The organism is Balneolaceae bacterium, from assembly GCA_034521495.1.
GTDB lineage: Bacteria > Bacteroidota > Rhodothermia > Balneolales > Balneolaceae > Rhodohalobacter.
In genome coordinates, this window is sequence record JAXHMK010000009.1 from 173015 (window position 1) to 230685 (window position 57671).

48 protein-coding genes (2 of these 48 running past the window's edge) are annotated in these 57671 nt (G+C 40.7%); 37 read left to right on the forward strand and 11 right to left on the reverse strand.

Annotation, left to right across the window (positions count from 1 at the left end):
- Positions 1-408: the start of an SIS domain-containing protein gene (locus U5K72_05710; GenBank protein ID MDZ7718300.1), read on the reverse strand. The gene continues 732 nt to the left of window position 1, outside the view; the window shows 408 of its 1140 coding nt (coding positions 1-408); its start codon is at positions 406-408; the stop codon falls past the left edge of the window.
- A 412-nt stretch (positions 409-820) separates the two neighbouring features.
- On the opposite strand from U5K72_05710, the gene U5K72_05715 reads away from it, so the two are divergent.
- From U5K72_05715 to U5K72_05750, 8 genes are all read left to right on the forward strand, one after another.
- A complete protein-coding gene (locus U5K72_05715; GenBank protein MDZ7718301.1) occupies positions 821-2215 on the forward strand; it encodes a Gfo/Idh/MocA family oxidoreductase in 1395 nt (464 codons plus the stop codon).
- A 114-nt stretch (positions 2216-2329) separates the two neighbouring features.
- Positions 2330-2710, forward strand: a complete 381-nt coding sequence (locus U5K72_05720; protein MDZ7718302.1) for a hypothetical protein — start codon at positions 2330-2332, stop codon at positions 2708-2710.
- A gap of 271 nt (positions 2711-2981) precedes the next feature.
- Positions 2982-3203: a hypothetical protein gene (locus tag U5K72_05725; GenBank protein ID MDZ7718303.1), complete on the forward strand. Its 222-nt coding sequence runs from the start codon at positions 2982-2984 to the stop codon at positions 3201-3203.
- Positions 3204-3804: 601 nt separating this feature from the next.
- A complete protein-coding gene (locus U5K72_05730; protein ID MDZ7718304.1) occupies positions 3805-5154 on the forward strand; it encodes a Gfo/Idh/MocA family oxidoreductase in 1350 nt (449 codons plus the stop codon).
- A 30-nt stretch (positions 5155-5184) separates the two neighbouring features.
- Positions 5185-6192, forward strand: a complete 1008-nt coding sequence (locus U5K72_05735) for an amidohydrolase family protein (protein MDZ7718305.1) — start codon at positions 5185-5187, stop codon at positions 6190-6192.
- 175 nt (positions 6193-6367) lie between these two features.
- Positions 6368-7717, forward strand: a complete 1350-nt coding sequence (locus tag U5K72_05740; GenBank protein MDZ7718306.1) for a Gfo/Idh/MocA family oxidoreductase — start codon at positions 6368-6370, stop codon at positions 7715-7717.
- 117 nt (positions 7718-7834) lie between these two features.
- Positions 7835-9001, forward strand: a complete 1167-nt coding sequence (locus U5K72_05745) for an amidohydrolase family protein (protein ID MDZ7718307.1) — start codon at positions 7835-7837, stop codon at positions 8999-9001.
- A gap of 163 nt (positions 9002-9164) precedes the next feature.
- Positions 9165-10880 carry a GMC family oxidoreductase gene (locus tag U5K72_05750; GenBank protein MDZ7718308.1) on the forward strand — a complete coding sequence of 572 codons (1716 nt, stop codon included), beginning with the start codon at positions 9165-9167 and terminating at the stop codon, positions 10878-10880.
- An 84-nt stretch (positions 10881-10964) separates the two neighbouring features.
- Here U5K72_05750 and U5K72_05755 read toward each other — a convergent pair whose 3' ends face one another.
- From U5K72_05755 to U5K72_05785, 7 genes are all read right to left on the reverse strand, one after another.
- Positions 10965-12092 carry a DUF5009 domain-containing protein gene (locus tag U5K72_05755; GenBank protein ID MDZ7718309.1) on the reverse strand — a complete coding sequence of 376 codons (1128 nt, stop codon included), beginning with the start codon at positions 12090-12092 and terminating at the stop codon, positions 10965-10967.
- A 46-nt stretch (positions 12093-12138) separates the two neighbouring features.
- Positions 12139-13299, reverse strand: a complete 1161-nt coding sequence (locus tag U5K72_05760) for an amidohydrolase family protein (GenBank protein MDZ7718310.1) — start codon at positions 13297-13299, stop codon at positions 12139-12141.
- A 61-nt stretch (positions 13300-13360) separates the two neighbouring features.
- Positions 13361-14089 carry a carbohydrate-binding family 9-like protein gene (locus U5K72_05765; GenBank protein MDZ7718311.1) on the reverse strand — a complete coding sequence of 243 codons (729 nt, stop codon included), beginning with the start codon at positions 14087-14089 and terminating at the stop codon, positions 13361-13363.
- Between the two features lie 492 nt (positions 14090-14581).
- Positions 14582-15433: a PIG-L family deacetylase gene (locus tag U5K72_05770; GenBank protein ID MDZ7718312.1), complete on the reverse strand. Its 852-nt coding sequence runs from the start codon at positions 15431-15433 to the stop codon at positions 14582-14584.
- A 28-nt stretch (positions 15434-15461) separates the two neighbouring features.
- Entirely contained in the window at positions 15462-16493 is a 1032-nt protein-coding gene (locus U5K72_05775) for a sugar phosphate isomerase/epimerase (GenBank protein MDZ7718313.1), read from the reverse strand.
- A 26-nt stretch (positions 16494-16519) separates the two neighbouring features.
- Complete coding sequence (locus tag U5K72_05780; GenBank protein ID MDZ7718314.1) at positions 16520-17605, reverse strand: Gfo/Idh/MocA family oxidoreductase; 1086 nt, start codon at positions 17603-17605, stop codon at positions 16520-16522.
- An 82-nt stretch (positions 17606-17687) separates the two neighbouring features.
- A complete protein-coding gene (locus U5K72_05785) occupies positions 17688-18941 on the reverse strand; it encodes an MFS transporter (protein ID MDZ7718315.1) in 1254 nt (417 codons plus the stop codon).
- A 397-nt stretch (positions 18942-19338) separates the two neighbouring features.
- Here U5K72_05785 and U5K72_05790 point away from each other — a divergent pair, with 397 nt between their 5' ends.
- From U5K72_05790 to U5K72_05845, 12 genes are all read left to right on the forward strand, one after another.
- The gene (locus tag U5K72_05790) at positions 19339-20697 is read left to right on the forward strand and encodes a SusC/RagA family TonB-linked outer membrane protein (protein MDZ7718316.1); all 1359 of its coding nucleotides are present in this window, start codon (positions 19339-19341) and stop codon (positions 20695-20697) included.
- Between the two features lie 58 nt (positions 20698-20755).
- Entirely contained in the window at positions 20756-21235 is a 480-nt protein-coding gene (locus tag U5K72_05795) for a TonB-dependent receptor (protein MDZ7718317.1), read from the forward strand.
- The gene (locus U5K72_05800; GenBank protein ID MDZ7718318.1) at positions 21153-22412 is read left to right on the forward strand and encodes a TonB-dependent receptor; all 1260 of its coding nucleotides are present in this window, start codon (positions 21153-21155) and stop codon (positions 22410-22412) included. The genes U5K72_05795 and U5K72_05800 overlap by 83 nt, the downstream gene beginning before the upstream one ends.
- A 20-nt stretch (positions 22413-22432) precedes the next feature.
- Positions 22433-23980 (forward strand): RagB/SusD family nutrient uptake outer membrane protein, encoded by a 1548-nt coding sequence (locus tag U5K72_05805; protein MDZ7718319.1) that lies wholly within the window; start codon positions 22433-22435, stop codon positions 23978-23980.
- A 78-nt stretch (positions 23981-24058) separates the two neighbouring features.
- On the forward strand, positions 24059-25411 hold the full coding sequence (locus tag U5K72_05810; protein ID MDZ7718320.1) for a Gfo/Idh/MocA family oxidoreductase: 1353 nt from the start codon (positions 24059-24061) through the stop codon (positions 25409-25411).
- 35 nt (positions 25412-25446) lie between these two features.
- Entirely contained in the window at positions 25447-26814 is a 1368-nt protein-coding gene (locus U5K72_05815) for a Gfo/Idh/MocA family oxidoreductase (GenBank protein MDZ7718321.1), read from the forward strand.
- 49 nt (positions 26815-26863) lie between these two features.
- A complete protein-coding gene (locus tag U5K72_05820) occupies positions 26864-27616 on the forward strand; it encodes a DUF1080 domain-containing protein (GenBank protein MDZ7718322.1) in 753 nt (250 codons plus the stop codon).
- 67 nt (positions 27617-27683) lie between these two features.
- Complete coding sequence (locus U5K72_05825) at positions 27684-28409, forward strand: DUF1080 domain-containing protein (GenBank protein ID MDZ7718323.1); 726 nt, start codon at positions 27684-27686, stop codon at positions 28407-28409.
- Between the two features lie 9 nt (positions 28410-28418).
- Positions 28419-29183 (forward strand): DUF1080 domain-containing protein, encoded by a 765-nt coding sequence (locus U5K72_05830; protein MDZ7718324.1) that lies wholly within the window; start codon positions 28419-28421, stop codon positions 29181-29183.
- Positions 29184-29271: 88 nt separating this feature from the next.
- Positions 29272-30102: a PIG-L family deacetylase gene (locus U5K72_05835; GenBank protein ID MDZ7718325.1), complete on the forward strand. Its 831-nt coding sequence runs from the start codon at positions 29272-29274 to the stop codon at positions 30100-30102.
- Positions 30103-30202: 100 nt separating this feature from the next.
- Entirely contained in the window at positions 30203-31186 is a 984-nt protein-coding gene (locus U5K72_05840; protein MDZ7718326.1) for an SUMF1/EgtB/PvdO family nonheme iron enzyme, read from the forward strand.
- Between the two features lie 181 nt (positions 31187-31367).
- Positions 31368-32855 carry an arylsulfatase gene (locus U5K72_05845; GenBank protein MDZ7718327.1) on the forward strand — a complete coding sequence of 496 codons (1488 nt, stop codon included), beginning with the start codon at positions 31368-31370 and terminating at the stop codon, positions 32853-32855.
- A 187-nt stretch (positions 32856-33042) separates the two neighbouring features.
- On the opposite strand, the gene U5K72_05850 is transcribed toward U5K72_05845, so the two are convergent.
- Together U5K72_05850 and U5K72_05855 are read right to left on the reverse strand one after the other, a co-directional pair.
- The gene (locus U5K72_05850; protein MDZ7718328.1) at positions 33043-33309 is read right to left on the reverse strand and encodes a HepT-like ribonuclease domain-containing protein; all 267 of its coding nucleotides are present in this window, start codon (positions 33307-33309) and stop codon (positions 33043-33045) included.
- A complete protein-coding gene (locus U5K72_05855) occupies positions 33291-33695 on the reverse strand; it encodes a nucleotidyltransferase domain-containing protein (GenBank protein MDZ7718329.1) in 405 nt (134 codons plus the stop codon). Before U5K72_05855 ends, U5K72_05850 begins: the two co-directional genes overlap by 19 nt.
- Before the next feature lie 809 nt (positions 33696-34504).
- Here U5K72_05855 and U5K72_05860 point away from each other — a divergent pair.
- From U5K72_05860 to U5K72_05935, 16 genes are all read left to right on the forward strand, one after another.
- Positions 34505-35377 carry a gamma-glutamyltransferase gene (locus tag U5K72_05860; GenBank protein ID MDZ7718330.1) on the forward strand — a complete coding sequence of 291 codons (873 nt, stop codon included), beginning with the start codon at positions 34505-34507 and terminating at the stop codon, positions 35375-35377.
- A gap of 74 nt (positions 35378-35451) precedes the next feature.
- The gene (locus U5K72_05865) at positions 35452-36213 is read left to right on the forward strand and encodes a gamma-glutamyltransferase (GenBank protein MDZ7718331.1); all 762 of its coding nucleotides are present in this window, start codon (positions 35452-35454) and stop codon (positions 36211-36213) included.
- An 851-nt stretch (positions 36214-37064) separates the two neighbouring features.
- Positions 37065-37760: a DUF305 domain-containing protein gene (locus U5K72_05870; GenBank protein ID MDZ7718332.1), complete on the forward strand. Its 696-nt coding sequence runs from the start codon at positions 37065-37067 to the stop codon at positions 37758-37760.
- A gap of 44 nt (positions 37761-37804) precedes the next feature.
- Positions 37805-38074 (forward strand): hypothetical protein, encoded by a 270-nt coding sequence (locus U5K72_05875; GenBank protein MDZ7718333.1) that lies wholly within the window; start codon positions 37805-37807, stop codon positions 38072-38074.
- Positions 38019-39818 carry a hypothetical protein gene (locus U5K72_05880; protein ID MDZ7718334.1) on the forward strand — a complete coding sequence of 600 codons (1800 nt, stop codon included), beginning with the start codon at positions 38019-38021 and terminating at the stop codon, positions 39816-39818. The genes U5K72_05875 and U5K72_05880 overlap by 56 nt, the downstream gene beginning before the upstream one ends.
- 273 nt (positions 39819-40091) lie before the next feature.
- On the forward strand, positions 40092-40244 hold the full coding sequence (locus U5K72_05885) for a hypothetical protein (protein MDZ7718335.1): 153 nt from the start codon (positions 40092-40094) through the stop codon (positions 40242-40244).
- 121 nt (positions 40245-40365) lie between these two features.
- Positions 40366-42093 (forward strand): DNA methyltransferase, encoded by a 1728-nt coding sequence (locus U5K72_05890; GenBank protein ID MDZ7718336.1) that lies wholly within the window; start codon positions 40366-40368, stop codon positions 42091-42093.
- Positions 42094-43251: 1158 nt separating this feature from the next.
- On the forward strand, positions 43252-43524 hold the full coding sequence (locus U5K72_05895; protein MDZ7718337.1) for a hypothetical protein: 273 nt from the start codon (positions 43252-43254) through the stop codon (positions 43522-43524).
- A 29-nt stretch (positions 43525-43553) separates the two neighbouring features.
- Entirely contained in the window at positions 43554-46238 is a 2685-nt protein-coding gene (locus tag U5K72_05900) for a hypothetical protein (GenBank protein MDZ7718338.1), read from the forward strand.
- Complete coding sequence (locus U5K72_05905) at positions 46226-47392, forward strand: putative DNA binding domain-containing protein (GenBank protein MDZ7718339.1); 1167 nt, start codon at positions 46226-46228, stop codon at positions 47390-47392. The genes U5K72_05900 and U5K72_05905 overlap by 13 nt, the downstream gene beginning before the upstream one ends.
- A gap of 121 nt (positions 47393-47513) precedes the next feature.
- Positions 47514-48401 (forward strand): DUF488 domain-containing protein, encoded by an 888-nt coding sequence (locus U5K72_05910; GenBank protein MDZ7718340.1) that lies wholly within the window; start codon positions 47514-47516, stop codon positions 48399-48401.
- On the forward strand, positions 48402-49241 hold the full coding sequence (locus U5K72_05915; GenBank protein ID MDZ7718341.1) for a hypothetical protein: 840 nt from the start codon (positions 48402-48404) through the stop codon (positions 49239-49241). It abuts the gene before it with no gap.
- Between the two features lie 557 nt (positions 49242-49798).
- Positions 49799-51109, forward strand: a complete 1311-nt coding sequence (locus tag U5K72_05920; protein MDZ7718342.1) for a Gfo/Idh/MocA family oxidoreductase — start codon at positions 49799-49801, stop codon at positions 51107-51109.
- A gap of 141 nt (positions 51110-51250) precedes the next feature.
- Complete coding sequence (locus tag U5K72_05925; protein ID MDZ7718343.1) at positions 51251-52195, forward strand: sugar phosphate isomerase/epimerase family protein; 945 nt, start codon at positions 51251-51253, stop codon at positions 52193-52195.
- Between the two features lie 805 nt (positions 52196-53000).
- A complete protein-coding gene (locus tag U5K72_05930) occupies positions 53001-53747 on the forward strand; it encodes a phosphoadenylyl-sulfate reductase (GenBank protein ID MDZ7718344.1) in 747 nt (248 codons plus the stop codon).
- 183 nt (positions 53748-53930) lie between these two features.
- A complete protein-coding gene (locus tag U5K72_05935; protein ID MDZ7718345.1) occupies positions 53931-54767 on the forward strand; it encodes a ZIP family metal transporter in 837 nt (278 codons plus the stop codon).
- 244 nt (positions 54768-55011) lie between these two features.
- Here the strand turns inward: U5K72_05935 and pckA are convergent, their stop codons facing one another.
- Entirely contained in the window at positions 55012-56589 is a 1578-nt protein-coding gene (pckA, locus tag U5K72_05940; protein ID MDZ7718346.1) for a phosphoenolpyruvate carboxykinase (ATP), read from the reverse strand.
- A 331-nt stretch (positions 56590-56920) separates the two neighbouring features.
- Here pckA and U5K72_05945 point away from each other — a divergent pair, with 331 nt between their 5' ends.
- Positions 56921-57671, forward strand: partial view of a DUF4856 domain-containing protein gene (locus tag U5K72_05945; GenBank protein ID MDZ7718347.1) — the 5' portion only. The gene runs 371 nt beyond the window's last position; only the first 751 of its 1122 coding nucleotides appear in the window; its start codon is at positions 56921-56923; the stop codon falls past the right edge of the window.

A 57671-nucleotide genomic window follows, 5' to 3' on the forward strand; every position in this document is an offset into this window, starting at 1 on the left:
TGCATTACAGGTAATAGCAATATGATGTACTTCTTTGTTAAATCGTTCTGCTATATCAACAATTGCATTGCTTTCGGGGCTGTTTCCAGATCGTGCAAAAGAGATTAAGAGTAGTGGAATATCAAAATCAACAAGACTTTTAAAATGGGTTACCAGTGAGGTAGTAGATATCGCCCTTGCATTCACTCCGGGCATGAATTTAAAATAAGTTTCAACAGTTTCCCCAATAAAAGATGAACTTCCAGCACCCGTTAGAATTACATTTAATTTTTCTTTTTTATATAGAGGGTTTAAAAAACCTTGAATTCTTTTGTCGTTATTTGTTTGCTCAATAGTCTCTACCCATAGAGCTGGTTGTCCTTCGATTTCTTTCCTTGTATGAATGGTATTTGTTTTTTCAATATCCATAATAAAATTTGAATTGGTAGACAAAAAATGTAAAAAAACTCAAATTGAATTTTATATGTAGTTATTATCTTTTACGAAAATTTATTTTCGTATTTCTAAGCGAAAATAAAGAATATTTTTTAAATAAAAATAAAAAATAATAAACTATAAATATTGTTTATTATTTCTTTTTAGTTTATTTAATTAACTTCTGTAGTAGAAATAGCTTTCTCATTGTTTAAAAAATAACTGATATGGTTTCTAATAAATTACTTTTAAAAGTTTTGTAGTATGTTCAAAAAATACAAAATAATTAATAAAGAAAATGTTCTTGTATATACTTTAGTTTCAATTATTTTTCTATTTCTTGTTTAATTGTATTTAATATAATGTGATTCTTTAAAAGAAACCTTAACTAAAATTCTGATAAATTATGAACTTCAATCGCAGAGATTTTCTTAAAAAAAGCGGACTTGCAACACTCGGACTAACTGGGCTTGGAACGTTTGGAAAAAGGGAAAAAAATGGACCTTATCAATTTAGAAAAGAGCATGAGCAGACCTTTAATATGCATAACTATGCTGCACCGGCTATTGATTTGGTCCGGATTGGTTTTATAGGAGTTGGAAGCAGGGGAAGTGGTCATGTAAGAAGGCTCAGACAGATTGAAGGAACTGAAATCAGGGCTCTTTGTGATATAGATGAATCAGCACTGAATGAGGTACTTGAAGATTTTGATCAGCCCGTAGATACTTACACAGGCAGTGAAGATGCGTGGAAAGAGTTGTGTGAAAGAGATGATCTTGACCTGATAATCAATGCTGCTCCGTGGCATTTGCACACCCCGATCTGTCTCTATGCAATGGAAAATGGTAAGCACACAGCCACTGAAATACCGGCTGCACAAAGTTTGGAAGAGTGCTGGGCGCTCGTAGAAGCATCAGAGCGGACCAAGAAACACTGCTATATCATGGAAAATGCTTGCTATGGCGAGTTCGAAATGGTGACTCTGAATATGGCCAGGGAAGGATACTTTGGAGAACTGATTCATGCTGAGGGCGCTTATATACACCAACTTATGCGTCATAATTTTACGAGAGGCAACTATCATAATATGTGGCGCTTCCGTGAAAATGCTACTCGGAATGGTAATCTTTATCCCATGCATGGATTAGGCAGTATAGCACAGAGCATGGAAATTAACTATGGAGATCAGATGAAATATATGGTCTCCGTTTCAAGTGCCGACTTTATGATGCAAAAAAGAACCCGGGAGCTGGCTGAAAGCGATCCATTCTTTGAAGATTTTGTTGATAATGAGTTCCGGGGAAATATGAATACCAGCATTATCAAAACCTTTAAAGGGCGAACCATTATGCTTCAGCATGATGTGACTTCACCCCGGCCGTACTCTCGAATTCATTTGTTAAGTGGAACAGAAGGGATTGCCCGCGAATATCCCGAACCGCGAATTGCAAACAGTCATGATGGATGGCTTGAGCAGGAAGAGTTTGATGCAGTTATCGAAAAGTATAAACCTGAGATTATTAAACGAGTTGGCGAAATGGCCCGGCAAATGGGAGGCCATGGAGGAATGGATACACTCATGACCTGGCGATTGATTGACTGTCTCAGAAATGGAATTCCATTGGATATGGATGTGTACGATGCTGCTTCCTGGAGTTCGGTGATTCCGTTAAGCGAATGGTCAGTGGCAAATGAGGCCACTCCGATCCATTTTCCTGATTTTACGTCAGGTGCATGGCGAACAAATAAACCCAATATGGATATTGAGCTGGAAAGAGGTGGGACCACACAATTTGCATAGGGTAAATCTATATGTACGGACAACATATATAAATCCCAAAAGTGAGGCTGTGTGTAAAAATGCAGCCTCACTTTTTTATTTCTCTTCTTTATAATCAGTAACGAATGCACACCAATGATGAAAGAGACGTTTGAGAACGAATCTTGGTTTGTGGAGTTTGAACCGGATGACGGTGCCAGAATAAGCAGGTTGTGTTACCATGGGTTTGATCTTCTCACGACGGGCCCAGATCATTTTAAACCGCCTTCCAAAGATTTTGGTGAATACGAAACTCGTCCTGTTTTTGGCTATGATGATTGTTTTCCCTCGGTTGAAGCTTGCAGATATCCGGGGCTGGAATGGGTCGTACCCGATCATGGCGAGTTATGTTGGCTGGAGTGGAATGCTGAGGTTCAATCAGACAAAATAGTTTTTTCGGTCGAAAGCGAAGTCCTGCCAATTATTTTCAAGCGAACTCTGCATTTTAAGAACTCACCAGCTATACTGGGGTTTTGAAGTGCAAAACAGGGGAGATAAAAATTTACCATTTCAGCATGTAATGCATCCGCTCATTAAACTGACAGAGATCAAGGATTCTGAAACTTCCCGATTTTACATCTAATTAATAATGAAGGCCGGTGAACTGTTTGGATCTAAAATCCCCGAAAGCTTTGAGAGATTTTCTTGCTTTCACGAGGTTGTAGGCGAAACACACATGCTTTATCTGCAAAATCCGAAAGCAAATTTTGTGCAGTGGACTTATCAAAAATGACTTGAAGGTTCACGGATGGTTTATCCTGCAGATATGTTTTCTTCGATCGGTATTTGGTGGAATTATCTTGGTTATCCAGATGAAGATGGATGCAGAAGAGATGAATGTGCATTTGAGCCAATTTCAGGAACTGAAAGCAATTTGAACGAAGCAAATGGTGAGGGTCGTTCACAATTGGTCGAACCAGGTAAAAAGAAATCTTGGAATATCGTTTGGAATCTGGATTATGACTATTAGTCCACCTTACAAAAAAGTAAAATATTGCTTAAGAACATTGTCAGTTTACCTAATAAACTCACAACCCTACGAAAATTAGCTAAATCAATTGATGATTATATCATTTCTTACATAATAATCTATTTTCAAGTCTTTTATTTCAAAAAGATTATATAAGATTTAGACAGTGATTTGCCTGATTGAATTGAGGATAAATCTTATCAGTTGAATTTTATTACTCTGTATTTCTACCAACGAAAGAATATGTTTATTTCGAATAATTGAGTTTATAAATAATAAATAATTGAAATATATATATCTTTTTTTTATTTATAAATTTACTTTAGTTAAAATAATAATACCTAATAATAAGGTCTAATATAAGGAAAAATAACTAAATGATGGGATTTTGCAGGAAGAGAGGTGATAATGATTGCATCATAATGATGATTAGTTGTGCCCAAAGCCATCCGGGTTTTGTGATATGGTAGAATCCGGATGGCTAATTTTTCCAAAAGCTTTATAAACCCTTTAGCGGAATTGAAAAAAAGAATACTTGAAGATTTTCCGGCAGTTCAAAGATTAATCAAAACAATACAAACCAAATAAAAAGGCAATCGGCATGAGCAATCAATACGACAGAAAGGATTTTCTGAAAATTTCATCGACAGCAATGGGTGGCGCAATGCTAACCTCAATGGGTTTGTCAAAAATCTCTTTCGCAAGGAAAAAGAATGTTTTGGATCAGGACAGCCCCGTTCGTCTTGGGTTTGTTGGAATCGGTGGCCGTGGTCAGTGGCACTTAAGTTCAGCTCTTGGAATTCCGGGCGTTCAGGTTCCGGCAATATGTGAAATCAAACCGGAGCGGTTGTACACAGCCAAACGATGGGTAGAAGAATCAGGTCAGCCAACTCCAACCTTGTATGGAGCTGATGAAGACGAAACTGCTTTCAAGAGAATGTGCGAGGAGGAAGAACTCGATGCTATCATCTGCTCTACATCATGGAAATGGCACGCCCCGGTTGTTCTTGCGGCCATGAATAACGATAAACATGCCGCCTGCGAAGTGCCGCTAATGCTAACTCTCGATGAGGCTTGGGAAATAGTAGAAACGCACGAAAGTACAGGTAAATGGGCAAGCACCGTATTAGGTGGCTTTCCGGATGTGACCCTTTTAAATATGATTCGCCAAGGATTGCTGGGTGATATGATTCACGCTGAAGGAGGGTATATCCACGATCTTAGATTTGTGAAGCACGCCCCGGATGAAGAACCCTGGAGATTATGGCATTCTATCTACAGAAACGGGAACCTCTATCCTGATCATCCCATGAGAACGATCATGCCGGCCCTGGATATTAATCACGGTGATCGCATTGACTACCTGATTTCCATGAGTTCCAAAGCTGTAATGTTGAACGATTATGCTGCCGATCAATATGGCAAAGAACACCCATACGCCACAAAAGAGATGAAACAGGGAGATTACAACGCCTCACTGATTCGAACGGTTGACGGCAAGATGATAACTCTGAATTTCGATACGAATACTCCACACCCGAGAGGAAATTATCGTTTTCAGGGCACCAAAGGTGTTTACCTGAGAGATCGTGGTACCAATCGTATTTATGTTGAAGGCCAAAGTCCGGAATCGCATGAATGGGAACCAGCTGAAAAATACAGGGATGAGTATGAATCACCAATCCTGAAAAATTATGATCCACCGGAACGAGTTGTTGAGATTCGCGGCCATGGAGGCTCAAACAGACAGACATCTATCAACTGGACGAACCTGGTTGAAGCCATTCGAAATGACACATCACCATACATTGATACCTATGATTCCGTAACCAGCAGTGCTGTATCTGCGATTACTGAAAAATCGATAGCTGAGGGCTGCAGGCCAGTTGATTTTCCTGACTTTACAAGAGGAAAATGGCAAAACAGAGCACCGATTTTAGAGCAAGCATAATACTATCAATGGCTTAGGAGGAACATTAAAATGAATAACAGAAGAAATTTTCTCAAAAAAACAGGATTGGCTGGGTTGGGACTAACCGGTTTGGGGTTTCTTGGGTCAAATTCAACCCAGGCAAAATCAACGAAACCTACCGAAGAACAGGTAACGGGTGATCTGAGGTTGCTGGATTGGGAACCTATACCACAACTTGTTGTGGAAGAGACGATCATTACAAAACCAAAATTCCCGGTTATTGATATCCACAATCATTTGAGGGACCTGGATAGAACGGAGGAGTATCTCAAAGCAATGGATGAGGCAGGCGTTTGGAAAGTTGTGAGTTTGGATGGAAGATCTGAAGACGGCTTTTACAAAGAGCATCTGGAAGTCTCAAACAGTGTTGCCGAGGAAAGGTTTATCGTATTTTATCGAATTGATTACAGCAGGATTGATGAACCGAATTATGGTGAAGATGAAGCGGACAGGCTTGAGCAAGCAGTTGAAGCGGGACTTCGGGGAATTAAGGTGTCTAAATCACTTGGATTACGCTATAGAGATGCGAGCGGAGAATTGATTCGCGTGGATGATCAGCGCCTTGATCCTGTTTGGGCAAGGGCCGGTGAATTAGGTATTCCTGTGTTGATGCACATCTCAGATCCAAAAGCATTTTTCACCCCGATTGACAGGTACAATGAGCGCTACGATGAACTGGGTGCACATCCAGACTGGGGATTTTCCGGCCCTGAATTTCTTGAAAAAGAGGAGCTTTTGCGGCAACGAAACCGTGTATTTGAACGTCATCCGGATACAACATTCATAGCCACTCATATGGCAAACTTGCCGGAAGAGTTGGGCAGAGTATCGATGTGGTTAGAGAAATATCCAAACATCTATGTGGATATTGATGCCCGAATTAGTGAGTTGGGACGCCAGCCATACACCGCCCGGAAGTTTATGATAAAACATCAGGACAGGGTGCTTTTTGGTACCGATACAGCCCCGAATGTGGAATCATACAGGGTGTACTATCGGTTCTTGGAGACCGGATGATGAATACATCAATGCTGATCCAAGCCACCACAGGCAAGGACGCTGGCGAATTTACGGGTTATATCTGCCGGATGATGTATTGGAAAAAATCTACAACAAAAATGCTCTCAAAATTTTCGAGCAGTTCAATGGATAAGTCGATTCAAACAGTTTAAATAATAAATGGGATTTTACTATGAGTAATAAATTTGACAGAAAAGATTTCTTAAAGATGTCCACTGCCGGTTTAAGCACATCCGTTCTTGCCGGAATGAGTTTATCAAAACCGGTAGTTGCCAAAAAGAGAACAACGCAACAGCAGCCGATTCGTCTTGGGTTTGTGGGAATTGGCGGTCGGGGAACCTGGCATTTAAGTGCTGCTCTTGGTATTGAAGGGGTTAAAGTGCCTGCAATTAGTGAAATTCGGGCAGACCGGCTCGAAAATGCAAAAAACATGATTGAAGCGTCCGGGAGGCCGTCTCCTACATTATACGGGCAAGGTCCCAATGGCGAAACCGATTTTGTAAAAATGTCTGAAGAGGAAGATCTGGATGCCATCATTTGTGCCACTTCCTGGAAATGGCATGCTCCCATTTGCCTGGCAGCAATGAACAACGATAAGCATGTAGCCTGTGAAGTTCCATTGGTGCTTACCCTCGATGAAGCATGGAAAATTGTAGAAACTTATGAGAAGACAGGAAAATGGGCGAGTACTGTTTTGGGCGGTTTTCCAGATGTTACTCTATTGAATATGATTCGAAAAGGTCTGTTTGGGGAAGTTCTGCATATTGAGGACGGATATGTTCATGACCTTAGATTTGTGAAAAATAACGTAGAGCGTGAACCGTGGAGACTCCAACATTCCATTGACCGGAATGGAAATCTCTACCCCGATCATCCTATGAGAACTATTATGCCGGCGATGGATATTAACCACGGCGATCGAATCGATTTTTTGGTTTCTATGAGCTCAAAAGCTGTTATGCTGAACCGGTATGCTGCAGAACAGTTTGGTCCCGATCATCCCGATGCTACCCGCGATATGAATCAGGGTGATTATAACGCTTCCCTGATTCGAACGGTAAACGGTAAAATGATTACGCTCAATTTCGACACTAATACACCTCACCCCAGGGAGAGCTTTCGCCTCCAGGGATCGAAAGGTGTGTATGAAGATGGTGCCGATCTGGAAACCATCTATCTTGAGGGACCAAGTCCGGAATCTCATGAGTGGGAATCAGCCGAGCCGTACCTTGAAGAGTACGAACATCCCATGTTGAAGAATTATAACCCACCACCACGTATTGGTGGTGCTATTGAGGGACATGGCCGACGCATGGACCAGACACCTATTAATTGGCATAACCTGATTACGGCGATTAATGAAGGAATCCAGCCTTACATCGATACCTATGACTCTGTCACAAGTAGCGCTGTTTCTGCTGTTACTGAGGCTTCCGTTGCAAATAACGGACGCCCGGTTGATTTTCCAGATTTTACAAAAGGAAAATGGAAAGAAAGGACTCCGATTTTTATGGATGCCTGATTAGCGTATCAACCAAAGAAGACTAAAAATTGACGTGTTCAAGGCATCCATATTTTTTTTGAATTAAGAAAATGTGGATGCCTAAATAATTTAAACATAGAATTAATACGGAGTACAATGATGAGCTATTCAAGACAAAATGTAATTGTAACGATACTATTACTAAGTATCGCAGGATTGTTTATACACAGTTGCACCCAGCAAGAGGGTCAGGATCAGTATAATACTCAGACTAACGAGGGTGGGCTTTTGGATACTCTTCTGTTGAAAGACTGGATGCCCGAATCAGTTTATAATGTACAAAAAACAAATATCACGAAAGCAAAATATCCGGTCATAGATTTGCATGCTCATGCGTATGCAAAAACAGAGGAAGAAGTGGCAGAACGTGTTGCAATTATGAATGAAGTTGGAATTGAACGATCTGTTGTTTTAACCGGTGCAACAGGTGAGAGGTTTGATGAACTTCATACACTCTATTCACAATACCCTGATCGCTTTGATCTTTATGTGGGGCTTGATTACACCGGATACGAAGAGGAAGGTTGGGCTCAGACAGTTGTTGATGAACTCCGGCGTGTTGCTGAAATGGGAGCTGTTGGAATTGGTGAAATTCATGATAAAGGCCCTGGTTTAGCTCCAGGAATGCATCCGGATGATCCACGAATGGATCCAATTTTTGAGGTTGCCGCCGAGTTAGATTTCATAGTAAATCTACATGTTGCTGAACCCATCTGGATGTATGAACCGATGGATTCCACAAACGACGGTTTGACTCGTGCGTATACCTGGCGAGTTCAAAATCAGGATCAAATTGTTGGCCATGACGGGATGATTGAAATCTTAGACAACACGTTAGAGCGACACCCCAATACGACATTTGTAGCAGCTCACTTGGCGAATACCAGCAATGATTTTTCTCTCTTAGCAGATCTGTTTGATAAACATGAAAACTTGTATGGAGATATGTCAGCCCGTTTTGGAGAATTTTCTACCATTCCCAGGGCAACGGCTGCATTTTTTGAAGAATACCAGGATAGAATTGTCTATGGAACCGATTATGGTTTCGAGACTTTTCCGGATGATCCATCTAAACCGTACGGAAATAACACCACCACCGAAGAGATGTTTAAAATGACATTTCGGGTTCTCCAAACCGCCGATGAGCATTTCTACATCACGGATCTTGTGGGATATAAATGGCCGATGTATGGGTTGGATTTAAGCGATGAAGTACTACGAAAAATCTATCGTGAAAATGCTCTGCAAATAATGGGTGAATAGATAGTTAACGGATTAAATATGTAAGGGGTGTTTTAATTGATAAAATTTATATGAAAAATGCAGAAAAGTGGTTTCCCGGCATTTTTTGATATACTTTTATAGCCGAATACTAGTTTAATGATTACCCTACAAAGTGAACAAGAAGTAAAAGTTACTGCTCTTAATGGAATATATTGGTAAGTCTCAGGATGAACGAACATTTGATGCAATTGTAATTGGTTCCGGAATGAGTGGCGGTTACGCCGCCAAGGAGCTTTGTGATAACGGAGTGAAAACTCTCGTACTTGAACGAGGTCGCCCGGTGAAGCATGGGGATTATCCCACCGCAATGAAAGATCCCTGGGAGATTGATAATGCGGGAAGGTTGCCACAAGAGATGCTCGAAAAGAACCCGATTATTGCCAAGTGCTATGCTTTCGATAAAACAACCGAGCACTTTTTCGTGAAGGATGAGGAGCAACCGTACATCCAGGAAAAACCATTCGACTGGATTCGCAGTTATCAGGAAGGCGGTAAATCTCTGGTGTGGGCGCGAGGCTGCCAGCGGTGGAGCAAGTACGATTTTGAAGCACCCGGGCGAGACGGCTACGGTATCGAATGGCCGATTACATATGATGATTTAGCTCCATGGTATTCTAAGGTTGAAAAGTTTGCCGGATGGAGTGGAAATAAAGATGGCCTTGAACATTTTCCCGATGGAGAATTTTTGCCACCCTTTGAATTCAATTGTGTGGAGGAGCATATGAAAGAGAAGATCGAATCTTCATTTAAGGATCGATACTTTATCCAGGGCCGATGTGCGCATCTCACACAAGTACAAGACATTCACCGGCAACAAGGCCGCGGACAGTGCATGGCAAGAAATCTGTGTCAGCGTGGATGTCCATATGGAGCATATTTTAGTTCTAATTCCACAACGCTCCCCTGGGCGATGAAGACAGGAAATCTGACGATTCGTACGCATTCGGTAGTCCACTCCATTATTTATGATAAGGACAAAAAGAAAGCTGTTGGAGTAAGAGTTGTTGATGCGAATACAAAAGAGATGTCGGAATATTATGCGCGGATCATTTTTGTGAATGCGGCATGTCTCAACTCCAATATGATTTTGCTGAACAGCAAGTCTGAGCGATTTCCAAATGGGCTTGGTAATGACAGTGGTGTTTTAGGCCATTATATAGGCTTCCACAATTACCGTGGCAGAATGAGTGGAACCATCGACGGCTTTGATGACAAATACTATTTCGGAAGAAGGCCAACCGGTCCGCTGATTCCACCGTTCAGAAATGTTTTTGAACAAGAAAGTGATGCAGATTTCCAGGGTCGATATCACATCTCCATCGGTGCAAGCCGTTCAGGGTGGACGCGTGGTATGAGATCAGATAAAATTGGTACCGATCTTAAACAAGAACTCCAGGAACCCGGAGGATGGAGAGTCGGCGGACGTATGTCCGGTGAAGTAATTCCACGGTATGAAAACCACATTCGTCTCAGCGAAACGGAGACAGATGAATGGGGTTTCCCACAGCTTGTCTTCTCTATTGATTATGGAGAAAATGATGTGAAAATGATGGAAGATTACCTTGAAAAAGGATTGGAAATCATGGAAGCTGTTGGTGTAAAAAACATTCAAACGTCAGACAACAATCAAAATCCCGGATTAGATATTCACGAGATGGGCGGAGTTCGAATGGGCAAAGATCCCGAGACATCCATCCTGAATAAATGGAACCAGGTTCACTCCTGTGAAAATGTGTTTGTAACAGACGGGGCTTGTATGACTACGACATCAACCCAAAATCCTTCACTTACATTTATGGCAATCACGGCACGAGCAGCAAATTATGCGGTTGAAGAGATGAACAGAGGGAATTTGTAAAGTTGGTTGGAGTTAAACTGCGACAGCATACCTTGTAGAACTTTCGTGAAGATCAGATGATTACGTATTAGTGATTCTGCAATTTTATATAGTAATAAAGATCTTTCGCTTATAGAGGAAGTAGGTGATATACCACATCAACCCAAGAACAACAGTGGCTGTGATTAGATCAATCCACGCTTCGGGCATTGAAACGATTCCTAAAGTATCTGCTGTGAATATATCAATGAAATCGTATAGCCAGTCGACTGCACCAAATTCACTGAAAAGGTAGATGAAAAGCGGGTTCATTCCAACAATCGCAAAAAATCGACCGGTACTGATATATTTCTTTTTCACGTCGAAAAAATAGAACGATCCGGCCAATGCCAAGAGACACCATCCACCGCTGACAATGGTAAATGAAGATGTGGAAATTCGCTTGATGATCGGAGTGATGAATGGATCCATCAAATATCCAAGAATGGCTAAACCCACGCCATAAATTAGAAGCTTTTTCAGTTTATCTGAAACTTCAAATTTATTGCTGATTAAAAGCTGACCGGCAATCACTCCCCAGATTGTATGAGCTGCTGTGGGAAGTGCGTTGATAGCAACCCAATGTCCTCCACTAAGTTGTCCCATCAGAACAAGATCCATCCAGGCACCGAAGTTTTTGTCGGGCGTGAATGGTTGGGTGAATCCCTCAACCCAGAAAAGTCTGTAAAGAAGTTCGGTTAGCAATAATAGTCCAATGGAGAAGCTGATTTGGAATTTCCAGCTTTTTCTCATGATCAAAAATGCTACTAAATAGGTAAAAGAGAGCTGGGCCAGAACATTCCATAATTCAAAAACTATTTCTCCGGAATATGCACATTGAATCATGATGCCAAGCAAGAGCAGTATAAATGATCGGTAAAGCGCATGTTTGAATGTTTTATTCCATGAATCACCACGCGCCCATCGTTTGCCAAAGGAGATCGGCATAGCAACACCCACTATAAACATGAAGAAGGGTTGGACGAGGTCCCAAAATCGTAATCCATTCCATGGATGGTGGCGAAACTGCTCGCCGATGGAACTCATAATGCTGCCTTCAAAATAGGGAGCATTAATGGCATACCAGAGTGCTGCGCCTTCAGCAATCAACAGAAACATAGTCAACCCTCTGTAAAAATCGAGAGATAACAGGCGGCCGTAATCGTCAAGTAGAGGGTTGTCGATTTTAGCCATTTCGTTTCTGTTTCAGAGGATGTTTTATTTCATGTAAATCTGGGAATCAGAGCCCGAGATTTGGAATCCAGTTTCTCGCATTTTCACGATATAATTTGTCAATAACTTCTTTCGGTAGCTTTAGCCCCTGGAAACTTCCTTCAACCTGCCAAACTTCGAGTGTGTTATCCGTCACAAAAAATTCCCAGTCACTTCTCCAGGTATCAGCCGCGAGTTGTCGAACTTCTTCAGGATCAGAAGAGTCATAGAGTTGCAAGTCCGTTGAATACAGTAGACGATCTTGATATTCGATAAAGAACTCCCGCAGAGCTTCGCGATCTTTCTGGGCTAAATACTGCAGGTGTGGAATTCTGTGAGCCATTCCCAAAATCATATTTGGATATTTATCCAGGTGTTCGCTCATCATTTCAATACTCCACTCCATACTTCCGAGGTGAGCTCCGAAAAAAGTCAGGTTCGGATTTTTATCAAGCATGGCATCGCGGGAAGCAATAATCTCTTCGTAAGAGGGATACTCCGGGTGTTGATACATATGATACTGTGGATTGTTTTCGAAATAGTCGCGGTCGTTAGCAACTGTCATCTCATCAAGCGGTAACCAGCAGTTTTTAGGCTCTCCGATATGACCAAAAAGAGGAATGTTCTCATCGGAGAGATATTGAAAAATCGGGTCGAACTGCGGATCGTCGATCATTACGAAATTCCCGTTTTCATCTCTCAATTCCATCCCTATATTTTTCCAAACTTTTACGCCGATGGCTCCATTTTCAAAGGACTGTTCTAAATAATCTAATGTGTTTTGTTGCCAGGTTTCGGAGTCGTTAAATCCTTCCAAAGAAAAAGCAGATGTGTAGGCAAGCCGGTCTGCGCGATCTTCCCGTAATTCAAGAGCTATACGTTGTTGTTCGGCAACTGGCTGCATTCCTCCGCTTGCCACATTCAAAGTGATCATCTTTACATTATCTTCAATGCCCTGTTCAATAACCACTGGGTTTACAGCATTAAGATGGACGTGGGAATCAATTTTTTCAACGGATGTGAAATCTTCAGCACTATAATAATTATCAATCTGATCAGTTTCACTTTGCTCACTTTGGCAAGCGGAAAAAAATAATATTGTGATGAAAATCGGCAGAGAGTAGCAAATACGTGATAGGCTTATTGGAATTTTTGTGGTTTGGGGAATATCAAGTAAAATTTTATTCATTGATCAATGGTTGAGTTAATATTTACATAACTTCAAAAATCGGAAGTTTTTAAAAAGAGTACTATTCGAACATGAATGTTCCATAATTGTATATATCATGGAAGTTTGTAGTTACAGGTTGCCACGTCCAACTGGTAGAATTGTAATCATAATCTACACGATACATGTTAACCCGCCAGATTGTTCCGGATTTCGGAATTCTGTTTTTCAATGGGATAAGTAATTCAAAAGGGATAAAAAATTCTGCTCTCCACTCATCAATTTGCTCACCGCTCGCAAGTTTCCCGCCAGTGGCAGATGTTTTGTGAATTGCTTTTCTGGTGTCACCACCACTATAGGTGTATTCAAATGGTATCCAGTGAGATTGCCCAGCGTTAGTTTTGGATACAAGAATGGGCAATTCATAGTTTAAAGGTGATAATTCATACTCAAAGTACACTTCTTCACTCTCATTTGGCCAAAGAAAAACTTCCACAACATCTTCTCTCCATATCTCCTCAAAATGAGAGGTAATTGATGCAGAAATCAGGTCATCATCACATCGAAATAGAAAGTAAATTCCAGTGTCTGAATAAAGAACCTTAACGAATGTTTTCCTTTTGCTGTCATTCTCGTGGTTTGTCCGCTGTGTTAGTTCAATCCAATTCGTTTTGGACCAGTTTTGGGATGATCCATCTCCAGTTACTGAAAAGTCATCAGTCTTCTGAACCTGTAGGGTAGAAAGTGCCTGTCCAACCAAGGTAGAGGTATTGAATACTGCTAAAAAAATTAAAAAAGAAATAATCAGCATTTTGTATAAAGATGAACTCTTTGACTTTATAGCCGAAGTTTTTAGGGAGGTATTTTTAAATACCATAATCTATTGGTCAATGAAGTTCAACAAGAATGATATTGAATGTACTTAAATACATAGTTAAAATAAATAATAAAAAATCACAATCTTAGAATAAAAGAATAAATAAAAATATTTAAATTACTTTCTTTTATTATTTGTATAAAAATTTTCGATTACTTATTTTATTCAGCCTATTAGCTTTGTTCACTAAAGATCGATATTTCAAGTATGTTTTATATACTTGTTGAGACGATCATTCATACCATCTAACCCCAGTTACGTAGCTGTAATTGGGGTTTTTATTTGCCTGATTAAAAAGGGAAGTATGCATTAACAAAGGTCACAACTTCTAAGGCGTTTAAAGCAAAAGGGAGGCAAGGTTTAAACGTTTTTATTGCTTCAAACAAACTACTTAGAATACCAGATTTAGATATTACTTATTGAAATTTACTGAGTATCGAGCATTGGGAAGAGTGTTCTGATTTCATCCTCAGTGGGTTGATGCCCATATTCTGCAATTTCAAATGCCTCAATCTTGCTAAATGAAAGCTTGTTGATCATCTCTTCATTACCGTACCATTTTCTCAATGAATTCATAAACTCAGAGGGTATTTTATTGTCTCCTCCCAACCAATCAGTTAGCCATTTAGCAAGCCATATTTTTTTGTCATCAGCCTCATCAGGGACATTTTCTAATAATCCTTGAGTCCATGGCAGCCACTCGTAAAATTGAGATTTGTGAGCATCCATCGCATCAATCTTTTTAGAGAAAGTCTTGGTAACGTTGATTGTGATATCAGGATTAAATGGATTTGGTTTTTGAAAAGGATCTTGCATGTAGAGAAAAACTGGATTTTTATTCAGAGGCTCTGTATCAGGAACAACATTTGGAACGATCACCAAATAGGCTGCATCCATTACTAAAACGCCGGCATATCGGTGGTCCGGATGATAATCGTTGGGTCTCAGGCCAATCACCAGGTCGGCCTTCCAATTTCTGATTTCTCTTATTACTTGGTGCCGAATGTGTAATTTTGGGAGAAGTTCAGCATCATGATTATTTAAAATTTTATACTCATCAATCCCCAACCTTTCCTTAGCTTCTTGTGCTTCATTATACCGGATTTTAGCTAATTCACCACCTCCTTTTACATGATGACCTGCATCACCATTTGTTAAAGATACAAACTTTACGGAATGTCCCATTTCAGCCCACAGGGCAGCTGTTCCTCCCATCTTAACTTCAGCGTCGTCTGGGTGGGCAAATATGGCAATAATTCTGAGTTTATCTTCTGGCATATCTATTGATATTATAAATGAATAAAATTCAGTTGTTATTATCGGATAATGCTTTTTGCAAACCTGCTAACACATACTCCATGTATTGTTTGGAATGCCTTGCCATTGAATCGATTTCTTCGGCAGTATTTGGCATCCCAAGATAGGATGCGAATATATTTTCGTATGTTAGTGTAATTGTTTTTCCTGTAAATGCTACAGGCGAGAAAAGCTGGTAGTGATCAATTTCACCCAAACCCGGTGCAGAAGTGGTTTTTGTTGGAAAGTTACGACAGTCTTTTAAGCAAAAACCAGATATGAGATCAGCACACGTTTTTATGTCTTGTACTGGATCCACTGATTGGTACCACATAACATTGCCGGCATCGTAGCTCATATGAATATTCGGATGATTCAGCTCTCGAATAATACCTGAAAGAGCTTCTCCTGTCCCTGTTGTTTCTCCTCCATGCTGTTTTATTAAAAATGTAACACCGTAGTCTGCAGCGATAGGGGCAAGTTCTTGAAATCTTGATACCCATAATTCCGGATCACCTCCGTCTGTAGGACCAAATACAAGAACATAATTTAATTCAGCTGCGGACGCTTGTTTAATTCTGTTGGTCAATAATTCGACTGCATCATCTTGGTCAGGGTAAATTGTCGAAAACATTTGGACTGGTTCAAGTCCCATATCTCTGCATCTGCTTGCAAGTTCTTTTGCCTCATTTGGAGTTGCGGTTTCTGCTAATACAGGTTGATTTTCGCCATTTTCGGTTCTGTGGCGGGTCCCCCAGGCAACATGATTATAACCCGCATTCTTTATTCCCTGCAGTGCTCGTTCAAGCGGGAAATTTCTATACGGTAAAGTCATGCAAGCATGAATAAACTGTGTCGGTTCTTTATTTATCTGAAGGTTAAGATTGTCATTCAATGAATGAATAGAATCGGCCTGGGCGGCACTTTCATTAAAAAGTGAACTTGCAACTGTACCGGTAGATAGTGCTGCTAATCCAACAAAACTTTTCTTAATAAAAGATCTTCGACTAGGTAAAAGTTCTTTTTTATTTTTTCGATTCATTTTTCGGGGAGTAAGTTTATATCTGTTTAATCTATTGGTACAATCTTTTTAGTCCGTACAGATTCATCACATGCTAAAACAATTTTTAATGTCTGTACTGCAACTTTTAAGTGCTCTGAGAGGTCAATATCTTCCTTTATAGTTTTTAGAAAATATTTTTGCTCATAATAGCAAAGTTCATCGTGATCCGGCTCATCTTCTATATCAACAATTTTATCCTCATTAAGTAGTTTCCCATTTTGATCTGTTTGAGATGAATGAAGATGAAGCTGGCGAACAATGCCATGTTCTTCTATGTCAGCTGATTTACCACGAGGTTGGTCAAATGTGTTTTTTCTGATGCTAACACTTCCTTTTGGCCCGAAAACATCTTTAACAAAATATGCATATTCACTAATCATAGGCCCCCAGCCTGATTCATACCATCCTACTGATCCATCCTCGAATACTACCTGAAGCTGACCATAATTATACATATCCTCGTTTATCTCTTCAGATAAACGAGCACCTATGGCATGAACCTGAACGGGATCTGATTGAGTCATTTGGCACATCATATCCACATAGTGAACACCACAATCTACAATGGGTGACATCACATCCATTAAATTTTTGTGTACCTGCCATTCAGAGCCAGTACTCTGTTGGTTAAGATTCATTCTCATAACAAGTGGTTTTCCGAGTTTTTTTCCTTCATTTACAAAACGAATCCATCCCGGATGATGTCTGGCTATATAACCAACAAGAACTTTTTTTCCTGCTTTTTTTGCTGCAGTCACAACAGCTTCTGCATCTTTAACTGTTTCAGCAAGGGGTTTTTCCACAAATACGTGAGCTCCGCTTTCAAGTGCCTTAATTGTATAATCTGCGTGTGTACTTGCATAAGTATTGATCGAGACAGCATCCGGCTTGGTTTCTTTAAGAGCAGTTTTAAATTTGTTGAACGTTGGAATATTCCCACCTAACTCATTTAATAATTTACCCCTACTTTCAGGTCCACGACTAACGAGCCCAACTATATTAAATCCATCTAATCTGTTATAAGCACGGGCGTGCGATGTACCCATATTTCCACATCCCACTACTAATATGTCAAAAACTTTATTACTCATTTTTTATAATTGGTTTACGGTTAAATTGATATTTGGAAAAGTTAAGATGAATATCGTTACTAGTCTCAATTTTATTCATCGGTTATATATTTATATCATCGGCCGATGCAGTTTCATCTACAACCTTTTCATTAAAAAATATTATGAAAATAGTAAGCACTATAGCAGCTAAAATTGATGGTAGTATCCAGAATGATTCCCAGTTGCTCAAAGTCATTGAAAGGGCATCACCAAGCAGATTATTATATGTAATTCCTGCTAATTGCGCCCCAATGAGCATACCTACACCATATGTAAGAAGTACTAATAATCCTTGTGCCTGACCTCTTATTTTGTCGGTTGATTTCATGTCCACATAAATGTGTCCTGTAACATAGAAGAAATCATAACAAATTCCGTGTAAAGCAATACCTGTCAGAATCATCCATGTAATCTGATCTGTTGCACCAGCAGCAAATAGTGCATATCTAATTACCCATGCACCCATTCCAACACCCAACATCCACTTAACTCCAAGCCGAATAAAAAAGAACGGCATTAGAAGCATGAAAATAATTTCGGAAAACTGACCTATAGTTTGAACGGCAGCAAGATTTGTAAAGCCAGTATCATTAAGAAAAACTTGAGTAAAGTTAAAATATGCAGCAAGGGGGATTGATATAAGAAGGGAGCACATCAAGAAAATATAGAAAGAACGATTCCCCAGATGTTTTAAAGCATCAACACCAACAATACTTTTTAAAGAAATGGGAGTGTCAGAACCTTTTGGAGGTGTATGAGGTAGTGTAAAAGCGTACAAACCCAAAAGAAGACTGAAAAAAGCTGAAAGATAAATCGGTAGTGACGTTTGTTCAGGCTTTAAACTATCGGATACAAATATTCCCAATCCAAAACTAACTACCAAGCCAGCAGTGATCCAACCCATAGTACCAAAAACCCTAATGATTGGGAATTCAGACTGTTGATCATTGATATGATGAAAAGTTATTGCGTTAGATAAACTTAAAGTAGGCATATAACATAAACAGTGACCGAAAATCAAAAGAATGAAAAGCAGAGGGTAGTTGGATGAATAAGGAGCAATAAACATAAAAATCGCTCCTGTGATGTGTAAGAATCCAAGGACTTTTTCCGTTGAAAAATATCTGTCAGCTATTAATCCTACAAAGAAAGGTGCAATGATTGCACTTATTGGATTAACTGTATATGGCCAGTGAGTTAAATTCCCCATTCCTTCATTACCCATATAAATAGCGATAGAAGTGTACCATGCTCCCCAGATAAAAAACTGGAAAAACATCATAACACAGAATCGGGCAACGGTGGTTTTTTTCATTTTTTGAATCAGATTATGTTTTTTTTAGCGAATAGTCTATTCAAAAAGAAAGTAAAAACAAATTTAAAAACAAATTTATAATGATTAAAGTTAGTTATAGATATAATTTTATGCTCAGGTCTTATGAATTATTTAGAATTAAAAATTCTAAATTAAATGAATTAAATAATTTAATATTAAAAGTTTTAGTGAAATATTAGGCAGCTATTATGATTATTAAAAGTGTTTTGTAAACAAATTTTCTTTTTTTATTGACTTATAACTTTTTTTTCGTTTTGTTATTGGTGTTAATCGGATTATATATGTGTAAAAACAATTTTCGATTTTCGAATAGGTAAATTATAACTCAAAAAAAGATAGCTGATCGGTTAAACTAAAAGGATTATGAGGATTCATTATGAAAAATAAATTACTATTAACAATAATATTAATATGTGCTTTAGCGACTTCAGGTTATGCTCAAGATGTAACTGTTGAGGGTACAGTCACGGATGCTGTTACTGGAGAACAACTCCCAGGGGTAAATGTAGTTATTCAGGGGACATCCACCGGAACTACTACTGGAATGGATGGGGCGTTTACAATTGACATTGATGGACCTGGAACTTCCTTGGTTTTCTCATATGTAGGTTATGAAGCACAAACAGTTTCAATAACTTCTTCACACATTAACCAAGGTCTTGATATTGAACTTCAAGAAGATGTAGCGCTTCTTGAAGAATTGGTTGTGGTTGGGTTTGGAACCCAGGAAAGGGCCGACGTGACTGGTGCTGTAAGTTCAATTCAGGGAGCTGAAGTTGAAGAGAGACCGCTAACCAATCCCGCATTAGCGCTGCAAGGTGTAACACCTGGTTTGCAAATACAATACGGAGGTGGTCAACCGGGAGAAGAGAATACAATAGCCCGGATTCGGGGTACTGGTACACTGAATAATTCAGATCCACTTGTATTAATTGATGGTGTTGAGCAGTCCTTATCCACCGTTGAACCAAGTGCTATCGAATCAATTTCAGTTCTAAAGGATGCCGCATCAGCCTCGATCTATGGGTCAAGAGCGGCTAACGGAGTCATTTTAATTGAGACGAAACGAGGTCAATCGTCGGGTATGTCTGTAACTTATAATAATCACATAGGTGTGCAGAACTTACTGGGTTGGCCAGAGAGTGCGGGTAAAGAAGATTGGATGAGATTGGAGAATGAAGCCCAGGTAAATGCTGGGGGGCAGCCTACATATAGTGAAGAGTATATTCAGAATGTTGTTGCTGGAACGAATCCACTTCAATACCCTTGGGCTGACTGGGAAAAAGGTGTCTTTCAAGATAACGCTTCTGAGCAAAATCACGCCTTGTCAATCTCAACAGGAAGCGATTTTGGGCGGATTTATGCCTCTATGAATTATACAGACACTGATGGTGTCATTCAGAATTTTAATAACAAAAGAGCAAGTCTTCGATTGAATACAGACTTATATCTTAGGGATGATCTGACCTTGACTACAAATCTGCTTTATCGAAATAGAAATGTAACCGGACCTGGTTTTAGACCCCAAAGAATAACTCAGGGAATTCTGCATATTAACCGTAATGCTATAATGGATTTTCCCGATGGGCAAGAAGCAACAGGAGATCTATTCTTCGGTACATGGAATCCATTTATAATGGCCAATTCTGGTGAGACTCAGCGATTAAGTAATGATATCCTTGGTACAAGTAGGCCTCAGATATCAATTAACCGACTATTTAAATATCGAAGGTGATTTTACTGCAAATCTTATTAATACGGATGAGACTATCTTCCGTGAATCAAGATCTGGAATGATTCATCCGGTTACAGGCGAAACCGTTGCTGCAAGTGGGTGGTTTGGAACTAACACATTGCAAGAAGCTAACTACAGCAAAGAAGAGTTGAGCCAGAGATTGTATCTGAATTATGATCAAGATTTTGGAACCCATGACGTAAGTGGATTAATTGGTTATGAAGAAATTTATAATAGCTCTGAAGTTACTTCTGCAGGACGTGCAAATTTCTTCAATAATGAATTGAGAGATCTTAGCGCAGGGGATGCCGGTGACCAAAGAACATGTAGACCATATAACGATCCGGGTGAGTTTGCAGGTAGCTGTTTTAATAATGAATGGAGGCTACGATCATTCTTTGGGCGTGTGAATTATTCCTATGATGATCGGTATTCAGTACAAGCCAATCTTAGATATGATGGTTCGTCAAGATTCGGTGAAGGTAATCGACTGGGGACTCTTCCCGTCATTTTCTGCAGGGTGGAGAATCTCAAGTGAAAGTTTTATGGATGAAGTTGATCTGTTTAGCAATCTCCGTTTGAGAGCTTCTTGGGGACAGCTTGGTAACCAAGAAATCGGATTATTTCAGTTTATGAATATCTATAACCTGAATCAGCCCTATCAGTTTAATGGAAGTGTTACACCTGGTGCTGCAGTTACAGATGCAGGAAATCCAAATATTACCTGGGAAACAACAACGATGACTAATATTGGCCTAGATTTAGGCTTTAAGGATGATCGAATTGAGGTAATTGGTGAATATTTTTGGAATTACACAGAAGATATTCTGTTAGATCTCCCTATACCAGCTACGGTTGGTGTAGATCCACCAACGCAAAATGCAGCTGAAGTATCGAATGTAGGTTGGGAATTGCAAGTGAATTATAATAGTGAACCTCGCATGGATAATGGATTTCAATATTCTGTTGGTGTAAGTATGTCTGATGTGGTTAATACCATTGAAAGCCTTAGTGGAGAAGGGCCATTCTTCCCAGACAAATTTACGGTATGGGCTGAAGGGCACTCAATTAACTCATTAAGAGGGTTGAGTTCTCCTGGGCTCTATCGAAGTCAATCAGATTTGGACCAATATCCTGCTACTGTGAATCCTAATGTTGGGATTGGAGACATTATCTATGAAGATCTGAACGGAGATGGGCAAATCTCTCAATCCTTTGGTGAAAATGGAGACCAATACATCATGGGAAATGAAGACCCCAGGTATGAGTTCGGAATTAACTTTAGCGCTTCTTTCAAGGGATTTGATTTTACGATGTTCTGGCAGGGAGTTCTGAAGCAGAAGCATACACTTGATGGTGCTTTAATGGAAGGGCCAAACTGGCAAAACTACATTCCAGCAGTCATGGCTGAAGAAACATACCATCCAGAAAGAAATCCAGAAGGTACGTGGCCTATTGTAACGGCAGGTAATACTTGGAATTTGCAGGAATCAGATTTTTGGATTCAGGATACGAAGTATCTGAGATTGAAAAACTTTCAGCTTGGGTACACGATTAATCAGTCCTACTTGAGAAACCTGAGAGTGTTTGTAACAGGAGAAAATCTCTTGACATTTACTCCGACTGATCTGTTTGATCCTGAAACACCCAGAGGGCGTAGTCAATTCTTCCCTCACACCAAGAAAGTTGCCATGGGCGTTAACGTAACATTTTAAAATTTTTAAAAGAAAAAACTATGAATAAGTATTTAGTATATACACTCTTGATTGTAGTCGCGCTGTTTACAGCTTGCGACGATGGATTGGATATGTTGCCAACAGGTTCTGTGTCAGAGGATATCTATTGGCAACGAGAAAGTGATGCAGTAACAGCAGTAAATGCAGCATACGGTGAACTCGATGGCCAAACGATGATTAAACAACTTGATGCAGTCACTGATATCGGATTCAGGGCTGCTTCGGGTCCGGGTACTCTTCATGATGTAGGTGCTGGTAATATCGATCCCTCTAATAGCGCAATTGAAGGTATTTGGAATCGGTATTACAGAGGAATAAGAAAAGCAAATGACGTGATAGCCAATATCGATCAGATCGAAGTTGGAAATCAGGATGTCTTAAACCGAGTCGAAGCAGAGGCCAGGTTTCTGAGAGCCTATTTTTATACTCAGTTATCAAGCCTCTGGGGAGGAGTTCCTTTAATTACAGAACCTATTAATATCGACGAGCGAGTAGGCAGAAGTGATAAACAGCAAATCGTAGACTTTGTAGTATCTGAGTTGGATAATATTATCAGCAACAACTCACTGCCCATAGCTTATAGTGGTGATAATATAGGAAGAGCAACCATTGGTGCTGCACATGCTCTTAAAGCAAGAATTGCTATTCGAAATAACAACTGGACAATGGCAAGAGATGCTGCTAAAGCGGTGATGGATCTCGGTATCTATAGCTTGTATCCTCACTATGGAGAACTCTTTCAGTATGCTGGTCAAAATTCATCAGAAATCATTTTCGATCGACAATATGCCCAGGGTGGTGATGTCTATGGTGCATTTGGATACTCTGCTGCCTCTATCGGTGGAAGTTCAGTTGTAGAACCTGTTCATAAGCTATATGAACTAATGGAATTTAAAGGACCTCAAAATCCGGATGATCCGTATGAAAATATTGATCCAAGATGGGACTTTACGGTTTACTATACCGGAGCTCCTATAGGCAATTCCATCTACGATTCTACCCCCGATAGCCCAACTGGTGACAGAATTCTGGTAAGTGAAGGTGCTACAGACCACGGATATAATTTGAAAAAATGGGTTGACTGGGAGAATGATAATGCAAATCCAGGAAACGGGTCTATAAATTTAATTCATATCAGATACGGTGATGTCTTACTCATGTATGCTGAAGCAAAAATTGAGTTGGATGAAATCGACCAGTCCGTGTATGATGCGATCAATGCAATTCGACAGCGTCCTTCTGTTGAGATGCCAGCTATCACACCGGGTAAAACCCAAGCTGAGATGAGAGAGATAGTTCGCAACGAAAGAGCAGTTGAACTTGCATTTGAAGGACTCAGATTATTTGACATCAATCGCTGGGGTATTGCAAGCGAGAAAGAAGGTTTGGTTCGAGGTGCATTTTTCAGAAATGATGCTGGTGAATGGTACCTTCATGATACCGGTTTTACACGCAGCTTCAATCCAAATAGAGATACACTTTGGCCAATCCCAGTTGATGAGATGAATAGTAACTCGGCAATTACTACCAATAACCCAGGTTATTAATAAATACAAAAATACCCGTGGCAGTCACTTAGTCACGGGTTTTTTTAAAATGAACAATATCTAAAGCTTTTCTGATTTATGGAGAAAAATAAACAATCCCGAAAAGATTTTTTATCAACAATTGCATTAGGTTCAGTAGGCGTTATAAGTGTTTCATCATTTCTGTCCAGCTGTGCTAGTACAAGTAATTTGAATGAGCCATATGTCTCTTATTCTGAACAAGCACCAGATGGTGAACCACTAAGAGCGGGTCTTGTTGGTTGTGGAGGCAGAGGTACTGGTGCGGCAGTCAATTTCCTGGATGCCGGACCCAATCTTGAAATCGTAGCATTGGGTGATGCATTTCAGGATCAATTAGATAAATGTAGAACAAATTTACAGCGCGCAAGAGGTGTTGAGATTGCGGATGAGAATTGTTTTGTAGGTTTTGATGCCTATCAAAAAGTAATTGATTCTGACGTTGACCTGGTTCTATTCGCAACCCCTCCATTTTTCCGGCCGCAACATGTGCGTGCAGCTATAGAGGCCGGTAAACATGTGTTTCAGGAAAAACCTGTTGCTGTTGATCCCGTAGGGGCTCGAATGATGGCTGAAACGGCATCTATTGCCCGTGAGAATAATCTTTGCATGGTAAGTGGTACGATTCGCCGATATCAAAAAGATTATGTAGAAACCCAAAAAAGGGTACAGGATGGATTTATTGGAGAAGTAGTTGGCGCTGATATTAAGAGAAATGGAGGTGCGCTCTGGTGGGTAGAGAGAAAACCGGATTGGTCGGATATGGAATATATGCTTCGCAATTGGGGAAATTTCGCTTGGTTATCGGGTGATCACATTGTAGAAATGTTTATTCATGAATTAGACGTAATGAGCTGGCATGTAGGAGGTCACCCGGTTAAAGCATTTGGATATGGTGGCCGGCAACAACGAATATCCGGAGATCAATTCGACCAATTTAGCATTGTTTACGAATATGAAAATGGTAAAAAAGTGCACTGTGCAACTCGTCAAATAAATGATTGTGATAATGGAAGAGAACAGTTGATTACAGGTACAAAGGGGTATGCTGATGCAAGTGGAACTCTTTATGATCATGACGGTAATATTATTTGGGAGTATCCACATCCTGAAGAAGGAACTGAATCTATGTGGACTGTACATAATCCATCTGTTCAAGAACATGTTGAATTGATTACAGGGATTCGTACCGGAAATTATATAAATGATGCCGATGAACAGATTAAGTCTACCCGACTTGCAATTATGGGCAGAATGGCTGCTTATACAGGAAGAGAAATCACTTGGGATGAAGTTCTCAATTCAGATCTGAAGTTAGGTCCGGAAATGGTAGAATTTGGTCGATCCTATGATATACCAGATGAACCACCAAAAGTCGGTACTGCACCAGCACCTGTTAACAGATACAGCTGATTAAGCAGTAATTACAACTATTTAATGTCTTATAAATGAAGAATAAAAAGCAGGATAGAAGACAATTTTTGAGCACTTTTACAAAGGGCACTCTCGGAGCAGTTGGGGCAACGGGTTTACTGTTCAAAGGTTCAAATGCAAAGAGCAGTAAAAACAACTATCTGCCAAAAGCCCCAATGATTCAAAAACAGGCTCCTGACGGTGAATTGATAAGAGCAGGTTTGGTTGGATGTGGTGGCAGAGGAACCGGGGCATCCATTAATTTTCTTGATGCGGGTCCTAATTTGGAAATTGTTGCCTTGGGTGATGTTTTTCAAGATCAATTAGACAGATGTCGAGATAACTTGAAAAGAGGCCGTGGAGTAGAAGTAGCTGATGAAAACTGCTTTATAGGATTTAATGCTTATCAAAAAGTAATAGATACAGATGTTGATCTTGTCATATTTGCTACACCACCTCATTTTAGACCACAACATGTAAAAGCAGCTATTGAAGCTGGTAAACATGTGTTCCAGGAAAAACCAGTTGCTGTAGATCCAGTTGGTGCTCGTATAATGATGGAAACCACTAAAAAAGCCATAGATAAAAAACTAAATATGGTAAGTGGTACAGCCTTGCGCTACAGTAAAGATTATATAGAAACTCACAAGCGAGTTTCTGAAGGTATGATTGGAGAAATTATTGGCGGTCAGGCTGTACGTAATGGAGGCGCACTTTGGTGGGTTGAACGTAAACCTGAGTGGACAGAATTGGAATACATGCTTCGTAATTGGGGGAATTTTACGTGGCTTTCCGGGGATCATATCACAGAGCAGCATATCCATCATCTCGATCTGATCAACTGGCACATTGGGAAAAATCCCGTGCGGGCATACGGATACGGAGGAAGACAGCAGAGAATATCCGGTGATCAATTCGATTACTTTAGTATTGTGTATGAATATGAGAATGGCATAAAAGTGCACGGAGCTACTCGTCAGATTAATGACACCGATTCAGGACGCATTGAGATGATAAAGGGAACCAAAGGATATGCAGATTGCGGAGGTACTATATACGACTATAATGGTAATATACTCTGGGAATATCCCTATCCGGATGATGATGAAACCGATTCCGAGTGGGAAGTTACAGACCCATTTGTTCAGGAGCATGTAGAACTGATCACTGGCATTAGAACCGATAAGTATGTCAACGATTCTGAATTGCAGGTAAATTCAACTCGTATGGCAATTATGGGACGTATGGCTGCTTATACCGGGGATGAGATTACGTGGGATGAAATATTAAATTCGGATATGCGACTTGGGCCTGATACGTATGAATTTGGCGACGTGCCGAGTGTCATAGAAAAACCCCCGGTGCAGGGAAATTCACCTGCCCCTGCTGACCGATATTCGTAAAGTAAAATTTCTCATCTTTTTAAACCCCATAGACAAAGCATCATTGCCCATGAATCGTAGAAAATTCACTAAAAACCTTCTATATGGATCACTTTCGATTGGAGGCGTAAATGCCTTGACGAAGTTGGGCGACCGAGTTCGGGATGAGAAAACAGATACTCTCAAATTCAAAAAATTGTTTAATGGAAAAAATTTGGACGGTTTTGTTGATGTAAACACGTCTGAAGATACCTGGTACGTGGAGAATAACATATTGAAATGTACTGGCGACCCCATAGGAGTCATTCGCACTCAAAAACAATACGAGAATTTTGTTCTTGATATAGAATGGAGACATATGGAGCCAGGGGGGAATTCCGGTGTTTTCATTCTTGCAGATGGAGAACCATACGAAGAAAGACCTTTTCCAACAGGTATAGAGGTTCAAATGGTTGACCCGGGAATTGCAGAAATTCGTGACATCGTTGAGGATTATGCACATGGTCAATTGTTTCCTGTCAGTGGTTTAACAGGTACTACACCGGATAATCCATTTGAAATAAGTCCGTCGAGAAGTAATCCTGCTGAATTCAGGGTAAATGGCGCAGGTGAGTGGAATAGATATTTACTAACGTGTGTAGATGGTGTAATTAAACTTTCAGTAAATGGGAAGTTTATTAATGGTATGCGATCTGAAAAGCGCAAAAAGGGTTATATATGCCCGGAGTCAGAAGGGTTTGAAGTACACTTTAGAAAAATTGATATCATGGAGCTTCCGGGTGGTATACTGGATGCGGATCAATCGGCTCCGATTGTAGAATAAATATGAATTGATTGCTTTCCATCAAAAATACACTGTCTATTTGTTTAATTACCCTTATATCATACCTATGAATCAATACAAACTATCTTTCTCTCTATTGGTATTAGTCACAATTCTATGCTTTTTGGGATGTGTTGGAGAGAGAGGAGAAAATGATTTCCGTACATCGATGGAGCTTGAAAATGATGGTTATATAGCATTGCTGGCAAATGATCTCAATGCATGGAAAGGCCAGATAGCTGAAGATCCAAGAAATATACCGGTATTAACAGAGGGCATGAATGAAAACGAGATACAGCAGCTGCTATCAGAAGTAAACGAGGAGACATTTAACCATTGGTACATGCAAGACGGAATGCTGTTATATGACGGTACTCGTGATATAGGCAACATTGAGACAATTGAGGAATATGAAAATTTCGAGCTGGTAGTGGATTGGAAAATTGGTCCTAAAGGTGATAGCGGCATTTTTTTGAGAAATATGCCGCAAGTACAAATTTGGGATCCTCATCATCAAGGGGTTGGTTCCGGAGGACTTTATAATAATGATCCGAATATTGAACCCATCGTTACTGCCGATAAGCCAGTAGGTGAATGGAATAGAATGGTTATAAGAATGATTTCAGACTCTGTATGGGTAAAGCTTAATGGAGAGACTGTAGTTGATGGTGCCATACAAGAAAATTATTGGGCAAATTATGAAAGACCAGCCCCCTCAGAAGGTCAAATAGTGTTACAAAGTCATGGTACTCCTTTATGGTTTAAAAATTTATATATCAAAGAACTTAACTAACAGATTATTATGAACAGAAGAGAATTTACTAAGCGTGTCTTAAAATCAACCACAGCTATAACGACATCTTATTTAGGTGCTAAAGCACTTTTTTGGGATAATAATAATGCTGTTGAATATCAGAATAGTGATTTACAATTCAAACGTTTATTTAATGGTAAAAACCTGGACGGTTTTGTTGATATGAATACTTCTCCAGATACATGGTGGGTTGAAGATGGATTATTGAAATGTACCGGTGAGCCAATCGGTGTTATGAGAACAGAGAAACAGTACGAAAATTTTATACTGGATATTGAGTGGAGGCATATGAAACCGGGAGGAAATTCCGGCTTTTTTGTGTGGGCAAATGGTACTCCTCATGCAGATACTCCTTTCCCAACTGGAATGGAGGTTCAAATGCTTGATCCACAATGGGCAGAAATTAATAATCGATCAGACGAATACGTTCACGGTCACCTGTTTCCTGTGATGGAACTGGAAGGAACGACTCCAGATAACCCATCCGAAATTGCAAGGGGCAGAAGCTATTCACTTGAAAAAAGAGTAAAAGGAACAGGAGAGTGGAACCGATATATAGTTGTTTGTATAGATGGAACGTTAAAACTTTCAGTAAATGGTAAGTTTGTAAATGGAATACATTCGCCAGAAAGAAAAAAAGGATATATATGTCCTGAATCTGAGGGTTCAGAGATCCATTTTAGGAAAATTGATATTATGGAATTACCGGGTGGTGTTATCTCTGAAGATCAAATTGCACCGGTTGTAGGCTGAAAATCATCAAAACAAATTCTAATTAACTAAAATCATGCGGATACTCTATTTAACAATAATTTATTTCTTAGTTAGCTGTGGTAGTATTATGTCTCAAGACGATACAGGCAAACTTAGAATCATTGCATTTGGTGCTCATCCGGATGATTGTGAAATTTCAGCAGGTGGTGTAGGAGCATTATGGTCGGAAGCGGGACACGCTTTTAAATGTGTTTCAATGACAAATGGAGATATAGGACATTTTGGAATGTCAGGGGGGGAACTTGCCATTAGGAGGATGAAAGAAGTCGAAGCTGCTGCTGAGATTTTAGGAATAGAAACCGAAGTAATGGATGTTCACGATGGTGAATTGATGCCCACACTCGAAAATCGAAAAAAAGTTACAAGGCTAATTCGTGATTGGCAGGCAGATATCGTGATGGTACATAGAAGATATACATATCATGCTGATCATCGATATAGCGGTATTTTGGTGGATGATTCGATCGTGCTTGTAGAAGCGAAATTCTTTACTCCAGACACGCCTCCATTACCACGAAGTCCTGTTGTACTATATTACAGTGATAATTTTCAAAGGCCATTGCCATTTGAACCAGATTTGGTCGTTGGTATTGATAATGTTATTGACAAAAAAAGAGAGGCGTTAGAACAGATGCCTTCACAGTTTTCTGACATTGATTCATGGACTTATGGCCGTGCTGATAATCCGCCTGAAGACAAATCTACCCGTTTACGTTTGAGAATTGATAATTTAATCAATCGAAGTGTAGCTGTCGCAGATAAGTACAGGGCTATGCTCATCGATTTATATGGTGAAAATGCTGGCAATAGAATTAAACACGCTGAAGCATTTCAAGTTTCTGAATACGGACGAGCTGCGACAACTGAAGAACTCAAAGCTTTATTTCCAACATTCTAAAAGGTTCAACATGTTTAACTAAACAAAAGTTACGGTACATTGAGCTATTATATCTTTCTTTTCATCAATAAAATACTTTTTAAAGAAGTTTTCTCTGTTCATGATACAAAGTATTCGTACTGAATCTGTTAATACATCGATCGTAAAATTTTCAATCTTCACATGTTTAATTTCTATACTTTTAACCCATTTCCTGCACGCTCAGAGTTCATTTGTTCCGTATAAAGTTGATGTCAATGAACCTATTCAAATGGTTCCAATAGAAGGCGGGACATTTGTTATGGGAGATGAGAATGATAATTCACAACAAGTACGTGTTGAAGTGAATTCTTTTTGGATGGGTTCATATGAAATAACCTGGGAGCAATACAATCAGTTTTCAACTGAGGTGATGAGCAATTTACAAAAAGAGAATTTAGCAGGTGCCGATATTGGTGTGGACGCTGATGTAATTTCATTACCGACTCCTCCCTATGTAGACATGAGTTTCGGAATGGGCACGGATGGATACCCGGCAATTAGTATGACTCATTATGCTGCATCAATGTTTACGAAATGGTTGACAGCGAAAACGGGAAAATTTTATAGACTTCCCACTGAAGCAGAATGGGAGTATGTATGTAAAGCTTCAAATGATAATCTAGCTGAACAAGCTTGGTACCAAGAAAATAGTAACAGTGGGTACCAAAAAGTTGGCACTAAAGAGCCCAATCAGTTGGGCCTTTATGATATCCCCGGAAATGTAGCTGAGTGGACTACTGATGAATACCATAAAGATTATATCACCAGAGTCCAAAATATGGGGCCAGAACCTGTGGTAAATCCATGGTTCCAGCCATCGGATTTATACCCGCGAGCGGTCAGAGGGGCGTCTTGGATGGATCCTGAAACGGAGGTTTCCTGTAATAAGAGAAGAGAATCTAACTCTGATTGGAAAATGCTGGATCCACAAATCCCTAAGAGTTTATGGTGGCATACCAATGCGCAATTTTTAGGATTTAGAATAGTTCGGCCGTTAAATGAGCCAACTCCAGAAGAGATGAAGAAATATTGGCCTGAAGAAATTGATGACTTTGGAAGATAATATTTCGATTAAATACAGGTACTTAGTTGATAACTAAGTGTAGTCATTCATATATAAAGCCTGGGTTCTAAACGTGGCGGCTCAGTAAAAAATGAATTTATTATTCTTACCTAAGCATTTACGTACTTTATATGCTATAATGAGTACAACTTTAATACGAAAGGGTAAACTAAGATTGTTTATGTATAAGGCGATTAGCTTTTATTCTCATCTTATTTTAATACTATCATTTGCTGTTGGTTGTACACAAAAATCCCATAAAGCTGAAATACAAAAACCCAACATCATCTACATCCTTGCTGATGATCTTGGTTATGCCGATCTGGGCAGCTATGGTCAGGAAAACATCAAAACACCCAATCTCGATCGAATGGCCGAGGAGGGATTGAGATTTACTCAGCACTATTCAGGAAGTACGGTTTGTGCACCTGCCCGTTCTGTTTTGATGACCGGTCTTCACTCGGGTCATGCCCCTGTACGTGGCAACAGAGAGCATAAGCCGATCGGGCAAGCTCCATTTCCATATGCGGTTCCAACCATTGCCGAAGTTTTGCAAGAGACCGGATACACCACCGGAGCATTCGGTAAATGGGGTCTCGGGTATCCCGGATCGGAAAGTACTCCATCATTACAGGGATTTGATATTTTCTTTGGATTCAATGGCCAGCGGCGTGCTCATTTTTACTATCCCGAATTTCTGTTCCTGGAAAAAAAGGGTGAAGAGCCAATTCGGGTTCCGTTGGAGGGGAACCGCGTAGAAAATACCTCAACAGAAGATTTTCCGCATCCCGGTTCCGGTCCGCCAATCTCGGCAGAAATCTACGCTCCCGAGGCTATTCATGAACGGGCACTTTCCTTTATCGAAGAAAATAGAGAGCAGTCATTTTTTCTCTATTATCCTTCCCAAATTCCACATGCATCGCTGGAAGTTCCGGAGGAGTATTTAGAAATGTATCTGGATGAAAATGGAGAAAGTATCTTTGAAGAAGAGCCGACTCCTCAAAATCACTATGTGTACACGGATAAACCGGCAGCCACCTATGCGGCGATGGTCAGCTATCTGGATTATCAGGTGGGTGAAATTCTGGACAGATTGGAGGAATTACAGATTGCTGAAAATACGCTGGTCATTTTTACAAGTGATAACGGCTCCTACTCAGAGGGCGGATATCATTACTCGATGCTCAATTCCAATGGAGATCTGCGAGGTGGTAAACGCGATTTGTACGAAGGCGGAATTCGGGTCCCCATGATTGCCTGGTGGCCGGGGCGAATCAGCGTTGGACAGACCAGTGATCACATTTCAGCTTTTCAGGATATAATGCCAACATTTGCCGAATTGGCCGGAACGAACACACCTCCCGGAGTTGATGGTATATCATTCGTGCCAGAACTTTTCGGAACCGGTAACCAGGAATCACACGAGTATCTTTACTGGGAATTTCCGGCCCGGGGTGGCAAACAGGCGATTCGAAAAGGGGATTGGAAAGCTGTACGACTGGATGTTCGGGAGAATAGAAAGGCTCCGATCGAACTTTATAATTTAGAACTGGATCTTGGTGAAGAAAATAATATAGCAGAGCAACATCCGGATGTTGTAGCTAAGATGGATAGCATTTTCCAGGTTGAGCACGTACCCTCAGAAACGTTTCCGCTTTTTAACGAATAATTTGAATGATTAACTTGAAGGCGTTTGAGCCGTCAGGAGGAGATGTGTTTGTGAATTCTTTTGGCAAAAGCTTTTAAATCGTCCAAACCTTCATGGCTAATATGAAAAACGATGTCCCAATTAATTTTCCTGTACGCATGGACTGCGATATTTCTAAAACCGACGGCTTTTTTCATTTGGTTTGCAATTATTCGAGGATTCGAGTGACTTCCATTTTTTCAAGAATCTCAAAGGTTTCACCCAAACTGGAGGGAGCAGAATAATCCGATTCCGCAATAATATGAGTGCCAATATCTACGCATAGCTGAACAGCCCTTTCAATATTTACAGAAACAATATCCTGCAGATCATAGTTATCCTGAAATTCTTCGGCAGAATCGGGTCTTTTTTCTTCGATCCGTCTGTAACACCTTCGCAGTGATTCCAGTTTTTCCTCTATGACTCTTCGATCCATTGTTCTCGTCTTTCTTTTAAGATTCGGTTATGGTAGGGCATCATATCTGCCTGATTGAATACCATCTTTTTAATGAGCTCTGCATAAAGAGTTCGGTCCGTGCAATAGATCAATTTCCCCTTGGTAAGAATTTGATGTAGTAACGTACCGGTAGTTTCACTGAGATCCACAAGATCGACAGGTCGGTTCAATTTAATTGCTAATTCTTCAATAATATGGATCAGAATTTCTTTGGAAAATGACTCTTCGCCAGCGATTGCAAGATCTACATCACTTTCCAGCCGTTCTTTACCAGTAACGGTTGAGCCGTAAAGAATTCCCAAGGAGATCACCGGGTACTGTTCAAGAGTTTTTTCTATGATTTTATCGATTGATTGATTCATCATATAGAATATGTTGTGCAGAATGCATCTCCGTGAAATGTAACTTGAATTTCAGATAATGGCGAACAATTAAGATTACAGAATTTGAAATGATGGAAAGTCCATTGATTTCTTTTCCTCACAATTTCACGGGTACGGATGCCGTCCCTGGCGGGACTTTCTTGCAGGTGCTACCGCGTCTAATGCCAACTAAAGTTGAATACATGTTTAGCGCTAAAAACATCTGGTTCCAGGCTGAACCTGCTCCTACATTTCACCGTATCGCCCTCACCCCCAACCCCTCTCCCACCGCGGGAGAGGGGCGAAGGGGAGAGGGAGAAACAACGGTCTGTGCCAAGAGATTGACTTTTTTGTTTGTCAGACCGCTAAACAGGTACGAAGTTGGGGCCTACTTTCTATCATCCGCCAAAGGCGGATTTAGGATCTTGCCTGAGTCTGTCTTATTCAAACATTTTCTCGTCTTTCAACTATTTGGATCAATTCTTAAATAAAATAAAACCGATCACTTGGAATGAGACGCAAACATGAACCATCTTTCAATATAAGTCCCGCTCGTGCGGGACGACAGGCAGTAGGCCTCGGCTTCAGCCGGGGTTAAAAAGAGATAAGTTCATAACAAAAAAGTCCCAGAAAGGGACGACAAAGAATCCCTAACCATTTTTTCGAGCGGCTACACCTCAACATACTAACCAGTCGAATCGAAGTATTGATAGATGCTTTAGTAACAAATTTTAAAAACATTCTTTGTGAATTTTATCCACATTTCTTGGATATTGTCTGACTCAGACAAATAATCAATTCTTACGATCTTTATGCTCAGATATCTCAAATCTATTTTTATTCTATCGCTTCTATTCCCATTATTTTCAAATCAAGTAAAATCTCAAGACCGCCTTGCCGGCGAACTTTTTGCAACCCGCTCGGAGGTAATTGCCCGTCATGGGATGGTGGCTACCCATCATCCATTAGCCGGTCAAATTGCGATTGATATTCTTAAGCGAGGTGGTTCCGCCGCGGATGCAGCCATTGCAGCAAATGCTTTCCTGGGATTTGCTGATCCTGCCATGAATGGAATTGGCGGCGATATGTTCGTGATTGTCTGGAGTGAGGAGGATCAAAAACTGGTTGGGCTGAACGCCAGCGGAAAATCACCAATGAATTTGACGTTTCAGGATCTGAAGGATGAAGGATTGAACAGTATTCCGGCATCCAGTCCGCATTCAGTTACCGTTCCCGGTGTTGTTGACGGATGGTTTGAGCTGAATGAAAGGTTCGGAAAATTAGATATGGAATCACTTCTCCGGCCAACCATCGATTATGCCCGTGAGGGAATTGCGGTCACATCCACAATCGCTGAAATGTATGATTACCTCGAACGGGATCTTATACATGGATATGGATTGCCGGATGATTTTGACTGGGAAGAGGATCTGCCCAATTTCAGCGAGTTATATCGGCCGGATGGCGAATTTCATGATAAAGGAGATGTGAGAATCAACCGAAAGTTGGCCGCAACATATGAGATGATTGCAAACCAAGGCCGGGACGCTTTTTATAGAGGTGAGATTGCGGAAAAAATTGTAGAGCACGTGCAGGAAAAAGGTGGATATCTCAGCCTGGAAGATTTTGAAAATCACTCCTCAAAATGGGTTGATCCGGTATCCGGTAAATTACCGCGGGTATGATGTGTGGGAGATTCCGCCGAATGCACAGGGGATGTCCGTTCTGCAGATCCTAAATATTTTAGAAGGATACGATCTTGTCTGAATACGGTTTTGGCAGTCCTGAGCATGTTCATTATTACACGGAAGCCAAAAAACTGGCCTATGCAGATATGAGTGAATACTATGGCGATCCTGATTTTAGTGATCTTCCCATCGATACTCTTTTATCCAAGAAATATGCGGATTTGCGCAGAGAAGAAATTCGTGACGACTGGGTTCAGGATTACGGCCCCGGGTTGGAAGAGAATAATCACACTATTTACCTGACAGTAGCCGATGATGAAGGAAATATGGTTTCGCTGATTCAAAGTAATTCCTGGATGTTCGGTTCCCTGATTACTCCCCCGGATTTGGGATTTGCACTGCAAAATCGAGGGACGGGTTTTACGCTTGAGGAAAATCATGTAAACACGTATGCGCCCGGGAAGCGGCCGTTTCACACCATCATCCCTGCGTTTATCACAAAAGATGGAGAGCCTTACGTCAGTTTTGGATTAACCGGCGGATCGATGCAGCCGCAGGGCCACGTTCAAATTGTACTGAATTTGATTGATTTTGGGATGAACCTGCAGGAAGCGAGTGATGCCCCGCGAATTCGTCATTCGGGAAGTGGTGTGGGGGAAACCGAATTGGAGTCAGGGTTTCGTTATGAAACAGTTCGGGAGCTGATGAGAATGGGCCACGAAGTACAATACGGTTTCGAGCGTTTTGGTGGTTTCCAGGGTATTCTGTTTGACGGTACGTTTTATTACGGGGCTTCAGAATCCCGGAAAGACGGTCAGGCGATTGGGTATTAATTGATGTGAGTTCAATATGAAATATTTGAGGCTGGATACGTTAAAAGTCCTCCCCTTCTGCCGCAACGGGATTCCTTGGAAAGAGGGACTTGAAAGCAAAATTGTCTTGTCTTTGCCTGAGGGTTGGATATGCAACAAAACAGATTGGGAACTGGAAATAGATTTCGCCTGAGTTTTATTTTGAGGAGTTGGAGCAATGATGTAAAACCCAATTGATCTGTTCCCCTCACAATTTTACGTGGTTTGGGTACCGTCCATGACGGGACTATCTTGCAGGCACTACTGCGTCCAACCCCAACTGAAGTTGGGGCCTACTTTCTTTTATCCGCCAAAGGCGGATTCGGGATTATTGTCTGACTGTGTAGTATTGGATCTTTTTTCCAGGAAGTAATTGTTCAGAATGAAACAATGGGCAGCATTCGGGAAGAAAGGAAAAACCTGGATTTACCTTTCAATACAAATCCCATCGGGATGGTAGGCAGTAGGCCTCGGCTTCAGCCGGGGTTAAAGTAAATAAGCTCATAATAAATAAGTCCCGGAGAGGACGACACGGTTCCTCAACTACCATTTTTTCGTTGGCAACATCTCAAAATGAAAACCAGCTTAGATTTCATGTAAATTTTTCTAAAAATGATTGTTTACGGGCTGATTCAGTAAATATTAACCCATTCTCTTCTTATATTACTGTGCCTACAGACAAGGGCGCAAAATAACGTTGCCTCAACATTCAATAATATCATCTTATTTCTCTTTTCATAATGAGTCGAATTTCCGTTTTCGCTAAGGAATTCAATTCTATTACTATACCTCAGTGCTCAACTTTTATTTTGGTCGTTATCATAGCAAGCGTTATGCCTGCATGTACGGGATCTGAACAAGTATCCGAGAATCCGGATCACGGTCTCATCAAACCGGAGAGTACCGACAAAGAGGAACATCTCGAGGAACTCTACTGGTCCCGAATTGATAGTTCCAAAATGGATTTTACGCAAGCCGATGTGGATTTTATGGTTGGGATGATTGCTCATCATGCACAGGCTCTGATCATGTCTGACCTGGCTCCCAAAAACAATGCCGGACCGGCCATTCAAAGGCTTGCATCAAGAATCATCAATGCTCAGAAAGATGAGATTCAATCGATGCAGAAATGGCTGCGCGACAGGAATCAACCGGTGCCCGATGTTCAAATCGACGGGTTGATTCTTACCATAGAGATGGAGTCAGCCGGGAGCACGGTATCGTCTCATCACCAGATGGATCATTCTCATGCCGGCCATTCGGGAATGGATCACTCCGGCATGCCGGGTATGCTCACTCAAGAAGAGCTCAATGATTTGGCCGAACAAAAAGGGGAAGCCTTTGACCGTGCATTTCTCAAATATATGATTGCTCATCATGAAGGTGCCGTAATTATGGTTGATAACCTACTTGCTCAAGACGGTGCTGCTCAAGACAGGCAGGTATTTCGGCTTGCATCAGATATTCAGGCAGATCAAACCACCGAAATTGAGCGCATGAAACAGATGCTGCAGGAAATTCACTCCTAAATAATTCTCAACATTTCTACTCAAATAAATAGATTGTATCGTTAATGAAAAAAGTAAAACGCTTTGTGACCGTTCTCTTAAATATTCTAAGCAGTAAATTTTTAGAAGTTCTCTTTTTAGTTACAATGCTAACCGGCCTGATCGGTTGCTCAACTTCAGGAAGTTTCCAGGATGAATCACAATCTCAGGTACCCACTTTTTCTGAGGCCGAGCGACCCGATCCCGATCCCAGAGTTGGATTAGAACCCGGAGTTTTTGATGCAGAGGAGGCGATCTGGAATCTTCGAAAACTCTCATCCACAACCTCCGCCTGAAAGTTTTATCGGAGCGGTAAATTCCGACCTGGCATTTAAAGGAAATTATGTGATCCAGGGAAATTATGACGGTTTTATGGTTTGGGATATCTCAAAACCCGAATCACCCGAACTGGTGGTGGATTACCTGTGCCCCGCTTCGCAGAGTGATGTATCTGTTTATGAAGATCTCCTGTTTGTATCCGGCGAAGGGCTGGAGGGACGTCTCGACTGCGGAACTGAAGGTGTGGAAGAAACGGTAAGCGAGGAGCGGCTTCGGGGAATTCGAATATTCGACATCTCAGATATTCAAAATCCAGAGTATATCTCAAATGTGCAGACCTGCCGGGGTTCTCATACTCATTCAGTTCTGAAAGATCCGGACGATCATGAAAATGTATATGTTTATGTGTCGGGATCGGCAATGGTTCGGCCCGAGGAAGAACTTCCCGGCTGCTCAAGTATGATGCCTGAAGAAGATCCCAATAGTGCACTTTTCAGAATCGAGGTGATCCGGGTTCCGCTTGATAAACCCCAAAATGCGGCGATTGTAAATTCACCCAGAATTTTCGAGAACCTTGAAGAAGCCCCCACTCACGGACTTTCTCCGGCAGATATTGAGGAGGCAGAAGCCAATGGAAAGTATGTGGGAGAAATAAATGGTGAAAAGCGAATTATATCCGACAGGTACATAGATCAGTTTTTGAACCGAATTGTTGAACAACGAGGAGGTTCGGGGCAGCCGACTGCCGCAGACAGTTCCGAATTGAGGGACCAACTCCAGGAGATGCTTACTGAAGTAGTTGCTGAGAGCGAAGATCCAACGGCAAATCGCGGACCCAATCAGTGCCACGATATTACGCTCTATCCCGAAATTGGCCTGGCCGGAGGAGCTTGCGAAGGCTACGGGTTGCTGCTGGATATTTCCAATCCTGTAAACCCGGTTCGGATTGATGCCGCTGCAGATTCCAATTTTGCCTACTGGCACTCGGCTACCTTTAATAATGAAGGCAGCAAAGTGCTTTTTACGGATGAATGGGGCGGCGGAACCCAGCCAAAATGCCGTCCGTCTGATCCGATGGAATGGGGTGCCAATGCGATCTTTACAGTTGAGGAAGATTCCCTGGCATTTAAGAGTTATTACAAAATACCGGCTCCGCAAACACCAGAGGAGAATTGTGTGGCTCACAACGGTTCACTCATTCCTGTTCCCGGCCGGGATATTATGGTACAATCGTGGTACCAGGGAGGAATTAGTATTTTTGACTGGACGGACCCGGAAAACCCTGTTGAAATTGCCTTTCACGATCGCGGACCCCTTCATCCCGAAAAATCAGAATTGGGCGGAAGTTGGTCGGTCTACTGGTACAACGGGAAAATTGTAAGTTCTGAAATTGCCAGGGGACTGGATATTTTTGAGCTCGTTCCGAGTGATTTCTTAACCGAGAATGAAATTGAAGCGGCAAACACCGTACATTTGGATTACCTGAATGCCCAGGGCCAGCCCCGGTATGAATGGCCTCCATCTTTTGTGTTGATGTATGCATACCTGGATCAGCTTGAAAGGCAACGCGAATATGACCTGGATTTTATTCGGTCAGTCAGAGCTGATCTTCGTGAAGCCGAACGTGCAAGCGGAGCTAAAAAAGCACTATTGTTAAATCAGCTTGCCCGCAGGGTGGAGGTGGAAGCAAATGGCTCAAGCAAAAATGGAAAAGCCCGCATCCTGGCAAGAACTATGAAAACAATGAGTTCAAAATTGTAATAGTTGAAAGGGTAATTTTTCGAGCCTGCTCTGATTACCGGGGTGGGCTTTTTCGATTCAAGAACCTGGCAGAGCACTGAGCGGAGCGAAGTTCCTGCCAGAGTTCGGATATTGTTTCACACACATTCAATTGATGAAATGTTCCGCAATGTGCAACTCTGCGAGGAATCCGAAAAGCACGGATGCTCTGGCAGGTTGCTAACTTAAGAACCTGGCAGAGTCCGTAACGAAGTGTAGGTCCTGCAAGAGTTCGGATTTCTGTTTTCAAAACGTATGCAATGGTCAATCAGGCTACGCAACTCTGCCAGGAATCTGAAAAACACAGATGCTCTTGCAGGTTGCTGGGCGGAGAACCTGGCAGAGCGCGAACGGAGTGAGTTCCTGCCAGAGTTCGGGTGCAACGCCAAAAAACACCAGTTGCTTTAATAACGTCTCGCAACTCTTGCAGGAGGCCGCAAAAGAACGGCCACTCTGCCAGGTTGCTTTTTTCTTTCGAATCCCACCTTCTTTTTCTATAATCTATCAGACTTCAAAGAGATAGAAATATATGGCTTTATTTCAGCGTGCGGTTTTAGACAAATATATATCGGGAATTGATGAGGCGGAACTTGAAGCGGCCTGGGAACGGTTCACTTCTCATTTTCACAATCCGGAGATCCAACAGAATATTCGGAAGGCAAAAGAGGAATCGTATCAGGAGGGATTTCTGGAAGACTTGTTTGTGAAGGTGCTGGGATACACCAAGAGTCCCGCACCCGGGTATAACCTGGTGGCGGAACAAAAGAATCTCACCGATGCCAAAAAAGCGGATGGTGCACTGCTGGACGGCGATAAAGTCCACGGGGTGATTGAACTGAAGGGCACCGAAACCACCGATCTCTCAAAAGTGGAACCGCAGGCGTTTGGGTACAAGAACAAACAGCCGGATGCTCTCTACGTCATCATCTCCAACTTTGAGAAGCTGCGGTTTTATATCGACAATGCGGTGGATTTCATCGAGTTCAATCTCTTTCAGCTGAGTAAAGATGAGTTCAAAGTGCTGTGGCTGTGCCTGGGCTATCCCAATTTTGAGCAGGGCCTGCCAAAGAAGATGAAAGATGCCTCGCTGGCCGAGGAAGAGAACGTCACCAAAAAGCTGTACAAAGATTATTCCGAATTCAAACACGACATATTCGAGAGCGTCAAAGAGCACAACCCGGAACATGATCCTCTTCTGCTGTTCAAGAAAACTCAGAAACTGCTGGACCGGTTTTTGTTTATCTTTTTTGCCGAAGACCGCCTGCTTCTCCCGCCCAATTCTATTCGCGAAATTATTAAGCAGTGGATGGATCTGCGCGACAAATACGATGCGTACGTTCCGCTGTACGACCGATTTAAACTATACTTTAGCTATTTAAATACAGGCCGGAATGAACCGGGTAAATCAGAAATCTTCGCCTACAACGGCGGACTGTTTGCTGAGGATGAGATCCTGGACAACCTCACGATTGATGATGAACTGCTCTACAAACACGCCTCCCAGCTCAGCCATTACGATTTTGAGAGCGAAGTGGACGTCAACATCCTCGGGCATATTTTTGAGCATTCGCTGAACGAGATTGAGGAGATCAACGCCGAGCTGAAGGGCGAAGAGGTGGACACCTCCAAAACCCGCCGAAAGAAAGACGGGGTGTTTTATACGCCCAAATACATCACCAAGTATATTGTAGAGCATACGGTGGGCAAGTTGTGCGAGGAGAAGAAAGCCGAGCTGGATATTGCCGATGAGCGCTTTATTGAATCCAAAAGAAGAACCAAAAAAGGTATTGCCGATCTGCAAAACTACCGGGATTGGCTGCTGAACCTGACCATTTGCGACCCGGCCTGTGGCAGCGGCGCGTTTCTGAACCAGGCGCTGGAGTTCCTGATTGCCGAGCACAAGTACATTGATGAACTCCAGGCCAAATACCACGGGGAATCGTTGGTGCTGTCGGACATTGAAAACCAGATTTTGGAGAACAACCTGTTTGGGGTGGATATTAACGAGGAGTCGGTGGAGATTGCCAAGCTGAGCCTCTGGCTGCGCACCGCCCAAAAAGGACGGCAACTCACCTCGCTGAACGACAACATTAAATGCGGCAACTCGCTGATTGACGATCCCGACGTGGCCGGCGACAAAGCCTTCGACTGGGAAGAAGAATTCCCATCTGTTTTTGAAAATGGTGGGTTTGATGTGGTGATTGGGAATCCGCCTTATGTGAGAATTCAGAGACGATTAGAAGAATACTTAGGCTGATTTCGAGATACATGAATATGAGACTTTATCAGCACAGGTAGATTATGATATTGTATTTCTTGTATGAAAGAGCATTTGAATCTGATCAAAACCGAATGGGCAATTTATTGTATATCATGTCCAATAAATTTGGTTGACAACTGAATATGGAAAAGTACTGCGAAAATTTTTATCACCAAAGAATGTGATACAGATTATTAGATTTTGGTGATCTGTCAGGTTTTTGAAGGATGCCACGACATACACCTGTATTTATTGCTAGCAAGAATGATAAGTCAAATAGATGAGTTTAATATAGCTATTGATATCAAAGTGAAGACAATTGTCAATACTATTGATTCGATCGAATTTAGAGAAATTTATCTATAAAGTGAATTTAATGAGTGATATGGATCATTTCATCCAAGAAGAAAATGAAGCTTTTAGAAAAGATTAAATCAGAATTCGTATGATTCAAATGAAGTATATGATGAAAATACTAATTATAGGATTAAAAACAGGTTTTACTAAAGCATTATGTATCTCAGAAGAGAAATAGAAAAATTCTGAATTCAGATGAAAGACTCTATGAAGAATGAAGAGATTATAAATACATGTCATATTCTACAAAGGAATGATATGTAATTTCTACATAGTCAGATAAGAAATGACTGAACTCAGATGACTTGAAGTATATTTAGAAGAGAACATTGGATCTTGTTAAAGAGAAATGAAAATCTTGTAAGAAAATGAAGAGACTTATTGGTGACAGAAAGGAATAGAAAAATAGATAAAGGAATGGTTTTGATGAGAACAAGATTAATGAGTATCATGATATTTGAGAAGCCAAAATATAATGTATCAGATATTTCATAGTCGAACATGTTTCATTTATGATGAACAAGGATTGTTATATGCAATAATTCTATGCTGTATTAATACCTACTATCAAGACAAGAACTTTGTTGGTATTTTAAATTCTAATTATTGGTTTGGTAATTATGAAATATCTGTACCGTAATTAGAGGATGGTATATCAGAATTAATAACGAAATATTTTAGACAAATTCCTATTCCAGAATTAAATGAAAAACTAGATGAGTTGATAGAGAAAACTGAATCTGAATTGAATAATGATCTTCAATACAGAATACTGATTCAAGTAAATCTTATGAATTATTGTTATCCAAATTCGACATCGAAAAACTAAGCCGGAAACTCCAAAGCTGGCACGAGCTCACCGGCAAGCAATTCCTGAAAGAGCTGAAAAAGAAAAAGGTCAAACTCAGCCTCGAAGAAGAAGCCGAATGGCTCGACTACTTCACCCAACAAAAAGCCAAAGCCGACGACCTAAAATCCCAAATCGCCCAAACCGATGCCGAGATTGATGCGATGGTGTATGAGTTGTATGGGTTGAGTGAGGAGGAGGTTAGAGTTGTGGAGGGGGGTTAATTATCATTTTAAATGATTACATTTGAAATATGAATAAAAAATCTCAGACATACGATTTATTTAAACACGGAAGCCAATGGCTTAGAGCTGATTTCCATTTGCATACCAAAGCTGATAAAGAAGCATTTAAGGAGTGGGATGAAACAACAAAAAGATCGTTTAAAAAAGAATATGTTGCTCGCTTAAAGGAAGAGAATATCCATGTAGGTGTAATAACGAATCACAATAAATTTGATTTGGGGGAATACAAGTCGTTGGCACAAGAAGCAAGGAAAAACGAAATTTTCTTGTTACCCGGAGTAGAATTTTCTGTAAATGACGGACAAAGTGGAGTTCATGTTTGTATTGTTTTTGATCCTGATAGCTGGTTAACTGATGGCGACGATTTTATTCAGAGATTGTTAAACAGAGGGTTTCCAGCTTTAGCAAAAGAACAAAGAGAGAATAGAAATGCCCATAGTGATTGGGGATTAAAAGAATTATTAAAGAAACTGGATGAAGAAAAAAGACATCACCATCGGGAATCTTTTGTGGTACTGGCACATGTAAATCAAGAAAAGGGTTTTTTTAACGAGATTAAGAAAACAAGAATTACTGATATTTTTGAGGAATCCGTTTTTAAAGAATATGTATTGGGATTTCAAAAAGTTACGAGTAAAGATTCCTTACAACTCATTAATGAATGTTGGGGAAACTCTTCACCAGCGTTTGTGGAAGGTTCGGATTGTAAATCCTTAGATGAGATAGGTAAAACAAGAAGTTGGGAAAATGAAGAGAAGAAGAGCTTTATAAAAATCGGAGACTTTAATTTTTTGTCCGTTAAATATGCATTGATGGATAAAAAGAGAAATACCGTAGCAAAGACACATCCAGTACCCACACATTCCAGAATAAAACGGGTTTGGTTTGAGACTGCTTTCGGTGCTCCATTATCAGGCAAAGAACTGTTATTAAATGATGATTTGAATTCACTGATTGGTATCAGGGGCAGCGGTAAATCAACCATTTTAGAGACTATAAGGTACGGAGTAGGAAAAAATATTGATGCTCAGACAAGTAAGGATGTAGATTATAAAAACCGGCTCGTACAGCGGACATTAAAAAGTGGTGGAAAAGTACTTGTTGAGATCGAAACCAAGCATGGGCAAAATTACCGTGTTGAACGAATTTTTGGTGAGCGTCCGTCTATATTTCGAGACGGTGTAAAGCTCCCGGATTTTACTGTCGATGAAAATATTCTAAGTGTTCTGTACTTCGGGCAGAAAGACCTATCGGAAATCGGAACGGAAGGGTTTAGTCAAAATTTGATGGAGAAATTTTTCGGGTCAAATGTAGGCCCTATCCGGGAGCAAATTGATAGTAAAGTCAAAGAGATTCTTCGGATGATATCGGAAATAAAACGATTAAATGAATTATCCGATACCATTCAGGAGACTAAGGAAGAGATCGCTGCTTTGAAGGAACGAATGGAGATTTTCAAAAAGAAAAAAATCGATGAAAAGCTTGAACGTCAGGTTCTTTTTAATAAAGACCGCAATCATTTAAATCAGATGAGCGAAACGGGGGAAAGTTTTGTATCTGCTCTTAGACGAACAATTACGGAATATCAGGAAGGCATCGAGGAGTTAAAGAATTATAACAGCAAAGAAAATGAAAAGCTGTTTGAAGAGGCATTCAAAAGGTGGGAATCCTTCATCAAAAAAATTGATAAAATAAAAGCCATTTTGGATGATGTTGATAAAGACCTGGAACATATAGGTAAGTATGGAGAAGAGCTTAGAAAACGTACGGAAAAATTACAGGATGAATTCGCTGAAATTAAAAGGTCAATCGATTTAAAAGATCTAAACCCGGATGACTATGTTAAGTTCAGTAAGCGCCATAACCTGCTGGAAACTAAATTAAAAGAGTTAGAAAAAAGAGAACGTAAACGTGAAGATTTAAAAAGAAATCTTAATCGTGAATTAAGCCAGCTCAAAGAACTATGGCATGAGGAATATCAAACCTTTCAAGAATCCATTGATGAGCTAAACAACAGAGACCTCTCTATAAAAGTGGAATTAGTTTACAGAGGCGATAAATCCGCTTTCCAGGAATTTATAAAGAACACGGTACAAGGATCAGGTATAACCAGTAGAAAGATTGAACAATTAACTGAGGCGTACAATGATCCCATAGATATATACTTTGATTTGGATAATGAGCGTTCTGAGTTACATCAAATTCTTTCGGGCGGAACTCATTTGGCAAAATTCAAAGAATATTTTCAACAAAACATGAGCGCGGCACTTACCTTTCAAGTACCAAATCGTTTTGTGTTACGATATCATGGAAAGGATATAAAAGGCCATTCACTGGGCCAACGTGCATCTGCTATTATGGTTTTCTTACTTGCACGACAAGAAAATGATGTGATAATCATTGATCAACCCGAAGATGATATTGATAACCAGTCGATATATCGGGATGTTATTAGTGAATTGAACAACTTAAAGGGAAAGACTCAATTTATCTTTGCTACACACAATCCAAATATCCCTGTTTTAGGAGAAAGCGAGCAAGTGTTTGTGTGTGATTACGAAGGAGAATCTTTATCAGTTGATACCGGAAGTATTGATACGGAAAAAACCCAAACCGCCATCATTGATATTATGGAAGGTGGAAGAGAAGCATTTGAACAACGCGAAAGAAAATATCAGGAATGGATGCATTAGAACTTTTAGAAATAGTTGAGCGTGGGGAAGATTCCCAGCATCAATTTAAGCGTAATATCACGAATGAAACCTCAATGGCTACTGAGCTTGCTGCATTTTCCAATTCGCGGGGCGGATTATTAATAATAGGTGTTGACGATGATGGGACGATTGCTGGTCTATCGAACGAAGATATTGGCAGACTTAATAACATGATTTCAAATGCTTCTTCCTCTCACATTAGAAATCCGATTAACCCAACAAACGAAAATATTAAGTTGGAAGACGGATTGGTGATGGTGGTAACTGTCTCAGAAGGTTTTGATAAGCCATATATAACAAATGAGGGAGCGATTTGGGTTAGAAGTGGTGCAGATAAGAGAAAAGTTACATCGAAAGAAGAATTAAGGCGTTTATTCTCAGAAAGCGATCTGCTGCATGCCGGCGAGATTCCAATTAGTGATTCTACCATTAATGATATAGACGAAGATTTTTTTGATGAATTTTACCAAGATGTATATGACCGGTCTTTGGATGATGAAGAGAAGCCTCTTTTGCAACTCATACAAAACATGAATTTGGCAAAGGAAGATCACTTGAATTTGGCAGGGTTGTTACTCTTTGGTGAGAACCCTCAAAAATATAAACCTCAATTCATTGTAAAAGCTGTTTATTTTGATGGAAACGAGCCAACTTCTGATAAATATTTCGATAGTGAGGATATTGGAGGCAGACTTTCAAATCAATATGTAATGGCATTGGCGTTTCTGAAAAGAAACCTTGTTAGGGAGCAAAATGGACAGGGAAGAAATACGACCGGAGAATTGGAAATTCCTGAAATTGTACTTGAAGAACTATTGGTAAATGCTATTATTCACCGGAATTATTTTATTGACGCCCCAATTCGAGTTTTTATGTTTGAAAACAGAGTTGAGATTATTTCACCTGGTGTACTTCCCAATCATATGACTGAAGAAAATGCCAAGAGTGGAGTGTCCATACAGCGTAATCCTGTTATTTCATCATTTGTAACAAAAGCAAAACCACCTATTGGTTTGCCTTATAGAGGAATTGGTACAGGTATTCAAAGAGCATACAAGGAATTTTCAGAAATTGAGTTATTCAACGATCAAGATAACAACCAGTTTATCGTCACAATCAATCGAACGAATTAGTGTTTTAATTAGTGCGTCCGAACCCCAACAGTTTGATTGTTCAACATAGCGATTCATTTATTCAACTCTTCTGGGAAAAGACATTTTTCATATCATAATTCATTTTCAACAAGCAAAAAAAATGTACTACCGCAGAAAAATACTGCTCTCGTTATTAGAAGTGTTTGACAACGAACTGGAAAAAATCCGGCTGCAAAAGCTGCTGCTGCTCTTTACACAAAAGCAGGAAAAACCGGCCTATGATTTTGTGCCTTATAAATTTGGCTGTTTTTCGTTTCATGCCAACGCCGATTTGCATACCATGACCAAGTACGAACAGGTGAGTAAGCAGAAGAAAAAATGGGTGCGGACAGAGAAAAAATCATGGCTGAATGAGTTAAAATCTGAAGATCGCCAGGTGCTTTTTGAAATTAAAAAAGACTATGGAAATAAATCGGTACAGGAGTTGCTGGAAATCACCTACAAAAATTACCCGTACTATGCACTAAACAGTACCATTATAGATGATGTTCTGGAAGAAGAGGAACAGCAAAATGTGAAGGCTTTGCGGGAGAATGCACCTGAGCAACCGTGTCTGTTTACAATTGGGTACGAAGGGATTTCACTGGAAGCCTACCTGAATAAACTGATCAAAAACGGGGTAAACGCACTACTTGATGTTCGAAAAAACGCCATGAGTATGAAGTATGGATTTAACAAAAGTCAGCTTAAAAATGCCTGTGAAGGTGTGGGAATAACATACCTGCATTTTTCAGAAGTGGGAATCAAATCTTCAAAACGAAAGGAACTAAATTCGCAGGACGATTACGACCGGTTGTTTGAGGACTACAAACAATCGGTTCTCCCCAAAACGGCCGATACCCAAAAAGAAATTGCAAACGCGATTGAAACCTATAAACGCGTAGCGCTCACCTGTTTTGAAGCCGACAGTTGCCAGTGCCACCGTCGTCCGCTCGCAGAATTTATCAATCAGCATCAGGAGCTTAAACTTGAACTAATACACCTGTAAATGACCTATGAGAAAAAACGAGAGAAAGTACTTGTAACCGTTAAAACCTATCCAACACTTTCGGGGAAATATGATGAGTTGGTTTGTACGGCTGGTTTTCGGGAAGACGGGAGCTGGGTGCGCATTTATCCCATTCCTTTTAGAAAAAAATCCTATGAAGAACAGTACAGCAAATACGACTGGATTGAGATGGACTTGATCAAAAACACCAGTGACTTCCGTCCTGAAAGTTATCGCCCCTACTCTCACGATTCAGAAATCAAGATTGTTGGGCATATCGGTACCGGGAAGAAAAGAGATTGGGCAGTTCGTAAAGAGATTGTGCTTCAACAGGTGTATGATGATTTGTCTGTGCTTATAGAAGAAGCAAAAGACAAAGAAAAATGCACCTCTCTGGCTGTCTTTAAACCCACAAAAATTTTGGATTTTACTGTAGAAGAAGTAGAACGGGAGTGGGACAAAAAGAAAATTGAAAAGCTAAAAGCTAATCGGGATCAAACAGGCTTATTCGAAAATCCGGAAGATCCGTTTGAAGTGGTGGATAAACTGCCCTATAAATTCAAATACGTGTTTGAGGATTGTAAAGGCAAAGTTAGCCGGACGATGATTGAAGATTGGGAAATCGGGCAGCTTTACTGGAACAGCCTGCGGCGTCATGAAGGAGATGAGAAATTAGCAATAGAAGATGTCCGCAAGAAATACTTCGATGACTTTGCCAAAACCAAAGACCTGTATTTTTATTTGGGAACTACGCAGATCCATCATTTTACAGCCAGGAATCCATTTGTGATTATCGGGACGTTTCACCCGCCAGAAACAGATCAGATTTCACTTTTTTGATAAGTACTAAATAGTACTAAAGAATTACTTACACGAGGCTTTGTTCGAAAAGAACAAGCTTTAATTACGCCATGCAACTCTCCAGGAATCCGAAAAGCACGGATGCTCTGGCAGGTTGCTGGACGAAGAACCTGGCAGAGCACGCAGCGGAGCGGAGTTCCTGCAAGAGTTCGGATGTTTGCTTCAAAACGTACCCAACGTAAATGGGGGTACGCAACTCTGCCAGGAATCTGAAAAACACAGATGCTCTGGCAGATTGCTGATTTGAGAACCTGACAGGTACTGGTGTTTTTTATGCGATATGGCACTAACAACGGGATCTCTCCGTGGCAAGAGTCGCTAAACCCATACTTAATTTTATGTCAATAGATACGGTGCTCCCCTTTTATTGACAGGTTTTAATCACACCCGCCTCAAAATATAAAACCAGCCTTGAATATTGTGTCAAAAGCAATTTGAAGAACATCTGGTTTGATTCTCCTATTTTATCCATTTAATTGGTTGAGATTTTTTAAATTTAAACTATATATAAAATTGCTCACTCAACCATAAATACCATGAAAGATCAGAACCGAAGAGAATTTATAAAATTGACCTCATTAGCCGTTGCAGGAAGCATGCTTCCGTTAAGTGCCTGCCGAACACAGGGAGAAATGGCCGCTGCCGGAGGAGTAGCTGGTGTTGATCCTGATTATACGCTGAAACTTGGGTTGATTGGAGCAGGCGGTCGCGGTACCGGTGCGGCGAACCAGGCGTTGAACGCCGATCCAAATGTGGAACTGGTTGCTGTTGGAGATATATTTGATGACAAAATGAGCCAATCACTTGAAATCCTCAATCAAATCCACTCAGAAAAGGTAAATGTTCCGCAAGAGAGACAGTTTATTGGGTTTGATGCCTATCAAAAAGTATTAGATACCGGTGTGGATGTTGTTATTCTTGCAACTCCTCCAACATTTCGTCCCCAACATTTAGAAGCAGCAGTGGATGCGGGCGTCCATATCTTTTGTGAAAAACCCGTTGCCGTGGATGCGCATGGATATCATCGCGTGATGAATGCTACAAAAATTGCCGAGCAGAAAAACCTGAATCTGGTTAGTGGTTTTTGCTGGAGATATCATAACGCGAAAAAAGCATTTTTTAACCGGGTTTTGAATGGTGAACTGGGTGATATTACCTCGATCTATACAACGTATAACACCGGGGAACTGTGGTCATTGGACCGTAAACCGGAATGGTCGGATGCCGAGTATCAACTCAGAAACTGGATCTACTATACATGGATCTCAGGAGATCATCTTGTTGAGCAGGCCATTCACAGTGTAGATTTTATGATGTGGGCAATGAATGATGAACTGCCGGTAAGTGCAATGGGTACAGGTGGACGACAAGTTCGAACCGATGAGAAATTTGGTAATGTGTACGACCATTTTGGAATAACCTACGAATACGAAAGCGGGGTAAAAGGATTTCACTTCTGCCGACAGCAGGCAAATTGTGAGAACAGCTACAAAGCGGAAATTTTTGGAACTCAGGGAAGAGGATGGGCCGATGTAACTCGCGGCGAACATATAATTGAAGGTGAAAATGAGTGGAAGTTTGAGGGTGAAGAAAACGACATGTACCAGGCAGAACACGATGCTCTCTTTGCGGCTATCCGTTCCGGAAATATTATAAACCAGGGAGAACAACTTGCCAACAGTACCATGGCGGGAATTATGGGCCGAATGGCCGCCTATACCGGTCAGCGTGTAACCTGGGATCAGGCCATAAATTCTGATCAGCGTTTAGCGCATGATATTGAAAGTTGGAATGATTTTCCGGAAGTAAATGGAGTGGCCATGCCCGGTAAAACACCAATAGTATAATGTTGGTTTACAGCCCGTAAATTTAAAATCGTCATGCTGAACCCCGACAGTGGTCGGGACAGGCATTGATTCAGCATCTCCATACTTAACTCACGAATGTGGATTCTGAAGTAGATTCAGAATAACAAATACAATCAAATTATGATGAAAAGAAAAGAATTTCTGAAGCTTGGAACCGCCGGCCTGGCTGCGTTCGGATCCGGGGTAAATTTTTTAAATCCTGAAGGCCAAACAACGTTTGATCAAAATAAATTTTCCAACGGATCTCTTAAAAAAGGTTATATGCTCGACACGTTTCCTTCAGGCGATGATTATTCGGTTCTCGAAAAGTTCCGGATGTTAAAGACAGCCGGATTTCATGGAGTAGAGCCGCCCAGTGGATTGAATCGTGCGGAAGTGATGGAAGCGAAAGAAGAGACCGGACTTGAAATACCGAGTGTAGTGGTATCTACACATTGGAATAATCCTCTCTCGAGTCCGGATGAGTCTGTAAGAAAAGCCGGTCTGGATGGACTTGAAACGGCTCTGTATGATGCGGATGAATTTGGAGCTTCAACGATTCTGCTGGTCCCGGGTGTTGTGAATAGCAACGTATCTTATCGGGATGTTTATGAAAGATCTCAGCAGGAGATTAAAAAAATGTTACCTCTGGCAGAAGAACTGGAGATTGTAATTGCTATCGAAAATGTGTGGAATCAATTTCTGTTGAGCCCGATAGAAGCAGCCCGGTATGTGGATGAGTTTAAATCGCCCTGGGTGGGTTGGTATTTCGATATTGGGAACATCATGAATTACGGCTGGCCGAGCCATTGGATTGAAGTACTGGGAGAGCGAATTGCCATGATTCACATTAAAGAGTTCAGCCGGCAAAAAAGAGACGACGAGGGATTGTGGAATGGTTTTCGGGTCAACTACTTAGAGGGTGATAACGACTGGCCGAAAATTATGAATGCACTTCAAAAAATCGGGTATAGCGGATATGGAATTGCGGAGCCTGCCTACCGTCCGGAAAATGTTGCCCCGCAGGAATTTCTGAATGAATACATCTCGTCAAGAATGGATAAGATCTTTAATCATTTTGAATAAATCTGTACGCCGGACAGCTTGTCCGGCTCCCCAAATCGGGGGAATTGCTGAACTGAGACGTAATGTTAGTGATTGTGGTGACAATCCAGATTTGACAAATTGAGATAGAGCGATGAATGGAGGTAACGGGCAGGCTGCCCGTTGTACGTACGCCGGACAGCTTGTCCGGCTCCCCAAATCGGGGGAATTACTGAACTGGAACGTAATGTTAGTGATTGTGGTGACAATCCAGATTTGACAAATTGAGATAGAGCGATGAGTGGAGGTAACGGGCAGGCTGCCCGTTGTACGTACGCCGGACAAAAAGCCCGGCCCTTCGGTGTGTGAGTATGCATTTCATTCAAGAATGGAAATTTCATATCTCTGTTGTGTATACAGACGAACACTTTTTATGTGCGCAGATTACTGGTTTGCAGAGAAATTCTTTTTTTGGATAAAATTTCACATTGATTATCAGTTCAGTAAATTTTACAGCTGGAAGCGCTTTTTTAACTTTGTACAGTCGATTCCATTTTTAATTCAAAAAGTAGGATTGTCTTCTCATGATCGTTTCTATCTTGATAATAATTTGTTATCGTATGTAACGGAATACATTAATAAACAATTAAACCACTGCCACAAATGTTTTTCAATATTTCATGTTGTTGCTGTTTCGCAGAAAAGAGATGCGATTTGTAATGATCTGGTAGTGGGATAGTAACTATTTTTATTGATGAGTATTTAGAAACCCGCTGCCTGAAACGCAAGTGGGTTTTTTTGTGTCTTGAAATTTCGGTCAAGACGGCAAAATTTTAAAAATGAAAGGATGACAATACAAGAAAAAAGGATTCTTGCAAAAGATTCGGTTGATATCGGAGTTGATGACCTGCAACGATTGAACAGCAGATTTGAATATGAATCAGTTGAGGATCTGCTTATTTGGGTTTCAGAGACGTTTGGGAATGAGGCTGTATTGGGGACAGGATTTGGTCCTTCGGGTATGGTTTTGATTCATAAAATCACTCAGCTGGATCTCGATATTAAAGCCTTTTGTCTTGACACAAACTTGCTTTTTGAAGAGACCTATAACTTATGGAACAAAGTTGAGAAGAGATTCAATATTAATGTAGAATCCGTATCACCTATTCTAACTCTTGAGGGGCAGGCAAAATTACACGAAGAAAAACTTTGGGAAACCAATCCTGACCAATGCTGTTATTTGCGCAAAGTATTGCCGCTTCAAAAATACCTGAGTAACAAACGTGCGTGGATAACAGGGTTACGCCGTTCCCAATCTCAAATGAGAAAAGATGTAGAAAAAATTGAGTGGGATTCATCCAACAAAGTATTTAAACTGAATCCGCTTGCTAATTGGAGCCAGGAGAAAATTTGGGAGTATATTAAGGAACAAGATCTTCCGTATAATCCATTGCATGATGAGGGATATCCAAGTATTGGCTGTATTCCCTGTACAGAGCCGGCTACGGGTGAAAGTGAACGTTCCGGCCGATGGAAAAATCTTGAGAAAACTGAATGCGGAATCCATCTTCCAAACCTCAATAAAGATAAATAGCCTCTCTTTTATTCTTGTCTCGTTTCATACAACAGACTCGATATAAGTCTGATTTTTTTACATTGCAGAGAAGAAGTAATATGCAGAAAGTAAGTTGAAATAAAATATTTAGCTTTGCCTAAAAATTTAATACATTTGAAAAAATGTTGAGGTACAAAACAATAACATTGGTTGATTTGAAATATGGAAATTGAAGCAATAAAAGTATGGTTTTTCGAACTAAGTCCGGTTGTGCAGGCATTGATGGGAGGGTTGTTTACCTGGTTTTTAACAGCACTTGGAGCCGGGCTTGTGTTTTTTACAAAAAATGTTGGCTATAAACTGCTTGATACGATGCTCGGTTTCGCTGCCGGTGTGATGATTGCTGCGAGCGTGTGGTCACTCATTATTCCTTCTATCGATATGGCGGAAGGGCAGGGATACATTTCGTGGATGCCTGCCGTTATCGGGTTTATGTTTGGGGCTTTTTTCTTAAGAGTCTGTGATGCATATTTACCCCATCTTCACTTGGGTCAATCCAAACAGGAAGCCGAAGGCGTTGTAACTACATGGAGAAGGACAACACTTTTGGTGTTAGCAATTACACTTCACAACATTCCTGAGGGTTTGGCTGTGGGTGTTCTTTTTGGAGCAGCTGCAAGTGGGATTGATCCGACCGGTACAGCAACTGTAGCCGGTGCCATTGCATTGGCATTGGGAATTGGAATCCAGAATTTTCCCGAGGGTATGGCTGTATCGATTCCTTTGAGAAGAGAAGGTGTGAGTATAGGTAAGAGTTTTAATTACGGCCAGATGTCTGGTGTGGTTGAGCCGATATCGGCTGTTATAGGTGCTGCCGCTGTACTTATGGTTCAACCCATTCTGCCATACGCCCTTGCTTTTGCAGCCGGTGCAATGATGTTTGTAGTTATTGAGGAGTTAATTCCCGAGTCTCAGCAGCATGGTCATGCCGATTTAGCTACACTTGGTACTATGATCGGATTTTGTGTGATGATGGTTTTGGATGTGGCCCTGGGATAGAAATTCTGTATCTGATTTAGCAAACTGAATTGAGCAACGGAATGGGTAGAATGGTGCATCTGGTTATGCGCGATAGTTGAAGGACGTACTTTTCAATTCAGTCCCTTAATACTGTGCTCCCCTTTTGGAAAGCTCACTTTCTTGCCAATATTGTTGTATCCGTACTTTGAATAAAAAAAGGGAGTACAGGATTGCGATAGCACAAACCCATACTCCCAAACTATAGAGCTAAAGAGAAGCAGGCTTAGATTTTAGGCCCTGCATTTACAATCTCTTCGCTGCTTTCATCTTTGTATTTTTGGAAGTTATCGTTGAACAGTCCGCCCAGTTTTGCAGCCTGTTTGTCGTATTCTTCCGGATTCTTCCAGGTATTTCTTGGCAGAAGAATCTCAGAATCTACATTTGGGCACTCAGTTGGAATTTCAAATCCAAATACCTCATCGGTTTGAGTTGGAGCGTCATCAAGCTTACCTGCGTGAATAGCATCGATGATCGCCCGGGTGCTCTTCAGATCCATTCGGCTTCCTTCTCCATAGGGTCCGCCGGTCAGGCCTGTATTCACCAGCCAGGCTTTTGCATTGTTCTCCCGCATTTTATCAGCCAGTAATTCGGCATATTTTGCCGGTGGCCATGCGAGGAAAGCGGCGCCAAAACAAGCTGAAAATACTGCTTTAGGTTCAGTTACTCCGACTTCTGTTCCGGCAACTTTGGCCGTATATCCACTAATAAAGTGATACATCGCCTGTTCGGGTGAAAGTTTGCTTACCGGAGGCAGAACACCAAACGCATCATATGTAAGGAAGATCACGTTTTTTGGATGACCGGCTTCACATGGAATTTTAGCATTTGAAATGTACTCAATCGGGTAAGAAGCTCTTGTGTTAACGGTGATGGATGTATCTTCATAATCCACTTCTCTTGTATCCTGATCATAAACTACGTTTTCTAATACCGTACCGAATTTAATGGCATTGTAGATTTCAGGTTCTTTCTCCTCAGAAAGATCAATAGTTTTTGCATAGCAACCTCCCTCAATATTGAAGACTCCTTTATCACTCCAGCAATGTTCGTCATCACCAATAAGTTTACGGCTGCTATCTGCAGAGAGGGTTGTTTTACCTGTACCGGATAATCCGAAAAACAGTGCTACATCGCTGGGGTCATCGCCTTCGTTCGCCGAGCAGTGCATTGAAAGCACGTCTCTCTTTGGCATCAGGTAATTCATAACTGTAAAGATGCCTTTTTTCATTTCTCCGGCATACTCTGATCCTAAGATAACCATCTCTTTACGATCAAAGTTAACATCAACACTGGCATCCGATGTCATACCTTCGGTAAATTTGTTAGCTGGAAATTTACCCGCATTGTATATCACAAAATCGGGTTCACCGAAATTATCCAGTTGCTCTTTTGTAGGACGGATCAGCATGTTGTGCATAAACAGGCCATGGTAGGGTCTTTCTGCAATAATGCGAACCTTGAGCCGATATTCCGGATCCCAACCGGCAAAACCATCCAATACATAGAGTCGTTCTCTTGTATTCAGATAATCGGTTGCTCTTTGATGGTTGATCTCGAATGTATGTTCGTCCAGTGGGATATTGATATCTCCCCACCAAATATCTTCTTTAATTCCCTCGGTTGTAATAACTCGTTTGTCTGCAGGACTTCTTCCTGTCCTTTCGCCTGATCGTACAACCAATGCTCCCTTATTTGTAATAGCTGATCCTGGATCATGCTTTATCGCCTCTTCGTAGAATTCAGAAGGGGAAGGGTTTCTGATTATCTTTTTGACAGTAATGTCATGTTTTGAAAGGTCCATATCTTGACTCGTTTTTAATGAATGATAGAATGATTTCTGTTTGTAACTTCTGTTAATGCTCAACCTAATGAACCCTGAATGAGAAGTATTAATCGGTTCGAATAAATTTTTAATTCATCGGATATTGTTCTCTGTTTTCTCTAATAGATAATAGAATACATTCGGAACTTTTTATATAGGGTTTTCCCCGATTCCCTCTCTCTGACCGAATAGAAGCGCTTTTAATTTTAATTTAGATTTATTCTATATAAAAGTTGTGCAATTTAAGTACACTCCTTACTTTAGATGCAGTCTAAATAAAAACGATAAAATAAATTTTTTAACTGCTCCGATGAAAATCTCAAATCTACTATTCTTGTCTCTGCTGACAATATTTGTATTCTCATGTGATGTCAATGACAACAATTCTGACATTGATGATGATAATGATATTGAAGTTCCCGCAACTTACGAATTTAGCCGAAATGGTGAATCCACTGTTTCATTTTCAGGACAAACTACACGTATTAAAATGGCTGATGAGTTATTTTCGGCCATGTCAGATTTTGACAACACCACAGAAGAATTACTACTTCAGATGTATCGCAATCAAGCTGAAGATGGAAGTGACGTAGCCCCTTTTTCTGAAGCTGACTTAAATTCTTCAGATAAGAGTATTAAAAGTAAAGTGGCTGCATCCCGTGATTATTTTTCAACCAATGCAACACTGGCTGCTGAGATCAAAAATGACCTTGAAAGTTGGTTAAGTGGTCAGGTCAATGAAGTGTTTCCAAATAGAAACCAGCTTGCCGAACCGGGTGTAGCCGGACAAATTGCGGATGGTTCCGGAGAGCGTTACATAAACGGTCAGGGGCTCGAATACAATCAGATGATAGCCAAAAGCCTGAATGGAGCATTGATGGCTGATCAAATGTTGAACAATTATTTAAGCCCATCTGTTCTGGATGAAGGTTCTAACCGCGAGAACAATGACAACGGTGTAACTGACGGAGATTCCAACTACACCTCAATGGAGCATAAGTGGGACGAAGCGTATGGCTATATTTTCGGAACGTCAGCTAATCCCGCAAATCCTATTGCAA

Excerpts from the sequence above, each read along its gene's own strand:
- U5K72_05715 (MDZ7718301.1), top strand. The coding sequence starts at position 821 with ATGAACTTCAATCGCAGAGATTTTCTTAAAAAAAGCGGACTTGCAACA.
- U5K72_05720 (MDZ7718302.1), top strand. The coding sequence starts at position 2,330 with ATGATGAAAGAGACGTTTGAGAACGAATCTTGGTTTGTGGAGTTTGAA.
- U5K72_05725 (MDZ7718303.1), top strand. The coding sequence starts at position 2,982 with ATGGTTTATCCTGCAGATATGTTTTCTTCGATCGGTATTTGGTGGAAT.
- U5K72_05730 (MDZ7718304.1), top strand. The coding sequence starts at position 3,805 with ATGAGCAATCAATACGACAGAAAGGATTTTCTGAAAATTTCATCGACA.
- U5K72_05735 (MDZ7718305.1), top strand. The coding sequence starts at position 5,185 with ATGAATAACAGAAGAAATTTTCTCAAAAAAACAGGATTGGCTGGGTTG.
- U5K72_05740 (MDZ7718306.1), top strand. The coding sequence starts at position 6,368 with ATGAGTAATAAATTTGACAGAAAAGATTTCTTAAAGATGTCCACTGCC.
- U5K72_05745 (MDZ7718307.1), top strand. The coding sequence starts at position 7,835 with ATGATGAGCTATTCAAGACAAAATGTAATTGTAACGATACTATTACTA.
- U5K72_05750 (MDZ7718308.1), top strand. The coding sequence starts at position 9,165 with ATGGAATATATTGGTAAGTCTCAGGATGAACGAACATTTGATGCAATT.
- U5K72_05755 (MDZ7718309.1), bottom strand. The coding sequence starts at position 12,092 with ATGGCTAAAATCGACAACCCTCTACTTGACGATTACGGCCGCCTGTTA.
- U5K72_05760 (MDZ7718310.1), bottom strand. The coding sequence starts at position 13,299 with ATGAATAAAATTTTACTTGATATTCCCCAAACCACAAAAATTCCAATA.
- U5K72_05765 (MDZ7718311.1), bottom strand. The coding sequence starts at position 14,089 with ATGCTGATTATTTCTTTTTTAATTTTTTTAGCAGTATTCAATACCTCT.
- U5K72_05770 (MDZ7718312.1), bottom strand. The coding sequence starts at position 15,433 with ATGCCAGAAGATAAACTCAGAATTATTGCCATATTTGCCCACCCAGAC.
- U5K72_05775 (MDZ7718313.1), bottom strand. The coding sequence starts at position 16,493 with ATGAATCGAAAAAATAAAAAAGAACTTTTACCTAGTCGAAGATCTTTT.
- U5K72_05780 (MDZ7718314.1), bottom strand. The coding sequence starts at position 17,605 with ATGAGTAATAAAGTTTTTGACATATTAGTAGTGGGATGTGGAAATATG.
- U5K72_05785 (MDZ7718315.1), bottom strand. The coding sequence starts at position 18,941 with ATGAAAAAAACCACCGTTGCCCGATTCTGTGTTATGATGTTTTTCCAG.
- U5K72_05790 (MDZ7718316.1), top strand. The coding sequence starts at position 19,339 with ATGAAAAATAAATTACTATTAACAATAATATTAATATGTGCTTTAGCG.
- U5K72_05795 (MDZ7718317.1), top strand. The coding sequence starts at position 20,756 with ATGATTCATCCGGTTACAGGCGAAACCGTTGCTGCAAGTGGGTGGTTT.
- U5K72_05800 (MDZ7718318.1), top strand. The coding sequence starts at position 21,153 with ATGATGGTTCGTCAAGATTCGGTGAAGGTAATCGACTGGGGACTCTTC.
- U5K72_05805 (MDZ7718319.1), top strand. The coding sequence starts at position 22,433 with ATGAATAAGTATTTAGTATATACACTCTTGATTGTAGTCGCGCTGTTT.
- U5K72_05810 (MDZ7718320.1), top strand. The coding sequence starts at position 24,059 with ATGGAGAAAAATAAACAATCCCGAAAAGATTTTTTATCAACAATTGCA.
- U5K72_05815 (MDZ7718321.1), top strand. The coding sequence starts at position 25,447 with ATGAAGAATAAAAAGCAGGATAGAAGACAATTTTTGAGCACTTTTACA.
- U5K72_05820 (MDZ7718322.1), top strand. The coding sequence starts at position 26,864 with ATGAATCGTAGAAAATTCACTAAAAACCTTCTATATGGATCACTTTCG.
- U5K72_05825 (MDZ7718323.1), top strand. The coding sequence starts at position 27,684 with ATGAATCAATACAAACTATCTTTCTCTCTATTGGTATTAGTCACAATT.
- U5K72_05830 (MDZ7718324.1), top strand. The coding sequence starts at position 28,419 with ATGAACAGAAGAGAATTTACTAAGCGTGTCTTAAAATCAACCACAGCT.
- U5K72_05835 (MDZ7718325.1), top strand. The coding sequence starts at position 29,272 with ATGTCTCAAGACGATACAGGCAAACTTAGAATCATTGCATTTGGTGCT.
- U5K72_05840 (MDZ7718326.1), top strand. The coding sequence starts at position 30,203 with ATGATACAAAGTATTCGTACTGAATCTGTTAATACATCGATCGTAAAA.
- U5K72_05845 (MDZ7718327.1), top strand. The coding sequence starts at position 31,368 with ATGTATAAGGCGATTAGCTTTTATTCTCATCTTATTTTAATACTATCA.
- U5K72_05850 (MDZ7718328.1), bottom strand. The coding sequence starts at position 33,309 with ATGGATCGAAGAGTCATAGAGGAAAAACTGGAATCACTGCGAAGGTGT.
- U5K72_05855 (MDZ7718329.1), bottom strand. The coding sequence starts at position 33,695 with ATGATGAATCAATCAATCGATAAAATCATAGAAAAAACTCTTGAACAG.
- U5K72_05860 (MDZ7718330.1), top strand. The coding sequence starts at position 34,505 with ATGCTCAGATATCTCAAATCTATTTTTATTCTATCGCTTCTATTCCCA.
- U5K72_05870 (MDZ7718332.1), top strand. The coding sequence starts at position 37,065 with ATGCCTGCATGTACGGGATCTGAACAAGTATCCGAGAATCCGGATCAC.
- U5K72_05875 (MDZ7718333.1), top strand. The coding sequence starts at position 37,805 with ATGAAAAAAGTAAAACGCTTTGTGACCGTTCTCTTAAATATTCTAAGC.
- U5K72_05880 (MDZ7718334.1), top strand. The coding sequence starts at position 38,019 with ATGCAGAGGAGGCGATCTGGAATCTTCGAAAACTCTCATCCACAACCT.
- U5K72_05885 (MDZ7718335.1), top strand. The coding sequence starts at position 40,092 with ATGCAATGGTCAATCAGGCTACGCAACTCTGCCAGGAATCTGAAAAAC.
- U5K72_05890 (MDZ7718336.1), top strand. The coding sequence starts at position 40,366 with ATGGCTTTATTTCAGCGTGCGGTTTTAGACAAATATATATCGGGAATT.
- U5K72_05900 (MDZ7718338.1), top strand. The coding sequence starts at position 43,554 with ATGAATAAAAAATCTCAGACATACGATTTATTTAAACACGGAAGCCAA.
- U5K72_05905 (MDZ7718339.1), top strand. The coding sequence starts at position 46,226 with ATGGATGCATTAGAACTTTTAGAAATAGTTGAGCGTGGGGAAGATTCC.
- U5K72_05910 (MDZ7718340.1), top strand. The coding sequence starts at position 47,514 with ATGTACTACCGCAGAAAAATACTGCTCTCGTTATTAGAAGTGTTTGAC.
- U5K72_05915 (MDZ7718341.1), top strand. The coding sequence starts at position 48,402 with ATGACCTATGAGAAAAAACGAGAGAAAGTACTTGTAACCGTTAAAACC.
- U5K72_05920 (MDZ7718342.1), top strand. The coding sequence starts at position 49,799 with ATGAAAGATCAGAACCGAAGAGAATTTATAAAATTGACCTCATTAGCC.
- U5K72_05925 (MDZ7718343.1), top strand. The coding sequence starts at position 51,251 with ATGATGAAAAGAAAAGAATTTCTGAAGCTTGGAACCGCCGGCCTGGCT.
- U5K72_05930 (MDZ7718344.1), top strand. The coding sequence starts at position 53,001 with ATGACAATACAAGAAAAAAGGATTCTTGCAAAAGATTCGGTTGATATC.
- U5K72_05935 (MDZ7718345.1), top strand. The coding sequence starts at position 53,931 with ATGGAAATTGAAGCAATAAAAGTATGGTTTTTCGAACTAAGTCCGGTT.
- pckA (MDZ7718346.1), bottom strand. The coding sequence starts at position 56,589 with ATGGACCTTTCAAAACATGACATTACTGTCAAAAAGATAATCAGAAAC.